This is a genomic window from Pseudomonas sp. MDT1-85, from assembly GCF_054898065.1.
Map to the genome: position 1 here is coordinate 6013834 of NZ_CM142715.1, position 56504 is coordinate 6070337.

General features: G+C 59.9%; 53 protein-coding genes (2 of these 53 only partly in view). 24 read left to right on the forward strand and 29 right to left on the reverse strand.

What is annotated here, in order from left to right:
- Positions 1 to 485, reverse strand: partial view of a signal recognition particle-docking protein FtsY gene (ftsY, locus tag ACYZT2_RS27120; protein ID WP_461968833.1) — the beginning only. It extends 1060 nt beyond the left edge of the window; the window shows 485 of its 1545 coding nt (coding positions 1-485); the start codon lies at positions 483 to 485; its stop codon lies beyond the left edge, outside the window.
- Positions 486 to 828: 343 nt separating this feature from the next.
- Between ftsY and ACYZT2_RS27125 the strand changes: the two genes are divergently transcribed.
- From ACYZT2_RS27125 to ACYZT2_RS27140, 4 genes are all read left to right on the forward strand, one after another.
- On the forward strand, positions 829 to 2184 hold the full coding sequence (locus tag ACYZT2_RS27125) for a M16 family metallopeptidase (protein WP_461968835.1): 1356 nt from the start codon (positions 829 to 831) through the stop codon (positions 2182 to 2184).
- Positions 2177 to 3667 carry a M16 family metallopeptidase gene (locus ACYZT2_RS27130; protein WP_461968837.1) on the forward strand — a complete coding sequence of 497 codons (1491 nt, stop codon included), beginning with the start codon at positions 2177 to 2179 and terminating at the stop codon, positions 3665 to 3667. Before ACYZT2_RS27125 ends, ACYZT2_RS27130 begins: the two co-directional genes overlap by 8 nt.
- Complete coding sequence (rsmD, locus tag ACYZT2_RS27135; RefSeq protein WP_461968839.1) at positions 3667 to 4275, forward strand: 16S rRNA (guanine(966)-N(2))-methyltransferase RsmD; 609 nt, start codon at positions 3667 to 3669, stop codon at positions 4273 to 4275. Before ACYZT2_RS27130 ends, rsmD begins: the two co-directional genes overlap by 1 nt.
- Positions 4276 to 4349: 74 nt before the next feature.
- Positions 4350 to 5360: a hydrolase gene (locus tag ACYZT2_RS27140; RefSeq protein WP_461968841.1), complete on the forward strand. Its 1011-nt coding sequence runs from the start codon at positions 4350 to 4352 to the stop codon at positions 5358 to 5360.
- 173 nt (positions 5361 to 5533) lie between these two features.
- On the opposite strand, the gene ACYZT2_RS27145 is transcribed toward ACYZT2_RS27140, so the two are convergent.
- Together ACYZT2_RS27145 and ACYZT2_RS27150 are read right to left on the reverse strand one after the other, a co-directional pair.
- Positions 5534 to 6388 (reverse strand): sulfurtransferase, encoded by an 855-nt coding sequence (locus ACYZT2_RS27145; RefSeq protein ID WP_461968843.1) that lies wholly within the window; start codon positions 6386 to 6388, stop codon positions 5534 to 5536.
- A 57-nt stretch (positions 6389 to 6445) separates the two neighbouring features.
- Positions 6446 to 7117, reverse strand: a complete 672-nt coding sequence (locus tag ACYZT2_RS27150; RefSeq protein WP_461968845.1) for a TetR/AcrR family transcriptional regulator — start codon at positions 7115 to 7117, stop codon at positions 6446 to 6448.
- Between the two features lie 141 nt (positions 7118 to 7258).
- Between ACYZT2_RS27150 and ACYZT2_RS27155 the strand changes: the two genes are divergently transcribed.
- The 5 genes from ACYZT2_RS27155 (at position 7259) to ACYZT2_RS27175 (ending at position 11995) form a co-directional block, all read left to right on the forward strand.
- Positions 7259 to 8689 carry a coniferyl aldehyde dehydrogenase gene (locus ACYZT2_RS27155; protein ID WP_461968847.1) on the forward strand — a complete coding sequence of 477 codons (1431 nt, stop codon included), beginning with the start codon at positions 7259 to 7261 and terminating at the stop codon, positions 8687 to 8689.
- Between the two features lie 28 nt (positions 8690 to 8717).
- Positions 8718 to 9263, forward strand: a complete 546-nt coding sequence (locus ACYZT2_RS27160; RefSeq protein ID WP_461968849.1) for a twin-arginine translocation pathway signal protein — start codon at positions 8718 to 8720, stop codon at positions 9261 to 9263.
- A gap of 127 nt (positions 9264 to 9390) precedes the next feature.
- The gene (locus tag ACYZT2_RS27165) at positions 9391 to 10986 is read left to right on the forward strand and encodes a GMC family oxidoreductase (protein ID WP_461968851.1); all 1596 of its coding nucleotides are present in this window, start codon (positions 9391 to 9393) and stop codon (positions 10984 to 10986) included.
- A gap of 115 nt (positions 10987 to 11101) precedes the next feature.
- The gene (coaD, locus tag ACYZT2_RS27170; protein WP_038980940.1) at positions 11102 to 11581 is read left to right on the forward strand and encodes a pantetheine-phosphate adenylyltransferase; all 480 of its coding nucleotides are present in this window, start codon (positions 11102 to 11104) and stop codon (positions 11579 to 11581) included.
- Between the two features lie 162 nt (positions 11582 to 11743).
- Entirely contained in the window at positions 11744 to 11995 is a 252-nt protein-coding gene (locus tag ACYZT2_RS27175; RefSeq protein WP_008150569.1) for a YfhL family 4Fe-4S dicluster ferredoxin, read from the forward strand.
- A 131-nt stretch (positions 11996 to 12126) separates the two neighbouring features.
- Here ACYZT2_RS27175 and ACYZT2_RS27180 read toward each other — a convergent pair whose 3' ends face one another.
- Genes ACYZT2_RS27180 through ACYZT2_RS27190 form a run of 3 tightly spaced genes read right to left on the reverse strand, consistent with a single transcriptional unit; the run spans position 12127 to position 14160 of the window.
- Positions 12127 to 12450, reverse strand: a complete 324-nt coding sequence (locus ACYZT2_RS27180) for a multidrug transporter (RefSeq protein WP_461968854.1) — start codon at positions 12448 to 12450, stop codon at positions 12127 to 12129.
- A gap of 54 nt (positions 12451 to 12504) precedes the next feature.
- The gene (mutM, locus tag ACYZT2_RS27185; protein WP_461968856.1) at positions 12505 to 13317 is read right to left on the reverse strand and encodes a bifunctional DNA-formamidopyrimidine glycosylase/DNA-(apurinic or apyrimidinic site) lyase; all 813 of its coding nucleotides are present in this window, start codon (positions 13315 to 13317) and stop codon (positions 12505 to 12507) included.
- A 30-nt stretch (positions 13318 to 13347) separates the two neighbouring features.
- A complete protein-coding gene (locus tag ACYZT2_RS27190; RefSeq protein WP_461973281.1) occupies positions 13348 to 14160 on the reverse strand; it encodes an HDOD domain-containing protein in 813 nt (270 codons plus the stop codon).
- A 345-nt stretch (positions 14161 to 14505) separates the two neighbouring features.
- On the opposite strand from ACYZT2_RS27190, the gene ACYZT2_RS27195 reads away from it, so the two are divergent.
- From ACYZT2_RS27195 to ilvD, 5 genes are all read left to right on the forward strand, one after another.
- Positions 14506 to 15702: a class I SAM-dependent rRNA methyltransferase gene (locus ACYZT2_RS27195; protein WP_461968858.1), complete on the forward strand. Its 1197-nt coding sequence runs from the start codon at positions 14506 to 14508 to the stop codon at positions 15700 to 15702.
- A 437-nt stretch (positions 15703 to 16139) separates the two neighbouring features.
- Positions 16140 to 17216: a SagB family peptide dehydrogenase gene (locus ACYZT2_RS27200; protein ID WP_461968860.1), complete on the forward strand. Its 1077-nt coding sequence runs from the start codon at positions 16140 to 16142 to the stop codon at positions 17214 to 17216.
- A complete protein-coding gene (locus ACYZT2_RS27205; protein ID WP_461968862.1) occupies positions 17216 to 18193 on the forward strand; it encodes a diiron oxygenase in 978 nt (325 codons plus the stop codon). Before ACYZT2_RS27200 ends, ACYZT2_RS27205 begins: the two co-directional genes overlap by 1 nt.
- Positions 18186 to 19394, forward strand: a complete 1209-nt coding sequence (locus ACYZT2_RS27210; protein ID WP_461968864.1) for an MFS transporter — start codon at positions 18186 to 18188, stop codon at positions 19392 to 19394. Before ACYZT2_RS27205 ends, ACYZT2_RS27210 begins: the two co-directional genes overlap by 8 nt.
- Before the next feature lie 260 nt (positions 19395 to 19654).
- The gene (ilvD, locus tag ACYZT2_RS27215; protein WP_461968866.1) at positions 19655 to 21496 is read left to right on the forward strand and encodes a dihydroxy-acid dehydratase; all 1842 of its coding nucleotides are present in this window, start codon (positions 19655 to 19657) and stop codon (positions 21494 to 21496) included.
- 192 nt (positions 21497 to 21688) lie between these two features.
- On the opposite strand, the gene ACYZT2_RS27220 is transcribed toward ilvD, so the two are convergent.
- Complete coding sequence (locus ACYZT2_RS27220) at positions 21689 to 22756, reverse strand: HAD family hydrolase (protein WP_461968868.1); 1068 nt, start codon at positions 22754 to 22756, stop codon at positions 21689 to 21691.
- 240 nt (positions 22757 to 22996) lie between these two features.
- Between ACYZT2_RS27220 and ACYZT2_RS27225 the strand changes: the two genes are divergently transcribed.
- Positions 22997 to 24388: an L-cystine transporter gene (locus ACYZT2_RS27225; RefSeq protein WP_461968870.1), complete on the forward strand. Its 1392-nt coding sequence runs from the start codon at positions 22997 to 22999 to the stop codon at positions 24386 to 24388.
- Positions 24389 to 24510: 122 nt separating this feature from the next.
- On the opposite strand, the gene ACYZT2_RS27230 is transcribed toward ACYZT2_RS27225, so the two are convergent.
- Positions 24511 to 25023, reverse strand: a complete 513-nt coding sequence (locus ACYZT2_RS27230; RefSeq protein ID WP_461968872.1) for a dihydrofolate reductase — start codon at positions 25021 to 25023, stop codon at positions 24511 to 24513.
- 85 nt (positions 25024 to 25108) lie between these two features.
- On the opposite strand from ACYZT2_RS27230, the gene ACYZT2_RS27235 reads away from it, so the two are divergent.
- Positions 25109 to 26488, forward strand: coding sequence for a DUF2868 domain-containing protein (locus ACYZT2_RS27235; protein ID WP_461968874.1), 1380 nt, complete (start codon positions 25109 to 25111; stop codon positions 26486 to 26488).
- Positions 26481 to 27845 carry a GTPase/DUF3482 domain-containing protein gene (locus ACYZT2_RS27240; RefSeq protein WP_461968876.1) on the forward strand — a complete coding sequence of 455 codons (1365 nt, stop codon included), beginning with the start codon at positions 26481 to 26483 and terminating at the stop codon, positions 27843 to 27845. Before ACYZT2_RS27235 ends, ACYZT2_RS27240 begins: the two co-directional genes overlap by 8 nt.
- Before the next feature lie 132 nt (positions 27846 to 27977).
- On the opposite strand, the gene ACYZT2_RS27245 is transcribed toward ACYZT2_RS27240, so the two are convergent.
- The 7 genes from ACYZT2_RS27245 to ACYZT2_RS27275 all read right to left on the reverse strand — a co-directional run bounded on the left by ACYZT2_RS27245 (position 27978) and on the right by ACYZT2_RS27275 (position 37022).
- Entirely contained in the window at positions 27978 to 28535 is a 558-nt protein-coding gene (locus tag ACYZT2_RS27245) for a phosphonate degradation HD-domain oxygenase (protein ID WP_461968878.1), read from the reverse strand.
- The gene (locus ACYZT2_RS27250; RefSeq protein WP_461968880.1) at positions 28535 to 29668 is read right to left on the reverse strand and encodes a TIGR03364 family FAD-dependent oxidoreductase; all 1134 of its coding nucleotides are present in this window, start codon (positions 29666 to 29668) and stop codon (positions 28535 to 28537) included. Before ACYZT2_RS27250 ends, ACYZT2_RS27245 begins: the two co-directional genes overlap by 1 nt.
- 126 nt (positions 29669 to 29794) lie before the next feature.
- Positions 29795 to 30820 (reverse strand): putative 2-aminoethylphosphonate ABC transporter substrate-binding protein, encoded by a 1026-nt coding sequence (locus tag ACYZT2_RS27255; protein WP_461968882.1) that lies wholly within the window; start codon positions 30818 to 30820, stop codon positions 29795 to 29797.
- A gap of 32 nt (positions 30821 to 30852) precedes the next feature.
- The gene (locus ACYZT2_RS27260; protein WP_461968884.1) at positions 30853 to 32577 is read right to left on the reverse strand and encodes a putative 2-aminoethylphosphonate ABC transporter permease subunit; all 1725 of its coding nucleotides are present in this window, start codon (positions 32575 to 32577) and stop codon (positions 30853 to 30855) included.
- The gene (locus ACYZT2_RS27265) at positions 32577 to 33653 is read right to left on the reverse strand and encodes a putative 2-aminoethylphosphonate ABC transporter ATP-binding protein (protein ID WP_461968886.1); all 1077 of its coding nucleotides are present in this window, start codon (positions 33651 to 33653) and stop codon (positions 32577 to 32579) included. The genes ACYZT2_RS27260 and ACYZT2_RS27265 overlap by 1 nt, the downstream gene beginning before the upstream one ends.
- Positions 33654 to 33874: 221 nt before the next feature.
- Complete coding sequence (locus ACYZT2_RS27270) at positions 33875 to 34738, reverse strand: LysR family transcriptional regulator (RefSeq protein ID WP_461968888.1); 864 nt, start codon at positions 34736 to 34738, stop codon at positions 33875 to 33877.
- A gap of 16 nt (positions 34739 to 34754) precedes the next feature.
- On the reverse strand, positions 34755 to 37022 hold the full coding sequence (locus ACYZT2_RS27275; protein WP_461968890.1) for a heavy metal translocating P-type ATPase: 2268 nt from the start codon (positions 37020 to 37022) through the stop codon (positions 34755 to 34757).
- Between the two features lie 84 nt (positions 37023 to 37106).
- On the opposite strand from ACYZT2_RS27275, the gene cadR reads away from it, so the two are divergent.
- Positions 37107 to 37556, forward strand: coding sequence for a Cd(II)/Pb(II)-responsive transcriptional regulator (gene cadR, locus ACYZT2_RS27280; protein WP_461968892.1), 450 nt, complete (start codon positions 37107 to 37109; stop codon positions 37554 to 37556).
- A gap of 123 nt (positions 37557 to 37679) precedes the next feature.
- On the opposite strand, the gene ACYZT2_RS27285 is transcribed toward cadR, so the two are convergent.
- The 3 genes from ACYZT2_RS27285 to ACYZT2_RS27295 all read right to left on the reverse strand — a co-directional run bounded on the left by ACYZT2_RS27285 (position 37680) and on the right by ACYZT2_RS27295 (position 40388).
- Positions 37680 to 38651, reverse strand: a complete 972-nt coding sequence (locus tag ACYZT2_RS27285; protein WP_461968894.1) for a thymidylate synthase — start codon at positions 38649 to 38651, stop codon at positions 37680 to 37682.
- Positions 38652 to 38716: 65 nt separating this feature from the next.
- On the reverse strand, positions 38717 to 39523 hold the full coding sequence (gene lgt, locus ACYZT2_RS27290) for a prolipoprotein diacylglyceryl transferase (protein ID WP_461968896.1): 807 nt from the start codon (positions 39521 to 39523) through the stop codon (positions 38717 to 38719).
- A gap of 82 nt (positions 39524 to 39605) precedes the next feature.
- A complete protein-coding gene (locus ACYZT2_RS27295; protein WP_461968898.1) occupies positions 39606 to 40388 on the reverse strand; it encodes a sulfite exporter TauE/SafE family protein in 783 nt (260 codons plus the stop codon).
- Between the two features lie 134 nt (positions 40389 to 40522).
- Between ACYZT2_RS27295 and ACYZT2_RS27300 the strand changes: the two genes are divergently transcribed.
- A complete protein-coding gene (locus ACYZT2_RS27300) occupies positions 40523 to 41269 on the forward strand; it encodes an NRDE family protein (protein ID WP_461968900.1) in 747 nt (248 codons plus the stop codon).
- Positions 41270 to 41401: 132 nt separating this feature from the next.
- Here the strand turns inward: ACYZT2_RS27300 and ptsP are convergent, their stop codons facing one another.
- Both ptsP and ACYZT2_RS27310 read right to left on the reverse strand, forming a co-directional pair.
- Entirely contained in the window at positions 41402 to 43681 is a 2280-nt protein-coding gene (ptsP, locus tag ACYZT2_RS27305) for a phosphoenolpyruvate--protein phosphotransferase (RefSeq protein WP_253546381.1), read from the reverse strand.
- Between the two features lie 22 nt (positions 43682 to 43703).
- Positions 43704 to 44183 carry an RNA pyrophosphohydrolase gene (locus tag ACYZT2_RS27310; RefSeq protein WP_007897732.1) on the reverse strand — a complete coding sequence of 160 codons (480 nt, stop codon included), beginning with the start codon at positions 44181 to 44183 and terminating at the stop codon, positions 43704 to 43706.
- Between the two features lie 143 nt (positions 44184 to 44326).
- Here ACYZT2_RS27310 and ACYZT2_RS27315 point away from each other — a divergent pair, with 143 nt between their 5' ends.
- A complete protein-coding gene (locus tag ACYZT2_RS27315) occupies positions 44327 to 44983 on the forward strand; it encodes a histidinol-phosphatase (RefSeq protein ID WP_461968902.1) in 657 nt (218 codons plus the stop codon).
- 105 nt (positions 44984 to 45088) lie between these two features.
- On the opposite strand, the gene ACYZT2_RS27320 is transcribed toward ACYZT2_RS27315, so the two are convergent.
- A complete protein-coding gene (locus ACYZT2_RS27320; RefSeq protein ID WP_461968904.1) occupies positions 45089 to 45517 on the reverse strand; it encodes a DUF2269 domain-containing protein in 429 nt (142 codons plus the stop codon).
- Positions 45518 to 45556: 39 nt separating this feature from the next.
- Positions 45557 to 47071, reverse strand: a complete 1515-nt coding sequence (gene ilvA / locus ACYZT2_RS27325) for a threonine ammonia-lyase, biosynthetic (RefSeq protein ID WP_461968906.1) — start codon at positions 47069 to 47071, stop codon at positions 45557 to 45559.
- 296 nt (positions 47072 to 47367) lie between these two features.
- On the opposite strand from ilvA, the gene rpiA reads away from it, so the two are divergent.
- Positions 47368 to 48039, forward strand: coding sequence for a ribose-5-phosphate isomerase RpiA (gene rpiA, locus ACYZT2_RS27330; protein ID WP_253546373.1), 672 nt, complete (start codon positions 47368 to 47370; stop codon positions 48037 to 48039).
- A 60-nt stretch (positions 48040 to 48099) separates the two neighbouring features.
- Here rpiA and ACYZT2_RS27335 read toward each other — a convergent pair whose 3' ends face one another.
- The 4 genes from ACYZT2_RS27335 to ACYZT2_RS27350 all read right to left on the reverse strand — a co-directional run bounded on the left by ACYZT2_RS27335 (position 48100) and on the right by ACYZT2_RS27350 (position 52371).
- Positions 48100 to 49017, reverse strand: coding sequence for an SdiA-regulated domain-containing protein (locus ACYZT2_RS27335; RefSeq protein ID WP_461968908.1), 918 nt, complete (start codon positions 49015 to 49017; stop codon positions 48100 to 48102).
- Positions 49018 to 49083: 66 nt separating this feature from the next.
- Positions 49084 to 50013, reverse strand: coding sequence for an SdiA-regulated domain-containing protein (locus ACYZT2_RS27340; protein WP_461968910.1), 930 nt, complete (start codon positions 50011 to 50013; stop codon positions 49084 to 49086).
- A 260-nt stretch (positions 50014 to 50273) separates the two neighbouring features.
- A complete protein-coding gene (locus tag ACYZT2_RS27345; protein WP_461968912.1) occupies positions 50274 to 50939 on the reverse strand; it encodes a fumarylacetoacetate hydrolase family protein in 666 nt (221 codons plus the stop codon).
- 37 nt (positions 50940 to 50976) lie between these two features.
- The gene (locus tag ACYZT2_RS27350; protein WP_461973282.1) at positions 50977 to 52371 is read right to left on the reverse strand and encodes an FAD-binding oxidoreductase; all 1395 of its coding nucleotides are present in this window, start codon (positions 52369 to 52371) and stop codon (positions 50977 to 50979) included.
- A 205-nt stretch (positions 52372 to 52576) separates the two neighbouring features.
- On the opposite strand from ACYZT2_RS27350, the gene serA reads away from it, so the two are divergent.
- Positions 52577 to 53806, forward strand: coding sequence for a phosphoglycerate dehydrogenase (serA, locus tag ACYZT2_RS27355; protein ID WP_461968914.1), 1230 nt, complete (start codon positions 52577 to 52579; stop codon positions 53804 to 53806).
- A 62-nt stretch (positions 53807 to 53868) separates the two neighbouring features.
- On the opposite strand, the gene ACYZT2_RS27360 is transcribed toward serA, so the two are convergent.
- Entirely contained in the window at positions 53869 to 54294 is a 426-nt protein-coding gene (locus tag ACYZT2_RS27360; RefSeq protein WP_461968916.1) for a DUF4399 domain-containing protein, read from the reverse strand.
- 135 nt (positions 54295 to 54429) lie between these two features.
- Between ACYZT2_RS27360 and ACYZT2_RS27365 the strand changes: the two genes are divergently transcribed.
- Complete coding sequence (locus tag ACYZT2_RS27365) at positions 54430 to 55014, forward strand: transporter substrate-binding domain-containing protein (protein ID WP_461968918.1); 585 nt, start codon at positions 54430 to 54432, stop codon at positions 55012 to 55014.
- A 123-nt stretch (positions 55015 to 55137) separates the two neighbouring features.
- Here the strand turns inward: ACYZT2_RS27365 and ACYZT2_RS27370 are convergent, their stop codons facing one another.
- Both ACYZT2_RS27370 and ACYZT2_RS27375 read right to left on the reverse strand, forming a co-directional pair.
- Entirely contained in the window at positions 55138 to 55620 is a 483-nt protein-coding gene (locus ACYZT2_RS27370; protein ID WP_461968920.1) for a 2-thiouracil desulfurase family protein, read from the reverse strand.
- Positions 55621 to 55622: 2 nt separating this feature from the next.
- Positions 55623 to 56255 (reverse strand): 2OG-Fe(II) oxygenase, encoded by a 633-nt coding sequence (locus tag ACYZT2_RS27375; RefSeq protein WP_461968922.1) that lies wholly within the window; start codon positions 56253 to 56255, stop codon positions 55623 to 55625.
- A gap of 133 nt (positions 56256 to 56388) precedes the next feature.
- Between ACYZT2_RS27375 and ACYZT2_RS27380 the strand changes: the two genes are divergently transcribed.
- Positions 56389 to 56504, forward strand: the 5' portion of a protein-coding gene (locus ACYZT2_RS27380) for a DUF2059 domain-containing protein (protein WP_461968924.1). 637 nt of this gene lie beyond the right edge of the window; only the first 116 of its 753 coding nucleotides appear in the window; the start codon lies at positions 56389 to 56391; its stop codon lies off the right edge, out of view.

Here is a 56504-nt window from a genome sequence, read left to right on the forward strand (position 1 = left end):
ACCGGAGCAGGAGCAACAAATACCGGCACTTCAGGTTCTGGAGTAACCGGCGCAGGCTCGGCCACGAACACAGGCTCAACGACTGGCTCAACCATTGGCGCCTGAACCGGCTCAGGAGCAAACGCAGTCGGGGCCGGAATCGGCGGCGTGAAGTGCGCTGCTTGCTCATCTTTGACCAATGCCACCGGCTCTTCCGCCACCGGCAACGTCAGCCACGGCTCAGCGGCTGGTGTCAGCGGCAACGGGGCCACGACTACGGTTTCAGGTTCAGGCGCAGGCTCGGCCACGGATTGCAGCACCGACTCGGCGATCGGCAGGGCAATCGGCGCGGGCACTTCTTCCATGACCGGCGCCGGTGTTGGCTCAGGAAGTGGTTGTGGCTGTTCGACAACGGGTTCCTGCGGCTTTTTGCGCAGCCATCCGAACAGGCTTTTCTTCTCGCCAGCCGCAGCTGGGGTCTTCTTGTCGTCGTTGGAACCAAACATGGAGGACGGCTATCTCACGGTAGCGACGCGCCAAAGGGCGCCTCGGCAATAAATAATTCGCTGCAGAACAGACTGCGATTCATCCAGCTTGTTCACGCGCAACATTTTGTCGAGGTGCCAACGGCATCTCAAAGAAACGATTTCACGAAGGACTAGATTGGCAAAATCGGCGAAAAAGCAGAGTTTAGCTGCTAAACACATGCCTTCCGTCGCAAACCTATACAGCCTGATCAAACACAAAGGCCTGATAGGCGTGGCCGCCAGTAAAACGGATCAGTATCCTAGCACCCTCTCGCCCGCCGACGCTAAGACCAAGCGGGCAGCCCCAAAGGTTTAAAAACGAATGAATGCTCTAGCCCGCCGCGCCGCAGGCCTGCTGTTCAGCACAGTTTGTCTGCCACTTTCAGCCCTGGCTGCCGATCCACAACCCACCCACGAATTCACCCTCGACAACGGTCTGAAGGTCGTCGTGCGCGAAGACCATCGTGCGCCGGTCGTCGTTTCCCAAGTCTGGTACAAGGTCGGCTCAAGCTATGAGACACCCGGCCAGACCGGGCTGTCCCACGCGCTGGAACACATGATGTTCAAGGGCAGCGAGAAGGTCGGTCCCGGCGAAGCGTCGCTGATCCTGCGCGACCTCGGTGCCGAAGAGAACGCCTTCACCAGCGACGACTTCACCGCGTATTACCAAGTGCTGGCCCGTGACCGTCTGGGCGTGGCCTTCGAGCTGGAAGCCGACCGCATGGCCAACCTGCGCTTGCCGGCCGAAGAGTTCACCCGCGAGATTGAGGTGATCAAGGAAGAACGTCGCCTGCGCACCGACGACAAGCCGATGTCCAAGGCCTACGAACGTTTTATGGCCATGGCCTACCCCGCCAGCGGTTATCACACGCCGACCATCGGCTGGATGGCGGACCTCGACCGCATGAAGATCGAAGAACTGCGCCACTGGTATCAATCCTGGTATGTGCCGAACAACGCTACCCTGGTAGTGGTCGGTGACGTGACCCCGGACGAGGTCAAAACCTTGGCTCAGCGTTACTTCGGCCCGATCGCCAGGCGCGACGTGCCATCAGCGAAAATCCCGCTGGAACTGGCCGAGCCCGGCGAGCGAAAGATCACCCTGCATGTGCAGACCCAATTGCCGAGCCTGATGCTGGCCTTCAACGTACCGAGCATCGCCACCGCCGAAGACAAGCGTTCGGTGAACGCTCTGCGCCTGATCTCCGCACTGCTCGACGGCGGCTACAGCGGCCGGATCCCGACGCAACTGGAACGCGGCGAAGAGCTGGTGTCCGGCGGTTCATCGAGTTACGACGCCTACACCCGTGGCGACAGTCTGTTCACTTTGTCGGCCACGCCGAACACTCAGAAGAAGAAAACCATGGCCCAGGCAGAGGCCGGCCTGTGGAAACTGCTTGAACAGCTGAAAACCACCGCGCCGTCCACTGAAGAGCTGGAGCGCGTGCGGGCTCAGGTCATTGCCGGTCTGGTCTACGAGCGTGACTCGATCACCAGCCAGGCCACCGCCATCGGCCAACTGGAAACGGTCGGGTTGTCCTGGAAACTGATGGACACCGAACTCGCCGAACTGGAAAGCGTGACCCCGCAAGACATCCAGAAGGCCGCCAAGCTGTATTTCACCCGCGCACGTCTCAGCGTCGCCCATGTACTGCCCGAGGAGACGACTCATGAGTGAGCGTAAAAAACCGCGTCTGGCCCTGATCGGCCTGATCGTCATTGCATTGCTCGGCTCCGCCGCCTTCTATTTCTCCAAGTCTGACGAAACCAGCGCCAGCGAAGCCCTCGACAAAGCCAAGGCGAGCCAGAAGCTGCAATCGTTGGCAGAACTCGACGGCAAGGCCCCAAGCCATCGCTCGCTGAACGTGCAAACCTGGAACACCGCCGAAGGCGCCAAAGTGCTGTTCGTCGAAGCCCGTGAGCTGCCGATGTTCGATATGCGCCTGATCTTCGCCGCCGGCAGCAGCCAGGATGGCGATGCATCCGGCCTGGCCCTGCTGACCAACGCCATGCTCAATGAAGGTGTGGCCGGCAAAGACGTCAGCGCCATCGCCCAAGGCTTCGAAGGTCTGGGGGCCGATTTCGGCAACGGCGCCTATAAAGACATGGCGATTGCCTCGCTGCGCAGCCTCAGTGCCGCGGACAAACGCGAGCCTGCCTTGAAGCTGTTCGCTGAAGTCGTCGGCAAACCGACCTTCCCCGCCGACTCGTTTGCACGCATCAAGAACCAGATGCTGGCCGGCTTCGAATACCAGAAACAGAACCCCGGCAAACTCGCCAGCCTGGAGCTGATGAACCGCTTGTATGGCGATCACCCGTACGCGCATTCCAGCGACGGTACGGCGAAAAGCATTCCACCGATCACCCTGGCGCAGTTGCGGGCTTTCCATCAGAAAGCCTACGCCGCCGGTAACGTGGTGATTGCGCTGGTGGGCGATTTGTCGCGCGCCGAGGCCGAGGCGGTTGCCTCACAAGTGTCCGCCGATCTGCCCAAAGGGCCGGCGCTGGCAAAAATCGAACAGCCGAGCGACCCCAAGTCCAGCATCGGCCACATCGAGTTTCCGTCCAAGCAAACCAACCTGATGATCGCGCAACTGGGCATCGACCGTGACGATCCGGATTATGCAGCGTTGTCGCTGGGCAATCAGATCCTTGGCGGCGGTGGCTTCGGCACCCGGTTGATGAGCGAAGTGCGCGAGAAGCGCGGCCTGGCTTATGGCGTGTATTCGGGTTTCAGCCCGATGCAGGTCCGCGGCCCGTTCATGATCAACTTGCAAACCCGCGCCGAGATGAGCGAAGGCACGCTGAAACTGGTGCAGGACGTGCTCGCCGACTACCTTAAAACCGGCCCCACCGAGAAAGAACTCGACGACGCCAAGCGTGAACTGGCCGGCAGCTTTCCGCTGTCCACTGCCAGCAACGCCGATATCGTCGGGCAGCTCGGCGCCATGGGTTTTTACAACTTGCCGCTGACCTACCTGGAAGACTTCATGCAGCAGTCCCAGAGCCTGACCGTCGAGCAAGTCAAAGCCGCATTGAACAAACACCTGAGCACGGACAAACTGGTCATCGTCAGCGCTGGCCCGACCGTGCCACAAAAGCCGTTGCCGGCCCCATCTGACAAACCTGCCGAGCAACCGCTCGGGGTTCCGGAGCATTAATGGCCCATCCAAAAAAACCTGTTCACAACGTGCATAACGGCGTGAATCAACTGCGCATCATCGGCGGCGAATGGGGCAGCCGAAAGCTGAGCTTCCCCGATGCGCCAGGCTTGCGCCCAACGCCGGACCGAGTCCGTGAAACCCTGTTCAACTGGCTCGCGCCTTATGTCGTCGGGGCCAAGGTGCTCGACCCATTTGCCGGTAGCGGCGCATTGTTTCTCGAGGCTTTGTCCCGTGGCGCGGCAATGGGGCAGGCGCTGGATGCCAGCAACATCGCGGTAGCCAGCATCAAGGAACATCTGGGCACCCTGCGCTGCACGACTGGCCAGGTACAGACGGCCGACGCCTTGCGCTACCTGGAAACCCAGCCGGCCACAGCGTTCGATCTGGTGTTTCTCGACCCGCCATTCAATCAGAACCTGTTGCCTGTCGTTTGCACTTTGCTCGAAGAGCGTCAGTGGCTGAGTGACGATGCGTGGGTCTACACTGAAAGCGAAACGGCACCGTCGATATTGGGTTTGCCAGAAAATTGGCGCCTGCATCGGGAGCAAAAATCAGGACGGGTGTACTACGCGTTATGGCAACGTATGGCAGGGATGGCCGGTTAGTCCGGGCCTGAAAAAACGGTGCGAAGCTCAGTCAGCTAACGCTGCGGGTAAGCACCGCTGCATCGAGAGCAATCGTGTCCCATTTGCCAGAACGTTTCACCCCCGCCTTCACGCCCGCCTATGGCCTGGGCAATCCGCACTTACAAACCCTGTGGGGACCGCTATGGCGCAAAACCACACATATCGACCGCGAGCGCGAACGCTTGTGGCTCGAAGACGGCGACTTCCTTGACCTGGACTGGCACGGTCCCCACAGCGCAAATGCACCGTTGGTGCTGGTGTTGCACGGCCTGACCGGCTCATCGAATTCGCCTTATGTGGCCGGCGTACAGAAGGCGCTGGGCGCCCAAGGTTGGGCCAGTGTCGCGCTGAATTGGCGAGGCTGTTCCGGCGAGCCCAATCTGTTGCCGCGCAGTTACCATTCCGGGGCCAGTGAAGACCTGGCCGAAACCATCAAACACCTGCGGACCCAACGCCCCCTCGCACCGCTGTATGCGGTCGGTTATTCCATGGGCGGCAATGTGTTGCTCAAGCATCTGGGCGAAACGGGCAGCAACAGCGGTGTGCTAGGCGCCGTGGCAGTGTCGGTGCCGTTTCGCCTCGATCACTGCGCCGATCGAATCAGCCAGGGTTTTTCCAAGTTCTATCAAGCGCATTTCATGCGAGAGATGGTCGCCTACATCAAGAACAAGCAGCGCAAGTTCCAGCATGACGGACATGAGGATGGTCTGGCGGCATTGGCGGCGTTGGGCTCACTGGAGAATATGCGCACCTTCTGGGATTTCGATGGCCGGGTTACCGCACCGCTGAATGGTTTCGCCGATGCCGCGGATTACTATCGCCGCGCGTCGAGTCGTTATTTCCTTGGAGAGATTCGCACACCGACCCTGATCATCCAGGCGGCCGATGACCCGTTTGTGTTCCCTCATAGCCTGCCGCAAGCCGACGAATTGTCTGCCTGCACGCAATTCGAGTTGCAGGCCAAAGGTGGGCATGTCGGCTTCGTCGAGGGCTCGTTCCGGCAACCGGGTTACTACCTGGAACGGCGCATTCCCCAATGGCTCGCCACCACAGGGCGCAAGTAAACCATGGGTTCGGATCAGGGCGAGTCGCAGCGCTCGCCCTGGGTGATATCTCAAAAGCACCCTATTACTCATGTGGGAGCGAGCCTGCTCGCGATAGCGGAGTAACCGTCACCATTAATGTTGAATGTTATGGCCCCATCGCGAGCAGGCTCGCTCCCACATTGATTTTGCGTTTATTCGCCGGTGGCGATGCCTCGCGCAGGATCGTTGATCCACTCGCTCCACGACCCGGCATACAACGCTCCCAACGGATAGCCCGCCAGGCACAGGGAGAACAAGTTGTGGCAGGCGGTCACACCGGAACCGCAATACGCGACCAACTCCGTCGGTGAACGATCACCAAGCTTCGCGGCAAACCGCTGCTTGAGCTGTTCGGCCGGCAGGAACCGCCCGTCGCTGCCCAGGTTGTCGGTGAACGCGGCACATTGTGCGCCGGGGATGTGCCCGGCAATCGGATCGATCGGTTCCACTTCGCCCTTGAAGCGCGGCAAGCCGCGGGCGTCGAGCAAGGTCAGCGCGGGTTGGCCGAGGCGTTGCTGGAGCTGTTCGGCGCTGAGCACCAACGAAGCATCCGGCTTCCCGGTGAAGGTGCCACGGGTAACCGACGGCGGATCAAGACTCAGGGGTAATCCTGCGGCGTGCCAGGCTTTCAGTCCGCCATCGAGAATGAACACGCCATCACGCTTGCCCAGCCACGCCAGCAACCACCAAGCCCGCGCCGCGTAGGCGCCGGGACCGTCATCGTACAAAACCACTTCGCTGTCGGCGTTGATGCCCCAAGCTTGAAAGCGTTCGCTCAAGTCGGCGGGTTCAGGCAATGGATGACGCCCGGTAACCCCTTTGACCACTGCCCCGCTCAAATCACGCTCAAGATCGGCAAAGCTCGATCCGGCAATATGCCCTTCGGCGTAGCTGCGCTGACCGTAATCAGGGTCTTCGAGGGCAAAACGACAATCCAGAATCACCAGCCCCGGCGTCTCCTTTTTCAGGTCCAACGCTTGCGGGCTGATCAGTTGCGCAATGGGCATAACGGGCTCCTGTGATTTTGTTTGTCTGGAATCCTGCTGCACTCTTTATCCCACTTCTTATCCCACTTCTTCCAGCGCCTGGGCCAGCGGCACATAAAACTCTTCGAACAGCGCATTCACTGCCTCGCGAGCTTGATCGGTGACGAACCCGGCCTCCAGCACCAGCACCTGATACACGCCCCGCTTGATGGCCTGTTCGCTCAGATGATTGGAATTTTCCCGCGTGGTGCACAGAAAACGCACCCACGAGGTGAGGATGATCCAGGCATTGAGGGTCAGGGACTCGATCTGAACCTTGTCCATGCACAGAATGCCGGCCTCGACGAAACCTGCGTAGATGTGGGTGCCCTGGATCAGGCAGCGCTGGGAAAAGCGCCGGTAGCGGGCGGCCAGCTCGGGATCGCTGTCGAGCAAATGCTCGAGGTCGCGATGCAGGAAGCGGTATTGCCACATGGCGGCGAGCAGTTCCTTGAGGTAGAAGCGCTTGTCTTCGACCGTCGCGGCGCGCCCCTGGGGCGGGCGCAGGAAGCTGTCCACGAGGTTTTCGTACTCACTGAACAACACGGCGATGATCGCCTGCTTGTTGGGGAAGTGGTAGTACAGGTTGCCCGGGGAAATCTCCATGTGGGCAGCAATGTGGTTGGTGCTGATGCTGCGCTCGCCCTGTTGATTGAACAGCTCCAGGCTGTTCTGCACGATGCGCTCGCTGGTTTTGATCCGAGGGGCCATGGCTTGAGCTTTAATTGTGCGATGGGGGCATCTTACGACCTATCCGCTCGCGGTTAAAACAAAGCTGTACCAAAGTGCCATTTGACTTTATAGAGCATAGACTCTAAAAAGTCCCTCATTCCAATAAATCCGGTGCCGACCATGCCTGCTGACATTGCCTACCTGAAGAACCTGCAGCAGCCTCTGGACGAGCTTAAAACCTTGTTCGACGCTCAACGTGCGGCGTATGCAGCCAACCCAATGCCACCCGCAGCTCAGCGCCAGCAATGGCTAAAGACGTTGAAGGACCTGCTGAGCAACGAGCGTCAGGCCCTGATCGACGCCATCAGCCAGGACTTCAGCCACCGCAGCGCCGATGAAACCCTGCTCGCCGAACTGATGCCCAGCCTGCACGGCATTCATTACGCCAGCCGCCATCTCAAAGACTGGATGAAAGCCTCGCGACGCAAAGTCGGCCTCGCCTTTCAGCCGGCGTCAGCCAAAGTGGTTTATCAGCCGTTGGGCGTAGTCGGCGTGATCGTGCCGTGGAACTACCCGCTTTACCTGGCCATCGGGCCGTTGGTGGGGGCGTTGTCGGCAGGCAATCGGGTGATGCTCAAACTCAGCGAATCGACCCCCGCCACCGGTTTGCTACTCAAGGAATTGCTGGGTCGAATCTTTCCCCAGGATTTGGTCTGTGTAGTGCTGGGCGAGGCCGATATCGGTGTGGCGTTCTCGCGGCTGCGTTTCGATCACTTGCTGTTCACCGGTGCCACCAGCATCGGTAAACACGTGATGCGCGCGGCGGCCGAGAATCTGACGCCGGTGACCCTCGAATTGGGCGGCAAGTCCCCGGCGATCGTTTCCCGCGATGTGCCGCTCAAGGACGCCGCCGAACGCATCGCTTTCGGCAAGACCCTCAACGCCGGGCAAACCTGTGTCGCCCCGGACTATGTGCTGGTGCCGGAAGACCGCATCGGCTCTTTCGTCGAAGCCTATCGTCAGGCGGTTCGCGGGTTTTATCCCACGCTGGCCGATAACCCGGACTACACCGCCATCATCAATGACCGACAACTGGCCCGCCTCAACGGCTACCTCAGCGACGCCACCAGCAAGGGCGCGCTGCTGATTCCGCTGTTCGATCAGGGCCAGGGCCGGCGCATGAGTCATAGCCTGCTGCTCAACGTCAACGACGACATGACGGTGATGCAGGACGAAATCTTCGGCCCGTTGCTGCCAATCGTGCCGTACAAGGATCTCGACGAAGCGTTTGCCTACATCAACCAACGCCCTCGTCCGCTGGCGCTGTATTACTTCGGCTACGACAAGCGTGAGCAAAACCGCGTCCTTCACGAAACCCATTCGGGCGGCGTTTGCCTCAATGACACCTTGCTTCATGTTGCTCAGGACGACATGCCGTTCGGCGGCATCGGTGCCTCGGGCATGGGCCACTATCACGGCCACGAGGGTTTTCTGACCTTCAGCAAGGCCAAAGGCGTGCTGATCAAACAACGCTTCAATGCGGCGAAGCTGATCTATCCGCCGTATGGCAAATCCATTCAGAAACTGATCCAGAAGCTGTTTATCCGCTAACGATCACCATCGCCGGGTAATAACAATAATGAGCCCAAGCCTGTCCGATACACCCGCGCTGTCACGGCGCGGCCTGCTCAAATTCAGCCTCGGCGCCAGTGCCTTTCTCGCCACGGCCGGATTAGGCGCGAGCCTCAGCGGCTGCTCGTCGAGTACTCCGGCCAGCGGTTTCGCGATTCTGCGCAGCGGCGACCTGCTGTTTCTGCGGGCAGTGATCCCGGTGATGCTCGACGGCGCCGTGGCCATCGAAAAAATGCCGGCCGCCGTCGCCGAGACTCTGCATTGCCTGGATAACGGCCTGAATCACCTGTCGCCGGAAATGCTCAAACTGACCCGGCAATTGTTCGATGTACTGGGGATGGCCGTGACTCGCGGACCACTGACCGGGATCTGGGGCAGCTGGGAAAACGCCAGCAGCGAACAGATCCGGCATTTTCTCGACCGCTGGGAAAACAGCTCATTGAGCCTGCTGCGTATGGGCCACAGCTCGTTGCTGCAAATGGTGATGATGGCGTGGTACAGCCGGGCGGAGTCCTGGGCGCATTGCGGGTATCCGGGGCCGCCCACGGTTTGAGACCGAGTCGACCCTATCGCGAGCAGGCTCGCTCCCACAGGGGTTACGCGATCCATGTGGGAGCGAGCCTGCTCGCGATAGCGTCTGCCGCCTCCCACAGAATCCAAAATAACAAGAGAACCCAAACATGCCCGTACCCGATCCGTTCCGCGAAGGCCTGGCCCGTGGCTGGAAAACCCACAACGGCGCCCAACTGACCCAGGACCTGACCCTCGAAGCGGATGTGGCGATCATCGGCAGCGGTGCCGGCGGCGGGACCAGCGCCGAAATCCTCAGCGCCGCCGGCTACAAAGTGTTGCTGATCGAAGAAGGCCCGCTCAAGACCAGCAGCGACTTCAAGATGCTCGAAGACCAGGCCTACACCAGCCTCTATCAAGAAGGCATCGGGCGCATGAGTAAGGACGGCGCGATCACCATCCTCCAAGGCCGCGCGGTGGGCGGCACTACGCTGATCAACTGGACCTCGAGCTTTCGCACCCCGGATCCGACCCTCGACCATTGGGCCAAAGAGCACAATGTCATAGGCCACACGCCGGCCGAAATGGCACCCTGGTTCGAGAAAATGGAACAACGCCTGGGTGTCGCCCCGTGGAGGGTGCCGCCCAACGCCAACAACGACGTCATCCGCAAAGGCTGCGAAAAACTCGGCTACGCCTGGCATGTGATTCCGCGAAACGTGCGCGGCTGCTGGAACATCGGCTACTGCGGCATGGGTTGCCCGACCAACGCCAAGCAATCGATGCTGGTCACGACCATTCCGGCGACCCTGGAAAAAGGTGGCGAGCTGCTCTATCTGGCCCGCGCCGAAAAGCTGTCGATCAAGGACGGCAAGGTTACGGGGCTGCAATGTGTGGCGATGGATGAGCGTTGCGTTGCGCCCACCGGACGCACGATTACGGTCAAGGCGCGGCATTACGTGCTGGCCGGCGGCGGGATCAACAGCCCGGCGCTGCTATTGCGCTCCGAGGCGCCGGATCCTCACGAGCGGTTGGGTAAACGGACCTTCCTGCACCTGGTAAATATGTCCGCAGGGCTGTTTGATGAGGTGATCAACCCGTTCTACGGCGCGCCGCAGTCGATCTATTCCGACCATTTCCAGTGGCAGGATGGCACCACCGGCAAGATGTCTTACAAACTGGAGGTTCCACCGCTGCACCCCGCGTTGGCCAGCACCCTGCTCGGCGGCTTCGGCACGGAAAGCGCCCGGCATATGGAAAACCTGCCGCATACACACGCCATGCTGGCGTTGCTGCGGGACGGTTTTCACCCGGACAGCCCTGGCGGCAGCGTTGAATTGCGCGGTGATGGCACACCCGTGCTCGACTATCAGGTTTCACCCTACGCCTGGGACGGGTTGCGCCGGGCGTTCCACAGCATGGCCGAGATCCAGTTCGCCGGTGGCGCCAACGCCCTGATGCCGATGCATGCTGACGCTCGCTACGTAAAAACCCTCGCCGAAGCACGCACGCTGATTGATGGCCTGAGCCTTGAGTTGTACCGCACGCGCCTGGGCAGTGCCCATGTGATGGGCGGTTGTGCCATGGGTGAAGACCCAAAAAACGCCGTGACCGACAGCCTCGGCCGACATCACCAACTCACCAATCTGTCGATTCATGACGGCTCGCTTTTCCCCACCAGCATTGGCGCAAACCCACAATTGTCGGTCTACGGACTGACGGCGCAATTGGCGACTTCGTTGGCTGAACGTTTGAAAAACCCATGAAAACGCGGAATATTCCCATCGTCTATAGTGCTTTCTTACCTAACAGGCGACTTGGCCGACCGGGAAGGCTGCGATACCATCCGACTCCCCAACGGACTCCCGCCAGGACGACGCGATGAACCGAGTGTTGTACCCAGGTACCTTCGACCCTATTACCAAGGGCCATGGCGATCTGGTCGAACGCGCCTCGCGCCTGTTCGATCATGTGATCATCGCCGTCGCTGCCAGCCCGAAAAAAAACCCGCTGTTTCCCCTGGAACAACGTGTGGAGCTGGCCCGCGAGGTCACCAAACATTTGCCGAACGTTGAAGTCGTCGGCTTCTCGACGTTGCTCGCGCACTTTGCCAAAGAGAAGAACGCCAACATATTCCTGCGTGGTTTGCGCGCGGTGTCGGACTTCGAATACGAATTCCAGCTGGCCAACATGAACCGCCAACTGGCGCCGGATGTGGAAAGCCTGTTTCTTACCCCGTCCGAGCGTTATTCGTTCATTTCCTCGACGCTGGTTCGTGAAATCGCAGCCCTGGGCGGCGATATCACCAAGTTCGTCCACCCGGCGGTGGCCGACGCCCTCACCCTACGCTTTAAAAAGTAGGAGCTGCCGCAGGTTCGGGCCGCGTTCGGACGATCTTTTACGGCTACCGCAATCTTCGATCGCTGCACTTGATCGCGCCCGCGTGCACTGCGGGCGCCAATGCGGCACAATTGTGCGCATTGATTTATTGCGCCCGGGCCTGCCGCCCCGGCTGGAGTTAGCATGTCCCTGATCATCACCGACGATTGCATCAACTGCGACGTCTGCGAACCCGAGTGCCCGAACGCCGCCATCTCCCAGGGCGAAGAGATCTACGTGATCGACCCGAACCTGTGCACACAATGTGTCGGCCACTACGACGAACCGCAGTGCCAGCAGGTCTGCCCGGTGGATTGCATCCCGCTGGACGAGGCTCATCCGGAGACTGAAGAACAGTTGATGGAGAAATACCGCAAGCTTACCGGTAAGGCATGAGTCAGATATTTTTGTAGTGTTTGTGCCGGCCCCATCGCGAGCAGGCTCGCTCCCACAAGGATCGCGTAAACCCTGTGGGAGCGAGCCTGCTCGCGATGACGTCATCAGCCACACCCAACTTGTAACTGACTTCACTCCCGCTGCTCAAATCCCTCCCCGATACACCCCAAACACCGCACAAACGCGGCTTTCGCCGGATCGACCACCAACGCCTGCCCCGCATCGCCAATGCCGCCACCCAGCGCGGTAAACGGCAACGACAGCACAAACGCCCCGGCACCGATCACCGTCGCCACCACCAGCAACGGTCGGGCAATCAGTAAATCGCCAAGCATGGCGTAGGCCGGTGGGTTCTGGATGGTGTAACGCGGATCGCCGCTGCCGTTCTCAGCCGCCAGCGCGGACGCACCGACGCTCAGCAGCAGCGCAGCGACAAGGGTTCGAAACAGATTCATGGCACGGTCCTTCGGCTAGGCAGTGAGAACACTGACTATAGACCGTAGCCGATATCAGCTCTGACAGCGCGGGCAAAAGACGCTGGTGCGCTGCCCAAGCTTGACCTCCCGCAGCCCTGTGCCACAGACCTTGCAGTGCTCACCGCCACGGCCGTACACAAACAGTTCCTGCTGAAAATAGCCCGGCTGACCGTCGCCACCGATAAAGTCCCGCAACGTGGTGCCGCCACGTTCGATGGCGTGGGCAAGGATGCGCTTGATCTCGATCCCCAGCTTCAAATAGCGCGCCCGGGAAATGCTCTTGGCTTCACGGCGCGGGTCGATGCCGGCCGCAAACAGCGCTTCAGTCGCGTAGATGTTGCCGACGCCGACCACCACCGCGTTGTCCATAATGAACGGCTTGACCGGCATGGAACGCCCGCGGGATTGCTGGAACAGCCGCTCGCCGTCGAACAGATCGGTCAACGGCTCTGGCCCGAGGCGAATCAGCAGTTCATGATTGAGTGGGTCCAGGCTCCAGAGCATCGCGCCAAACCGTCGCGGATCGGTGTAGCGCAAAGCCAGGCCCGATTCCAGTTCAATGTCCACATGCTCATGCTTGGCCGCCGGCATGCCGACTTCCACTAGCCGCAGATTCCCCGACATCCCCAAATGACTGATCAGCGTGCCGACTTCGGCATTGATCAACAGGTACTTGGCGCGCCGCTCCACCAGCACGATGCGCTGCCCGGACAGTCGCACATCCAGGTCTTCGGGGATCGGCCAGCGCAGGCGGCGCTCACGCACGATCACCCGGCTGACGCGTTGGCCTTCCAGGTGCGGTGCAATCCCGCGGCGAGTGGTTTCGACTTCCGGCAGTTCAGGCATGGGGCTCTCGAATCAGGCGAGGTTCGACACTCAACGAGTGGCGAGGTCGCGAATCTCTTGTTTCTGGGTTTCGAAATCGTATTCCGATAGCCCCATGTAATCGAGCACCAGGGGCCCGACATTGTTCCATTCGTGGTCTTCGGACTGGTTGCCGAGTACCCGGAAGGAGGCGCAAATGTGCTCGGCCATCTTCAGGATCGCCAGCAAGTTTTTCAGCGGCGTGTTGCGCGACGATTCATCGCTGAAAATGGCCAGGGCGTTGTGATGGTTGGCAATGGCCTGGGTGACATGTTCCGGCAAGCGCCAGGATTTGGCGGTGTAATATCCGACCACGGCATGGTTGGTGTTGTATTGCCTGTTCTCGGTATCCACCACGCGGCATTCGGCGCTGGCATTGCCATAGGCCTGTTCCAGCACTTTCATGTAGTCGGGGAATTTCTTGATCATCAGCGGGATGCCGCAATCGTGGAACAGACCCAGCGCATAGGCTTCATCACCGGCCTGGACGCCGACACGCTTGGCCAGGGTCAGGCACGTCATCGCCACGTCCTGCGCCGTGTCCCAGAAACGGTTGAGGGTGACGATGGCATCGTCGTTCAGCTCGCCCTTGATCGACTGCGCGTTGATCAGGTTGATGATCGAGCGGCTGCCCAACAGGTTCACTGCCCGCTGGATCGCGGTGATCTTGTTGCTCAAACCGTAGTACGGCGAGTTGACGATTTTCAGCAAGGCGCCGGAAAGGCCTGGGTCCTGGGAGATCAATTTCGCGATCACCTCCAGGTCCGGGTCGGGCATGTACTGCTCCATCTGCAGATCCACCATGATCTGCGGCTGGGGCGGCACGCTGATGCCTTGCAGGGACTGTTGAATCTGTTCGGTCGTCAACTCTTGGGACATAAGTACACACTCCGGGTCAGGCGGGGATTCTAACCCTTAAGAAGATGGATCTGACACACCCGCGGCTATGTCGCCGAAATTTCATTTATTGCCCCGAACAAATGCACTCCCTGTGGGAGCGAGCCTGCTCGCGATAGCGTCGGATTAGCCAACATTGATGTTGAATGTACCGCCGTCATCGCGAGTAGGCTCGCTCCCACAAGTTGCAGGCCCCCTCACCGCATGTCCATCCGCCAAGCCGAGCCCTTGCGCAACACGCTATACTCCCGCTCTTTTTTCCGGAGCGACGTCATGTCCCTGCCTAGCCTGCGCCTCAAAGCCAACGCCGACCGTCGCCTGCGAAACGGCCACTTGTGGGTCTACAGCAACGAAATCGATGTAGCCGCTACGCCTTTGCACGGTTTCAAGGCCGGCGACCAAGCGATCCTCGAAGCCGCCAGCGGCAAGCCGCTGGGCATCGTTGCCATGAGCCCGAACAACCTGATCTGCGCCCGTCTGCTGTCGCGCGACATCAAGTTGCCGTTGGACAAGTCGCTGCTGGTGCATCGCCTGAACGTTGCCCTGTCCCTGCGCGATCGCCTGTTCGACAAGCCGTTCTATCGCCTGGTCTACGGCGACTCCGACCTGCTGCCAGGCCTGGTGGTCGACCGTTTTGGCGACATCCTGGTAGTCCAGATCGCCTCGGCGACCATGGAAGCTCACAAAGATGACGTGATCGCGGCACTGACCCAAGTGCTCAAGCCAAGCGGCATTCTGTTCAAGAACGATTCCGCTGCCCGTGATGCCGAAGGCCTCAACCGCTACGTCGAAACCGTATTCGGCCTGGTGCCGGAATGGGTCGCGCTGGAAGAGAACGGCGTGAAATTCGAAGCGCCAGTCATCCAGGGGCAGAAAACCGGCTGGTTCTACGACCACCGCATGAACCGCGCGCGTCTGGCCCCTTACGCCAAAGGCAAACGCGTACTGGACTTGTACAGCTACATCGGCGGCTGGGGCGTTCAAGCGGCGGCCTTCGGCGCCAGTGAAGTGTTCTGCGTCGATGCTTCGGCCTTCGCCCTGGACGGCGTCGAGCGCAATGCCGCACTGAACGGCGTCGCCGAAAAAATGACCTGCATCGAAGGCGACGTGTTCGAAGCCCTGAAGGAACTGAAAGCCAGTGAAGAGCGTTTCGACGTCATCGTGGCCGACCCTCCTGCGTTCATCAAACGCAAGAAAGACATGAAAAACGGCGAAGGTGCTTACCGTCGTCTGAACGAGCAAGCCATGCGCCTGCTTAGCAAGGACGGCATTCTGATCAGTGCTTCGTGCTCGATGCACCTGCCGGAAGACGATCTGCAGAACATTCTGCTGACCAGCGCCCGCCACCTGGACCGCAACATCCAGATGCTGGAGCGCGGCGGTCAGGGCCCCGATCACCCGGTACACCCAGCGATTGCCGAAACCCGCTACATCAAGAGCATCACCTGCCGTCTGCTGCCAAACAGCTGAGTACGCTGGTTCGACGGGGAGCCAACAGGCTCTCCGTCAGCCGTTTCAACGCCACACCATCCACTCTTCAGCCTCTGCTTCTTACTCTTGCGGTCCTACTGACTTGCAGGACGTTTCCCTGCATCTTTTATTCAAAGGAATATAACTTACAAACTTGCCCCTACCGCCAGATCGCTCCGACAAAATTACTAGAATATTCCTACTTAATATCCCCTTGATAAGGGCGCATTACCGCCTATGATTGAGTTGTCACCGCGAAGTGACACTCACTATCAATGACAAGGAGTCAAAAACATGAAAGCAATTACTCTGGAAACAAACAAAATCGCTAACCTGGCTTTTCTGGTTGCACCAAAAACCCGCTAAGTAAATGAAACGCTGGGGAGTGCCGGCTACCCAGCGTTTTCTATAGCTATGTCCAGAGCGAACCGTCCATCATGCAGATAAATCCATACGTGTTCATACTTCCTCGCACGCCCTGCCTAATAGTCTGGGATTACAAGAACCACAAACAATTTGAACTTAATCTGGAATATTCAACCCGGCTTGCACAACTTATCCACAACCCCGAACTGTATAACGACAGCCACATAGTAGACACTCAACTTCTGAACTCAGGAATACTCACCACATCAATACAAGACAGTATTGAATGGGGTTGGGATGAACTGTCGAAAATATTCCATATCGGCACCAAAAACATACCCTGCGAACATGTTCCTCAGAATATTCATGAATGGTCGAGACGCTATCTGGACCATTGCGCCGAAGTCCTGGACGCACCCGCGCCGGACGCCCGGCTCACAGAACGCCAGGCATGCGAGCTGATTGCCCTGCCAAAACCTTCCTGCCTGCCGGAGGGTTCTCTTGCCAACGTTCTGATCGGCCGAAAAACCTGCCGCACCTTCACGGATGAAGCCGTTTCACTGGAAGCTGTCGGCACACTGCTTTACCTGTCCCTGGGCTACTTGCATGAGCGCAAGAATGACGTCGACGAAACCATTGTCGAAGGTCTCGGTGCCCGACGCAGCAGCCCTTCCGGCGGCGGGCTGAATGCCTGCGAAGGCTTTCTTCATGTGCAAAACGTCAGCGGCCTGCAACCTGGGCTCTACGCCTACCATCCCACCGACCATGCACTGAGCTTCGTCAACCCGACACCTGACTCGCCCCTGGGGCAGTTGCTGTGTGGGCAACACTTCATCAATAACCTGCCCGTGGGTCTGTTCATTACCGCTCGCTTCGACAAGTTGTGGTGGAAATATGAACACTCGCGAGCTTACCGAATGGCTTACGTCGAGGCTGGCCATATTTCCCAGACCTTTCAACTCGTAGCCACTGCACTGGCGCTGAACACTTGGCTGACCGGAGCCCTGACGGACGATCAGGTCGAAACTCTGCTGGGGCTCGAGAACAACGCTGAACAACCCTTGTTTTTTGTCGGCTGTGGCCACAGCGACGGACAAGTGATGTGCAAGGAATTGAAGGATCTGCTGAGCCGTCGGGAGCCGCAATAATGACCGCCCCCATCATTGCCCCGTCAGACCACCCCGTTTCCTGGGCTTTGCGTTTTACCCTCGGCGACTGGAATACCCGCGCGTCGGTGCGAACCAGCGAGCATGACTATCTATTACCGCCAGACCTGGAACAGCAACTGGAAACACGTCACTGGTTTCCCCCAGGCTTGCTGGCTTACCTGAATCACCCGACTATCAAAGCGCTTGGTCCAACCGTCATCCATCGGCTGTCGGCCAATCACCTGGTGTACTTCCTCGACTACACCACCGTGCTCGAACACCGCATCGTCAACCGATCCGTGGAAACCATCATCCACGGTGAACTGAAGGTCCACATTCCCCCACAGATGAAGACCGCCGCGCTTCAGCTTTATACCGACGAGGGTTATCACGCCCTGTTCTCCAATAGCCTTGCCGAGCAGATTGCCGGGTTCTACGGGATCAACCAGCGCCCGGTCATACCCCACCGCATCACGCGCTTGAACACCCTGCTCGAGCGCACACCTGACAAACACAGGGCGCTGGCCTGGTTTCTCGTCGGGTTCGTGTCGGAGACGATCATTGCCAAGGAACTGCTCGACGTCTGCCGTGACGACCTGGTGTCCAGCGTCCAGGCCATGCTCAGGGATCATCTCGCGGACGAGGCGCGCCACAGTCGCTATTTCTCTGAAGTGTTCCATTACCTGTGGCTGACGCTGAACAGCCGTCAACGCGCGTTCGCCGCCAGGCTGCTGCTGGACAGCATCCGGATTTTCTTCGAGGTCGATGACGCATGGCTGCGGGAAAGCCTGCGTAGCGCGGGTATCGGCGAGACTGCCATCACGGAGATTCTCGGCGAACTGACCAGCCCCCGGGCCACCCTTCAGCGTGTGCGATCCGGCGCTGGCGCGACGCTTCAGGCGTTGAGAAAAGCCGGCTTCTTCGCCCTGTCTTACAACCAGCAACTGTTCATGAAGGCAGGACTTATCGATGGATGAAGGAAACGATATATCCCGTGTCGAAAAACGTCAGGCCACGTTCATTCTGTTGATGACGATGACTCTGCTCGGCGTCTTCCCCCTCGATGTGGTGCTCCCGTCCTTCCCCGATCTTTCTGATTACTTTCAGACTTCACCGCCCGAGATCGCCCTGTCCGTCAGCGTGTTCGCCATTGGTCTGGCGTTGTCCGTGGTGCTGGTCGGACCATTGTCAGACTTGTGGGGACGCAGAAAGCTGTTGTTGACAGGTATTGCAATCGCGGTAGTCGGGGCGACGGGTTGCCTGGCTTCCAGCGAATACAACTGGTTTTTGTTCTTTCGCGTGATCCAGGCGGTTGGTTGCGGATCGTTTGTGCTGTCACAGGCACTGGTTCAGGACTTGTTCATCGGCAAGGAGCAGGAGCGAATCAGAATCTGGATGGTGACAGGCGGCGGGGTGTTCATCTCTATTTCGCCCCTGCTGGGGACCTGGTTGCAGTTGCAGCTAGGCTGGCAGGGCAGCTTTTATGTGTTTATCACGCTGGCCCTTGTTGTCTGGCTTAACGCCTACTTTCTACTCAAGGAAAACCCGCACGGTCATACGGCGTCGCACGGACGATTGTTCAGTGCCTATTGGCGAGTGTGCTCGGATCTGCGCTTCATGGGTTACTGGCTAATTTCAGCCTTGGCCTTCGCCTGCCATTTTTCATTCATCGTCATTTCGCCAATCATTTTCCTGGAGCGCCTCGCGCTCTCACCCTACGAATTCGCCTGGACATTGTTGCTGTATGGCGTGGCCTATGTATTTGGCGGAATTGTTGCGAGCGTCGTTCATCGACACCTGCGCGCCAACACGCAGATCGTGATTGGTCTAGGTCTGATCGCTCTATCTGGGTTGGTCATGCTATGGCTGGCGGATCAGTTTGGACTCTCTGCTGCGGCGGTGCTGATACCCATGTTGATCTGCACAGCAGGCACTACCATTGCCAGACCTATCGCCAACTCCAAAGCCATGAGTCTCTACCCGCAAAGTGCCGGAACATCTACCTCGGTCGGCGGCGTGTTGATTTTCATGTGCGGTGGATTGATCAGCGTGGTGATCAATCTCACGTCCGAGGATCTGACCACGGCGCTCGCTTTGTGTTTCTTGACCTTGAGTGCTGCGGGTCTTGGCTTGAATGTACTGATCTCACGGCGACATCTGGCGCTGAAGGTGGGTTGATTACCTGCCGATCGTCACCCCACACGCCCCATCAGCGCTGGATCAACATTTTCCGGCATTCCCTCCTGACGCCAGCGGTGTAGAATCGCGAGATTCATCGCCAGTCATCCCCCGGCGGGTTTATGAGCTCAAGCTGAAGCGCGCGGCGATCCCGCAAAGTTATCGGCAACTTCCGGACACACGGCCATTTCTGAGTGTTCCAGACGTCAATAGAAGCTCACTTCCCCTTTTGATACCTGATTAGCCGCCCGGAGTGCTTCATGCCTGATTACCGCTCGAAAACATCCACCCACGGTCGCAACATGGCCGGTGCCCGCGCACTGTGGCGCGCCACGGGGATGAAAGATGACGACTTCAAGAAGCCAATCATCGCCATTGCCAACTCCTTTACCCAGTTCGTACCGGGCCATGTGCACCTCAAGGATCTGGGGCAACTGGTCGCTCGCGAAATCGAACGGGCCGGCGGCGTCGCCAAAGAATTCAACACCATCGCCGTGGATGACGGCATCGCCATGGGCCATGACGGCATGCTCTATTCGCTGCCGAGCCGCGAGATCATCGCCGACTCCGTCGAATACATGGTCAACGCTCACTGCGCCGACGCCATTGTCTGCATCTCCAACTGCGACAAGATCACCCCTGGCATGTTGATGGCCTCCTTGCGCCTGAACATCCCGGTGATCTTCGTATCTGGCGGGCCGATGGAAGCCGGCAAGACCAAACTCGCGTCCCACGGCCTGGACCTGGTAGACGCCATGGTCATCGCCGCCGACCCCAGCGCATCCGACGAGAAAGTCGCCGAGTACGAGCGCAGCGCCTGCCCGACCTGCGGTTCGTGCTCCGGCATGTTCACCGCCAACTCGATGAACTGCCTGGTTGAAGCCCTGGGCCTGGCATTGCCGGGCAACGGTTCGACCCTGGCCACCCACAGCGACCGTGAACAACTGTTCCTGCAAGCTGGCCGCACCATCGTCGAGCTGTGCAAGCGTTACTACGGCGAGAACGATGAGTCGGTGTTGCCGCGCAACATCGCCAACTTCAAGGCGTTCGAAAACGCCATGACCCTGGACATCGCCATGGGCGGTTCCACCAACACCATCCTGCACTTGCTGGCCGCGGCCCAGGAAGCCGAGATCGATTTCGACCTGCGCGACATCGACCGTCTCTCCCGCCATGTGCCGCAACTATGCAAAGTCGCGCCGAACATCCAGAAGTACCACATGGAAGACGTGCACCGTGCCGGCGGGATCTTCAGCATCCTCGGCTCTCTGGCCCGTGGCGGTCTGTTGCACACCGACCTGCCGACCGTGCACAGCACGACCCTGGCAGAAGGCATCGCCAAGTGGGACATCACCCAGACCACCGACGAAGCCGTGCATCACTTCTTCAAGGCCGGCCCGGCGGGCATTCCGACGCAAACCGCGTTCAGCCAGTCGACCCGTTGGGAAACCCTGGACGACGACCGTGAAAACGGCTGCATCCGCAGTGTCGAACATGCTTACTCGAAAGAAGGCGGCCTGGCCGTTCTGTACGGCAACATCGCACTAGACGGTTGTGTAGTGAAAACCGCCGGCGTCGACGAGTCGATCCACGTCTTCGAAGGCAACGCGAAGATCTTCGAAAGCCAGGACAGCGCCGTACGCGGCATCCTCGCCGACGAAGTGAAGGCCGGCGACATCGTGATCATCCGTTACGAAGGCCCGAAAGGTGGCCCGGGCATGCAGGAAATGCTGTACCCGACGTCTTACCTGAAATCCAAAGGCCTGGGCAAAGCCTGCGCTCTGCTCACCGACGGCCGCTTCTCTGGCGGCACTTCGGGCCTGTCCATCGGCCACGCTTCGCCAGAAGCCGCTGCCGGCGGCGCGATCGGTCTGGTGCAGGATGGCGACAAGGTACTGATCGACATTCCGAACCGCTCGATCAACCTGTTGATCAGCGATGAAGAAATGGCCGCGCGCCGTGCCGAGCAGGACAAGAAAGGCTGGAAACCGGTGGAAGTGCGTCCACGTAAAGTGACCACTGCGCTGAAAGCGTATGCCCTGTTGGCCACCAGCGCCGACAAGGGTGCGGTACGTAACAAGGCGATGCTCGACGGGCTGTAATACTTAACCGTCGACAAAAAAAATGCCCCGCCAAGTGCGGGGCATTTTTTTGAGAACAACTCGGACTCGCGAAGCATTCTGACACTCAACATCGATGTTGAATGTTATGGCCTCTTCGCGGGCAAGCTTCGCTCCTACAGACGCATTAATCCTGTAGGAGCGAGGCTTGCCCGCGAATGCCACAACTCGGTCTTACTGAATCTCTTCCGGCTTCACGATCACCCAGTTCTTGTCCGCCGTCACCGCCAACCCTTCTTTCGCCTGGGCTGCTGCGTTTTTGGCCATCATGCCGTTAATCTGGGTCATGTATTTGTCTTTGCGGTTGACCCACAAATGGATACCGCCCTTGGACACGTCGACGCTGTGGAACAGCATGTAGCCATCGCTGGTCGGGGTATCGCCGCCCACCAGGACCGGTTTTTTCCATTCATCGATGTACGTCAGGATCGCCGACTGTTTACCCGCCATCCAGGTGGCCGGGGTCCACAGGTATGGGGTCAGTTCGAGGCCGAGGTTGGCCTTCTCGTCATACTTGCCCGCAGTGACCTGCTTGCGTGCCGTGGTCAACTCGCCGGTCTTGCGATCCTTGAGCAGCAGGCTCACGCCGATCACGTTCTGCGGTTTGACGTTGTAGCCGTACTTCGGATCGGAGGCGACCATGCGCACCAGTTCTTCAGAGGCGGCGGTCATCACGTAAACCTCGATACCGTTCTCCATCAACTTGCTGTAGAGCTCTTTTTGACCGGTGAAGATTTTCGGCGGGTTGACGTCGATGGTCTTGACCTCGTCGCCTTCGTAATAAGTGCTTGGCACCGGTTTGCCAGACGCCATCAACTCATCGACGTTGCCCTTGAGCTCTTGAAGCGTGAAGCCGGAAAATACTTGGGCGACCCATGGATAGCAAACCATGTCGTCGATTTCACAGAGGCGATAGTAATAGCTGAACAGGCTTTCCTTATGGTCGGCGGTGTCCTTGAACGGGATCAGTTTCAGGGAGGGATCGAGGCTCTCGCGGGTAATCAGGCCCTTGTTTTCCATGAACGGCAACAAGGACTCTTCGAGGTCGTAGCGGTAACTGGTGTTGTCCATGTCGAACACCGCGAAGTTACCTTTGTTGGCATTGGCCGCGATCATCGCGTCCAGCGCCTTGGCCTGATCGGCTGGCCAGTGTTTCAGGTCAGTAGCGAACGCTTGGCCGGCAAGGCCCAGGCCCAAACTCAATCCTAGTGCAGCAGCCAGAAATTTCGGTGCGAACTTCATAAGCGGATCTCCCTGATTGAAAGAGATCGACGCTAACAAATAAGTGTGGCAGTCCTCGTCTGTCAGCGACCGCCCGCGTTCCTATTGCGCCAGCTGCATCCCCGACAGCGACACTCGCTTATTCCAAAAACGACAGCAACCATACGTTTTTGATATTAATTCATTAGTTTTCAAACTGTTAGGCTCCCCGGTTCGCAGCTGCCCCGGAAGGCAGTTGGCACACGTTCTATGGGAGTTCCAATGAATCTGCCGCTGATCCTCAATCTGCTGGTATTCCTCGCCTTGCTCTTTGGCCTGGCGCAAACCCGTCACACCACTTGGAGCCTGGCCAAAAAGGTTCTGCTCGCGCTGGTCCTGGGCGTGGTATTTGGCGTCGCTCTGCACACGATTTATGGTGCGGGCAACCCGGTACTGAAAGCCTCGATCAGTTGGTTCGATCTGGTGGGCAACGGTTATGTGCAGTTGCTGCAAATGATCGTGATCCCGTTGGTGTTCGCCTCGATCCTCAGCGCCGTGGCGCGCCTGCACAACGCTTCGTCGCTGGGCAAGATCAGCTTCCTGACCATCGGCACGCTGCTATTTACCACCGCTATCGCGGCGCTGATCGGCATCGGCCTGACCAATCTGTTCGGCCTTACTGCCGAAGGCCTTGTCGCTGGCACTCAGGAAATGGCTCGCATGCAAACCATTCAGAGCGATTACGCGGGCAAGGTCGCTGACCTTAATGTGCCGCAGCTGCTGCTGTCGTTCATCCCGCAGAACCCGTTCGCCGACCTGGCTCGCGCCAAGCCGACGTCGATCATCAGCGTGGTGATTTTTGCTGCATTCCTTGGGGTCGCCGCACTGCAACTGCTCAAGGATGATGTCGAGAAAGGTCAGAAAGTGATCAACGCCATCGACACCCTGCAAGCCTGGGTGATGCGTCTGGTACGCCTGGTGATGAAGCTGACCCCGTACGGCGTATTGGCGCTGATGACCAAAGTGGTTGCCGGCTCCAATCTGCAAGACATCATCAAGCTCGGCAGTTTCGTGGTGGTGTCCTACATTGGTCTGGGCTTGATGTTTGTAGTCCATGGCCTGCTGGTGTCGGCGGCCGGGATCAACCCGCTGCGCTTCTTCCGCAAGATCTGGCCGGTGCTGACGTTTGCCTTCACCAGCCGCTCCAGCGCCGCCACCATTCCGCTGAGTATCGAAGCCCAGACCAGCCGTTTGGGTATTCCACAGTCCATCGCCAGTTTCGCCGCCTCGTTCGGCGCGACCATTGGCCAGAACGGCTGCGCCGGTCTGTACCCGGCAATGTTGGCGGTGATGGTCGCGCCAACTGTGGGCATCAACCCATTGGATCCGCTGTGGATCGCGACGCTGGTGGCAATTGTGACGCTGAGTTCGGCCGGGGTGGCCGGGGTCGGTGGGGGGGCGACCTTCGCCGCGTTGATCGTGTTGCCGGCCATGGGTTTGCCGGTGTCACTGGTGGCGTTGCTGATTTCGGTTGAGCCGCTGATTGATATGGGTCGTACGGCGTTGAACGTGAGTGGCTCGATTACGGCGGGCGCGATTACCAGCCAGATGATGCAGCAGACGGATAAAGCGTTGCTGGATGCGGATGAGCATGGGGCGTTGGCTCAGGCTTAAGGCTTTCATCGTCTGAGCGGGCCTCTTCGCGGGCAAGCCTTGCTCCTACAGGGTTTTATGTTGGTCGCGAAAATTTCGTACGACACAAATCCCTGTAGGAGCGAGGCTTGCCCGCGAAGCTTTTAGGCTTTTTCCCACACTTCGAAGTTGTAAGCCGGCTTATCACCCTCCGCCGGATTCGGAACATTCGACACCAGCGTCCACTGGTTCAAATCAAATTCCGGAAACCACGCATCCCCTTCCGGGCTCAGCGCCACGCGGGTCAGGTACAACCGATCGGCCTGCTCCAGACCTTGCGCATACAACTGCGCTCCGCCAATCAGCATCACCTCATCGACGCCCTGCTCGTTCGCCCATTGCTGCGCCCGAACCACTGCTGCCTCCAGCGACGAATAAACCTCCGCGCCTTCCAGCTGCAGATCCGCCTGACGGCTGACCACGATGTTCAACCGGCCCGGCAGCGGACGACCGAGGGAATCCCAGGTCTTGCGACCCATGATGATCGGCTTGCCGAGGGTGGTGGCCTTGAAGTATTTGAAGTCCCCCGGCAAGTGCCAGGGCATGCTGTTGTCGACGCCGATCACACGGTTTTCACCGAGGGCTGCGATCAGGCTGAGGGGGAGTGATTTAGTCATGCCGGCGAGGATACCAGAGCCTCCCTTACCCCGATAAGCGTCACAGCGGTTATGCTCACCGCTCAATTAAGCGACGGGAAGCCGCGTGACTGAACTGACTCCACTGCAAAACCTCTGGCTGAGCGAAACCGTGCGCTTGCGTGAAGAACACGCAGGTCCCTTGGACGATCTGGAAGCCAATCGAATCGCCCGTAGCGCCGGCGGCGACCTGCCGACGCGTATTCAACGCCGTGCCCTGTGGCTGGCCGAGCGCGACGGACAGACCCATGCCCTCAAACATTGGCTGCAAGGCGCGCGACTGGCGCTGATCATGCTGGCCGTACTGGCCGTGATCAGCGGCGCCGGCCTGGCGTTTGCCGCGCTGGGCGACGGCCAAACCCCGGTCAATGTGTTCTGGGCGTTGGGCAGCCTGCTCGGGCTGAACCTGATTCTATTGCTGAGTTGGGCCCTGGGCCTGGTGTTTGCCGGCGAACAGGGTGCCGCCCTTGGACGCTTGTGGCTGTGGCTCAGTGAAAAACTCGCCCGCGATGCCAACGCCGCGCAACTGGCGCCGGCCCTGCTGCTGTTGCTGCAACGGCAGAAACTCAATCGTTGGGCGCTGGGCGTGCTGGTCAACGGGTTGTGGTTGCTGGCGATGCTCAGCGCCTTGGTGATGGTGTTGACGCTGATGGCGACCCGGCGCTACGGCTTCGTCTGGGAGACCACCATTCTCGGTGGCGACACCTTCGTCGGCATGACCCAAGCCTTTGGTGCCCTGCCGGCCTTGCTCGGTTTCAGCGTGCCGAGCGTGGAGATGATCCGCGCCAGCGGCGATGCCGCGCTGAACATCGAAAGCGCCCGCCAGGCCTGGGCGGCGTGGCTGGTTGGGGTGCTGCTGGTGTACGGTGTTTTGCCGCGATTGCTACTCGCATTGCTCTGCCTGTGGCGCTGGAAAACCGGTCAAGCAGCCCTGCATCTGGATTTGAACCTGCCCGGCTACGCCCAACTGCGCGAACGGCTGATGCCCACCAGCGAACGCCTGGGCATCAGCGATGCCGCGCCAGAACACCTTCATCGGGTTGAAAGTGCTGCCAGCGATTTGCAAAGCGATGGCGCGCTGTTGGTGGCCATCGAACTGGACGACCAACGCCCCTGGCCGCCGCAGTTACCGAAAAACGTCAACAACGCCGGCGTCCTCGACAGCCGTGAATCCCGGCACAAATTGCTCGAACAGCTGAGTCGTTTCCCACCGGCTCGTCTGGCCATCGCCTGTGACCCACGGCGCTCGCCGGACCGTGGCAGCCTGGCGCTGATTGCCGAACTGGCCCGCATCGCCAGCGCCACCCGCGTGTGGTTGCTGCAAGCGCCGCCCGGCGAAGCGCTGGATGCCGAACGCCTGGGCGACTGGCATGTCGCGCTACAACAACTGGACCTGCCATTTGCCGATTGCGCGCCGTTGAACTGGCTGGAGACGGGTCATGACTAATCCCCTGAAGCTCGCCGTGGTCGGCCACACCAATGTCGGCAAAACCTCGTTGCTGCGAACGCTGACGCGAGATGTCGGCTTCGGCGAAGTGTCCCATCGCCCCAGCACCACTCGCCACGTCGAAGGCGCGCGATTGTCGGTAGACGGCGAGCCATTGCTCGATCTCTTCGACACTCCGGGCCTTGAAGACGCCATCGCCCTGCTCGACTACCTCGAACGCCTGGAGCGGCCCGGCGAACGTCTCGACGGTCCGGCGCGACTGGCGCGTTTTCTGGAAAGCAGCGAAGCCCGGCAGCGTTTCGAACAGGAAACCAAGGTGTTGCGGCAATTGCTCGCCTCGGACGCCGGCCTCTATGTGATCGATGCCCGTGAGCCGGTGCTGGCCAAGTACCGCGACGAACTGGAAGTGTTGGCCAGTTGCGGCAAACCGCTGCTGCCGGTGTTGAATTTTGTCAGCAGCGCTCAGCATCGCGAACCTGATTGGCGTGAAGCCCTGGCGCGTCTCGGCTTACATGCTTTGGTGCGTTTCGACAGCGTCGCGCCACCGGAAGATGGCGAGCGTCGACTCTATGAAAGCCTCGCGCTGCTGCTGGAAAACTCCCGAGAACAGCTTGAGCGCTTGATTGCCGACCAGCAGGCCCAACGCCTGGCCCGTCAGCAAAGTGCAGCGCGGCTGATTGCCGATTTATTGATCGATTGCGCCGCCTACCGCCGCAGTGTGGTGAGCGAGGCGGCGCAGGAACAGCAAGCGATCAGCGAACTGCGCAAAGCGGTGCGTCAGCGCGAACAACGCTGCGTCGAGGCTTTGCTCAAGCTCTACGCCTTCCGCCCGCAAGATGCGGCAGCCAGCGACTTGCCGTTGCTCGATGGCCGCTGGGGCGATGACCTGTTCAACCCGGAGACCCTGAAGCAGCTCGGTGTGCGGGTCGGCGGCGGTATCGCGGCCGGCGCGGCGGCCGGGGCCGGGGTTGATTTGCTGGTGGGCGGCCTGACCCTCGGCGCCGCGGCATTGGCCGGAGCGATTGCTGGCGGCGCCCTGCAAACCGCCCGCAGTTACGGCAGCCGCCTGCTGGGAAAGATCAAAGGGCAGCGAGAACTGACTGTCGACGATGGCGTGCTGCGGCTGTTGGCCTTGCGCCAACGGCAATTGCTGCGGGCTCTGAATTCCCGTGGGCATGCGGCGATGGACAGCATTCAGGTCGCCACGCCGCAGGACAAAACCTGGCGCGAAGGCAAACTGCCCGAAGCGCTGAACAAGGCGCGGGCGCATCCGCAGTGGTCGTCGCTGAATCCGAATTCGAAGTTGAGTCAGGGGGAGAGGCAGGAGCAGGTTGAGGTGTTGGCGCAGCAGATGTAAAAACCGAAATAATTGCGGTGTTTGGATTGACCCCATCGCGAGCAGGCTCGCTCCCACAGGGGATTTGCGTCGATCACAGATCCAATGTGCGAGCGAGCCAGCTCGCGATGGCAGCCACTCGGTTCCGAGGCCCTACGCGGCCAGCAGCCGCAACGCCTTTTCCTTCAAGATGCCCAGATCCATCACCGGCACCCACATTTCCTTGGCCAATTCATCCCACTGACGCACCCGCAAACTGACGGCACACAACGGATCCCGCTCGAACGCCTCAGCCTCGGCAGCCGTCATCACCCCGCCCTGATACTCAAGCGTCCGTCGACTGGCTTCACTCAAACGCTCGTAGTACCCGGGATCTTTGAGCGTCAGATAACGCTTGGCCTGAACGTGGTATTCCACCAGCAGCGCCGTGCGTTCGCTGAAGCCTGCGCGACGCAGATAATCGGCGCCCAGTCGCTCGTGGCTGACAACACCAAAGCCGTCCATGTTCTCGGCACCCTCGGCGCAGATATGCCCGATGTCATGAAAGAACGCCGCCAGTACCACTTCATCATCGAACCCCTCGGCCATGGCCAGTTCCGCCGCCTGAGACATGTGCTCGATCTGCGACACCGGTTCGCCAATGTAGTCGTTGTCGCCAAAACGCTCGTACAGACTGAACACCTCGGCGATCACTTGCTCATGGCGGTCCATCAACTGTCTCCCAATAACGTCGTGACGTTACGTTCGGCCATCGCCGGCCCGACGCTCATGCCGACACCGGTGTGCATCAGCGCCACGCTCACGCCTGGCATCGGACGCAAAAAGGAAAACGGCCCCGGTCCGCGTGAACCATAGACGCCCTGCCAGCGCTCGACCACTTGCACCTTGCAGCCCAACGTCTGCTCGGCCAGTTCAATCATCCAGTCATCCACCTGCTCGGCATTGAACGGTGATGGATCGCTGCCGTAATGGTGGGAGTCGCCGATGATCAACTCACCGTAAGGCGTCGGACTGATCAGCAGGTGAATACCGTTTTCATGCAGATGAGGTGTGTCACGAAGAATCTGCGCCTGCACCGCGGCGGCTTCCGGCAGATCGGCGAAGGCACCGTAATGCACGCAACTCAGGCCGGTAAGCAACGCGTGTTGCAGGTTGAGGTTGATCTGCGGGCGAGCGCGGAGCATTTGCAGGCGGCAGATTTGCGGATTCAGTTCGGCAATCGACTCGGCCAGCAGCGTTTGATAATCGTGGCCGGAGCAGACGATGATCTGCTCGGCGCTGAAGGTGCCAGCGGTGCTGTGCAAGCGCACCGGCTCGATGTCGCGCACCAGCGTGGAGAAGTGAAACTCGACACCGAGTTCGCGGCGCAGGTAGTCGATCAAGGCCGGAATCGCTTCGCGGGAATACAGCTGCTGGTCGTCCATGCCGTGCAACGCAGCGCGGTGATGACTGAACTGACCGCCGTATAAATCGCGCAAAGCCGCACCGCGCAGCAGCTCGACGCGGTAACCGTGCTGCATGGCGCGACCGGCGCAGAAGGCTTCCAGCAGGTGCTCTTCCGCTTCGGTGCGGGCGAACAGGTACGAGCCGTTGCGCTTGAGCTGCAGGCCCGCCAGTTGTGCCCATTGACCCCAGATGTCGCGGCTGGCTTTGGCCAGTTCGAGCATCGGGCCCGGGGGTTGGCCAGTGACCAGGGCTTGGCCGAAGTTGCGCACCGACGCGCACAACGGTGTGGCGCTGCGTTCGAAGACGGTGACTTTGAGGCCGCGTTTGGCGGCGGCATAGGCGTGGGACAGGCCGAGAATGCCGGCGCCTACGATCAGCATGTCGTTGTGATGAGTCATTAAGAGATGTCCTGAATTCGAAGCCGCCTTCGCGGGCAAGCCTCGCTCCTACAGGGATTTGTGAACGCACCATCCCTTGTAGGAGCGAGGCTTGCTCGCGAAGAGGCCCTGTCGGCCTACGAAGATTTACTTGGCAGCCACTTTCTCGGACTTACCGTCATAACGCTTGCGCCATTCGGTAAGGATCTGGTCGCGATTCTTCGACGCCCAGGCAAAGTCGTTCTTGATCAGGCGCTGCTCATAATCCGCCGGCAGTTCAGTTTGCGGCTTGGCGATACCCGGTTGCGCGAGCACGGCGAAGTTCTCTTTATAAAGCTCCATCGCCGCCGGGCTTGCAGAGAAGTCCGCCAGCTTCTTCGCCGCATCTTCGTGCGGTGTGCCTTTGATCACGGCCGTCGCTTCGATCTCCCAGCCCAAGCCTTCTTTCGGCAGGATGATGTCCAGCGGCGCCCCCTGGCGTTTCAGCTGAACGGCCGGGTATTCGAAGGAAATACCGATCGGGAATTCGCCGGCGGCGGCGAGTTTGCACGGCTTGGAACCGGAGTGAACGTACTGGCCGATGTTCTGGTGCAGGTCGTCCATGTACTGCCAGCCCTGCTTCTCGCCGAAGGTTTGCAGCCAGGCGCTGACGTCGAGGAAACCGGTGCCGGACGAGGCCGGATTGGGCATGACGATCTTGCCTTTGTACTCAGGCTTGGTCAGGTCCTGCCAGCTCACGGGCTTGCTCAAACCCTGCTTTTCGGCTTCGACAGTGTTGAAGCAAATGGTCGCTGCCCAGACGTCCATGCCAACCCAGGCTGGCGGGTTAGCGGCGTCGCGGTAGTTAGCGCCGATCTTGCCCAGGTCCTTCGGTGCGTAGCTTTGCAGCATGCCTTGTTGATCGAGGATCGCCAGACTCGAGGCTGCCAGGCCCCAGACAGCGTCAGCCTGCGGGCGGGCTTTTTCGGCCAGGAGTTTGGCGGTGATGATGCCGGTGGAATCGCGCACCCACTTGATCTCGACGTCCGGGTTGGCCTTTTCAAAAGCCTCTTTGTAGGTCTTCAGTTGTTCGGCTTCGAGGGCGGTGTACACCGTCAACTCGGTTTTCGCCGCAAAGGCGTTCAGGCTGAAAGCGGTGAGGACAGCAGCGGCCAGGGCCAAAGGCTTGAACATGGTGCAGTTCCTGTGTGAGTTGAAGGTGTGAATCAAAGACCAGGCACGGTCTGCCGCCAGGCCTGGGAGCGACGCAATAAACCGCGCGAAGCCCAGGCCAGCAGCAGGGACACGCCCGCCGAGGTGAACAGAATCAGGGTCGACATCGCCGCCGCGCCGCCGACGTTGCCGGCATCGTCCATGTTCAGCACGGCCACCGCCGCGAGGATGGTGTCGGGGCTGTAGAGGAAAATCGCCGCCGAGACGGTGGTCATGGCCGAGACGAACAGGTAGCGCACGATGTCCAGCAGCGCCGGCAGGCAGATCGGCACGGTGACCCGCAGGTAGTGCCGGTACAGCGGCGCCTTGAGCGACAGCGCGGCGGCTTCGAACTCGGCATCGAGTTGGCGCAGCGCGGTGGTGGCGGTCATTTGCGCAGTGGTCAAATAGTGAGCAATGGTGCAGACCACCAGCAGGGTCATGGTTCCGTAGAACACATGCAGCGGGTTGCCGGTGAGGTTGAAGAAGAAAACGTAACCCAGGCCCAGCACCAGACCTGGCACCGCCATCGGTACGAAACTGAGCATGCGCAGTGTCAGATTCAGTCCGCGCTGCCCCTTGGTTTTTTCCATCAGGTAAGCGCCAGTGAAGATCAGCACACTGCCGATCAACGCCGTACACAACGCCATCTTCACGCTGTTGCCGTAGGCCAGCCAGCCACCACCCGCGGTGTCGTTGAACTGGTAATGGTTGAGCGACAGCGACAGGTTGTACGGCCAGAATTTCACCAGCGACGAGTACACCGCCATGCCGAACACCAGCAGCAATATCGCGCAGATCAACAGCACGATGGCCAGATAACAACCGTCGCGCAGCTTCGATGGAGCCGGTTGAAACACTTGCGCTCGCCCGCTCATGGAGTCGCCGTGACGTCGACGCAGCCAGGCGTCGACGCCGAAACTGAACAGCGCCGGCAGTAACAAGACCATGCCGATTAGCGCGCCGCGACCGAATTGTTGCTGGCCGACCACCGCTTTGTAGGCTTCCAGCGCCAGCACTTGATAGTCACCCCCGACCACCACGGGCACGCCGAAGTCGGTGATGGTCAGGGTGAAGACGAGGCAGAACGCCGCGAACACCGCCTGACGGGTCGCCGGCCAGGTGATGCTGCGAAAGGCTTTCGCCGGACTGGCGCCCATGCTTGAAGCAGCGTCGAACAGTCGCGCATCCGCCAGAGACAGTGCCGACAGCAAAATCATCAAGGCGTGTGGGAAGGTGTAGATGACCTCGCCCAGAACAATGCCCCAGAAGCCGTAGATATTGTCCGAGAGCAAACCGCGCAACATGCCCTGATTGCCGAACAGATAAACCAGCGCAATCCCCGGCAGCATCGACGGCGCCATCAGCGGTAGCAGTGACATACCGCGCCAGATGCTTTTGCCGGGAATCAATGTACGTTGCAGAGCGTAGGCAAACAGATAGGCCAGCGGTACGACAATGGCCGCGACGCTGAGGGACACTTTCAGGCTATTGCCCAGCAGCCAGTGGAAATTCGCGCTGCTCAGCAGCTCACGGGCAGCGATCAGACCGCCGCCCTGCCCGGCTTCGGAGCTGAAACCACGCCAGAAGATCGCCAACAACGGCATCAAGACTGCGACGCCGAGCAACACCAGCAGCAGGACCTTGCCACCGATCACGAATAGCCGGTCGCCGATTTCGGCACGGGAGGTCTGCCGAACCTGCTTGTGCGGTATCGGCAGCGCGACGTTCACGCTCATCAGGCAAACACCTGCAGGCTGCGCGGCGGCAAGGCGACCATGATCTGTTGGGCACCGAGACGCGGCATGGCTTCCGGCGCGAGCTCCGCCAGCAATGCGTGGCCTGGCAGTTGATCGAGTTCGAAGCTCATGCGGCAGCGGTTGCCGAGAAAAGTGATCTCGCGAACCTTGGCCGGGAACAGGTTCTCTTCATGCACCGGCGGGTTGACGTTGATCGCCTCGGGGCGGCAGAACAAACGGCCCGAGGCGGTTTTAGCGCTACCTTCAGCCAGACGCAGGTTCATCCCGCCGACCTGGGCATGACTGTCGCTGCTCCGGCGGAAGGGCAGCCAGTTGCCCTGACCGACGAACTCCGCCACAAACGGTGTGGCCGGGCGGTCGTAGATTTCCTGTGGCGTGGCGTACTGCTCGACCTTGCCGTTGTTCATCACGGCGATACGGTCGGCCATCAGCATGGCTTCGTCCTGATTGTGGGTAACCATCAGGGTAGTGACGCCGAGGTTGCGCTGCAATTGGCGCAGTTCGGTGCACAGATGCTCGCGGACCCGGGCGTCGAGCGCCGACATGGGTTCGTCCAACAGCAACAAGGAAGGGGCCGGCGCCAGGGCTCGAGCCAGTGCGACACGTTGCTGCTGACCGCCGGACAACTGGCCGGGGTACTTTTTCTCACTGCCGATCAGGCCGACCAGTTTCAGCATCTGACCGACGCGCTGGCGCACTTCTTCGCGACCGCTGCCGGATAGGCCGTAGGCGATGTTCGCCTCGACGCTGAGATTGGGGAACAGTGCGTAGGACTGGAAGAGAATGCCGTAGTCCCGGGCTTGAGGTGCCAGGTGGGAAACATCGCGATCGCCGAGGTACAACTCGCCGCTGTCTTGTTTCTCAAGGCCGGCGATGCAGCGCAGCAAGGTGGTTTTGCCACAGCCCGACGGCCCCAAGAGGCACACCAGCTCACCGGCCGCCACGTCGAGCGAGACGTTATCCAGCGCGGTGAACGCGCCGAAGCGTTTCTGCACGCCGCGCACTTTCATCGGCGCACCGGGGTTGGTCAGGGCAGTTGCAGTCGAGTGGTTCATGGACAGGCCTCATCAAGCAGATGAGGGCCATCCTAGGAGTGCAATGCGTCCGTCATGTGGCAGTGAGGCAAAAATGGCCGATAGTGGTATTCGGGGATTTGGGTTGGATGCGGCGGCGATTAGTCGGACGCCATCGCGAGCAGGCTCGCTCCCACAGTTGAACGCATTTCCCTGTGGGAGCGAGCCTGCTCGCGATGGGGCCAGCCCGGTCACCGCAATCCTTACGCCGGGGCCATTTCCTGCGCCAACCCCAGAAACGCCGCCGGCAGCCGCGCACCTTTACGCTCCTTGAGGCAGTACAGATACTCGGGAATCTGCGGCGCATTTTCGATGGTCAACACCCGCAATTGCGGGTCGTGAGGCACTTCCTGCCGGGCGATGATGCTAATGCCGATGTTGCGCAATACCGCCTCACGGATCGACTCCCGGCTGCCAATCTCCAGCAACGGTCCAAAACTCACCCCCGCGCTGGCCAGCAACTCTTCGGTCAAACGCCGAGTGGTCGAGCCCGACTCGCGCATCAACAAGGTATGCCCCGCCAGCGCAGTGAGCGGCACATGATCATGCACTGCCAGCGGATGATTGCGGTGCACCGCCAGCACCAGCGGATCGCTGCCGAGCACCCGGCGAATCAGTCGCGCATCGTCCAGTAACTGCGAAGACGCGGCGACATCGACCCGGTAATCCTCCAGCGCTTCAAGCACCTGCTGGGAGTTGCCGATTTCCACCGACACCTCCACCTGCGGCAAGCGCTCGCGAAAGGTTTTCACCAGATCGAGGATGTAATACGGCGCCGTGGCAGCGATGCGCAACGTGCCCTGGACCTGACCGCTGTTGCGCAGGAAGAACTCGATGTCGGCTTCCTGCTGCAACAGCGCCTTGACCATCGGCAACAACCGCGCGCCTTCGTCGCTGACGCTGAGGCGGCGGCCGCCACGATAGAACAGCTCAACCGAGTATTGGCTTTCCAGATGCCGAATCTGGGTCGTCACCGTCGGTTGGCTCAGGCCGAGCTTTTTTGCCGCCAGGGTAATACTGCCCAACCGGGCAACCATGTAAAACGCCTTCAGCTCGGCACTCAGCACACCCTTCCCCCATCGTCTATTTGCGCAACAGGCGCAAACCGTTGAACACCACCAACAGGCTCACGCCCATGTCGGCGAACACCGCCATCCACATGGTGGCGATCCCGGCGAAGGTTACCCCAAGAAAGATCGCTTTGATGACCAATGCGAGGGCAATGTTCTGTTTGAGGATATTCGAGGTCTGCCGCGACAGGCGGATGAAAGCCGGGATCTTGCGCAGATCGTCGTCCATCAGGGCGACATCGGCGGTTTCAATGGCGGTATCGGTGCCGGCGGCCGCCATGGCGAAACCGATCTCGGCCCGCGCCAGTGCCGGCGCGTCGTTGATGCCGTCGCCGACCATCCCGACCCGATAGCCCTGGGCATACAGGGCTTCAATGGCTTGCAGCTTCTCGGTCGGCAACAGATCGCCCTGCGCCTGATCGATGCCAACGTGGGCGGCGATGGCCTGAGCGGTGTGAACGTTGTCGCCGGTCAGCATCAGGGTTTTGATGCCCAACTCATGCAACTGCTGGATCGCTTCGCGACTAGACGCTTTCACTGTGTCCGCGACGGCAAACAATGCCAATGGGCCGGATTTGTCGAGCAGCAGCACTACCGATTTGCCTTGTTTCTCCAGAGCAAACAGCTGCTCTTCCAGCGCTGGAGAACACAGGCCCAAATCTTCAACCAGGCGATGGTTGCCCAAATGGTAGAGCTCACCGTTGATTTCGCCGCGCACACCACGCCCCGCCAGGGCTTCGAAGTTATCCACAATCAATGGCGCGAATTGTTTATCCACCGCTGCATTGGCGATGGCTAGCGACACCGGGTGATCCGAGCGACCGGCCAGTGCCGCCGCAATGGCCGGGGCTATTTCATCAGCGATTGGGTCGAGGGACAAATAGTCGGTCTGCACCGGTTTGCCGTGAGTGAGGGTGCCGGTCTTGTCCAAGGCCAGGTAATCGAGTTTGTGGCCGTGCTCCAGATAAACGCCCCCCTTGACCAGAATCCCTTTGCGCGCCGCTGCCGCGAGGCCGCTGACGATGGTTACCGGAGTGGAAATCACCAATGCACACGGACAAGCGACCACCAGCAACACCAGCGCCCGGTAGATCCAGTCGAACCACAGCGCATCCATGAACAGCGGCGGGATCACCGCCACGGCCAGGGCCAGGATGAACACCGCCGGGGTGTAGATTTTCGAGAAACTGTCGACGAAACGCTGGGTCGGAGCGCGTGCCCCCTGAGCCTGTTCCACGGCGTGGATAATCCGCGCCAGGGTCGAATTGTTCGCCGCGGCAGTCACGACATATTCCAGCGAACCGGACTGGTTGATGGTGCCGGCGAACACCTTGTCACCGATGGTTTTCTCCACCGGCAGGCTTTCACCGGTGATCGGCGCCTGATCGATGGTCGAGTTGCCGGACAGCACTTCGCCGTCCAGACCGATCCGTTCGCCGGGACGCACCCGCACCCGCGCACCCAGCTCGATGTTTTTAACCGGTTGCGCGACCCAACTGCCGTCGGCCTGCTGCACCGTGGCCTGCTCGGGGGTCATCTGCATCAGCCCGCCGATGGCGTTGCGCGCCCGGTCCAGGGACCTGGCTTCGATCAACTCGGCCACGGTGAACAGGAACATCACCATCGCCGCTTCCGGCCATTGACCGATCAGGATCGCACCGGTCACCGCGATGCTCATCAGCGCGTTGATGTTCAAGTTGAGATTTTTCAGGGCGATCCAGCCCTTCTTGTAAGTGCTGAGGCCACCGCTGAGGATCGAGATCAGCGCGATAACTGCCACCACCCAGTTTGGCGCCGCATCGGTGAAGTGGATAAGCTCGGCGGTGAGCGCCCCAACGCCGGACAGCGCCAGCGGCCACCACGGCTTTTTCGCAGGTTCAGGGCTCGACGCCGGCGCTTCGGCGCCCTGCTCCATCGGTTCGGCGTGCATGCCGAGGGACTTGATCGCGTTGATGATCGGCGTGGTGCTTGGCAGGTCATGGGTCACGCCCAACACCCGATTGATCAGGTTGAACTCCAGTTGCTGCACACCCGACAGCTTCCCGAGTTTGTTCTGGATCAGCGTCTGTTCAGTCGGGCAATCCATCGCCTCGATGCGGAAACTGCTCAGCCGCGCACTGGCTGTCGGCGTCTCGCTCAACACAATCCGCGAAGGTGCCGCGGCTTTGGAGGAGCAGCAGGAATCCCCGTGGTTTCCATGGCCATGCTGGGGCACAGGCTGCAGCTTGTGGCTGTGATCGTGCCCGGTCTCGGGTTTGTGGGTGTGGAGAGAATCGCTCATTGGTCGCGTCCATGAAGGTGCCTGTTGCCAAGTAAAGACCCTGTAGCCACTATAGGGTCAAGCACCCTTTTGGAGATTGTCGCGATGAAGATCGGAGAACTGGCGAAACTCACCGACTGCGCCGTGGAAACCATTCGCTACTACGAGCGCGAAAACCTGCTGCCAGAACCGGCCCGCAGCGACGGCAATTACCGCGTATACACCCAAGCCCACGCCGAACGCCTGACCTTCATCCGCAACTGCCGCACGCTGGACATGACCCTCGAGGAAATCCGCAGCCTGCTGGCCCTGCGCGACAGCCCGCAAGATCAATGCGAAAACGTCAACGCGTTGATCGATGAACACATCCACCATGTGAAGGCCCGGATCGATGGTTTGCTGGCCTTGCAGACACAACTGCTCGACCTGCGCCAACGCTGCAGCGAAGGGCCGGATATCGATCAATGCGGGATTTTGCAGCGGTTGGAAGTGAACGGCGGGGTTGTGGCGACGGAGGTTGAGCGTTCCCATGTCGGGAGAAGCCACGGCCACTAAGAACACCACAAATCAAATGTGGGAGCGAGCCTGCTCGCGATGGCGGCCTGACAGTCAACAATAATGCTGAATGTGACGGCCTCATCGCGAGCAGGCTCGCTCCCACAAGGATTGCGCTAAACCTTAGACCGCCATCGGCGCAGTCATCGGCGCATGGTGCTCATAACCTTCCAGCGAGAAATCGCTCGGTTCGATCAGCTCCAGCCACTCCGGCTGATAAACACCCGTCTGGGCAAACTCCGGCACGCGGTCGGAAATCACCAGTTTCGGCATCGGGAACGGCTCGCGCTTGAGCTGTTCGTTGAGCATGTCCAAGTGGTTTTCGTAGACGTGGGCGTCGCCGATGAAATAGGTGAACCAGCGCGGTGTGTAACCGGTCAGGCGACCGATCAGGCTCAGCAGCGCGGCGCCTTCGGTGAGGTTGAACGGCGTGCCCAGGCCCAGATCGTTGGAGCGGATGTAGAGGGTCAGGGAGATTTCCTTGGTCTCGACATTCGGGTGGAACTGGTACAGCAAGTGGCACGGCGGCAGGGCCATTTCGTCGAGCTGCGCAACGTTCCAGCCATGGAACAGAATGCGACGGCTGCCCGGGTCCTTGATGATGGTGTCGACGCACTGGCGGATCTGGTCGATCGCCTTGTACAGCACCACATAAGCCTGGCCATCTTCTTCGCCTTCGGCAATCTGACGATAACCCTGGCTCAGGGTCTGCTCGATGGCGGCCTGGTTGCTGACCGGGATCTGCTTGTACGCCGGCCATTTGCGCCATTGCACACCGTAGATCTCGCCGAGGTCGTCTTCACCCTGACGGAACGGGTTGGCCAGCCATTGGGCGTTTTCGTTGGCGTTCTGGTCCCAGACCTTGCAGCCCAGCGCACGGAATTCAGCGGCGTTGTTCACCCCACGCAGAAAACCGCACATCTCGCCGATGGCGGATTTGAAGGCCATCTTGCGAGTGGTGATCGCCGGGAAACCTTCCTGCAGATCGAAGCGCAGCATTGCGCCCGGAAAGCTGATGGTGTTCACGCCGGTGCGGTTGGCCTGTTTGGTGCCGTTCTTGATGACGTGGGCGACCAGTTCGAGATATTGCTTCATGAATTACCTGTGTCCTTGAACCCGAGGCCAAAGCCCCCGGGGTTCGAATTTTTAGCGCCTGCTTCTTATACAGCAGCTGCGGGGGCCGCCGGGGCGCGTCGATAAGCCAGCCAGATCAGGAACAACCCGCCGACAATCATCGGTACGCACAGCACCTGGCCCATGGTCAGCCAGTTCCAGGCCAGATAACCCAGTTGGGCGTCCGGCACGCGAACGAATTCGACGATGAAACGGAAGATGCCATAGAACAGCGCGAACATCCCGGACACCGCCATGGTCGGCCGCGGCTTGCGCGAGAACAGCCAGAGGATCGCGAACAGCGCCACGCCTTCCAGCGCGAACTGGTACAGCTGCGACGGATGACGCGCCAGTTGCGCCGGATCGGTCGGGAAGACCATCGCCCACGGCACGTCGGTCGCCTTGCCCCACAACTCAGCGTTGATGAAGTTACCGATACGCCCTGCTCCCAAGCCGATCGGCACCATCGGCGCGACGAAGTCCATCAGCTGGAAGAACGACTTGCCGTTCTTTTTACCGAACCACAGCGCCGCCAGCATCACACCGATAAACCCGCCGTGGAACGACATGCCGCCCTTCCACACTTCGAAAATCAGCAGTGGGTTGGCGATGTAGGCGCTCAGGTCGTAGAACAGCACATAACCCAAACGGCCGCCGACGATAACGCCCATCGACATCCAGAACACCATGTCGGAGAGCTTCTCCTTGGTCCAGGTCGGGTCGAAGCGGTTCAGCCGGCGTGACGCCAGCCACCACGCACCGCCGATGCCGATCAGGTACATCAGGCCGTACCAGTGGATTTTCAGCGGACCGATGGCCAAGGCCACCGGGTCGATCTGCGGGTAAGGCAGCATTGCGACTCCTCGTTAGAGTTGAAACCTTCAAATTCCCGGGCGACGCTGTCACGCCAGGATTAAGCCAGGATTGCGCTGCGCGTCAGAGCAAGAAGCTCAAGCCGACGCAAAACAGCAAAGCGGCAAACAGTCTTTTCAGCAAGCGCGGCGACAGCCTGTGGGCCAGTCGCGCACCGAGACGGGCGAAAACCATGCTGGTCAGGGCGATCCCCAGCAGCGCCGGCAAATAAACAAAACCGAGACTATGGGCCGGCAGCAGTGGATCGTGCCACCCCAAAATCATGAAACTTAATGCACTGGCCAAGGCGATTGGCAGGCCACAGGCCGACGAAGTGGCCACCGCTTGCTGCATCGGCACGCTGCGCCAAGTCAGGAACGGCACGGTCAACGAGCCGCCGCCGATCCCGAAAATCGCCGAGGCCCAGCCAATGACGCTGCCAGCCACGGTCAGACCGACTTTGCCCGGCACCGTTCGACTGGCCTTGGGTTTGAAGTCCAAAGCGAGTTGAACGGCGATGATCAGCGCGAATACCCCAATGATCTTCTGCAAATTCGATCCGGAAATCGCTTCGGCAGTCAGCGCGCCTAAACCGGCACCGATCAGAATGCCTAGCGTCATCCAGGCAAAAATCGGCCAACGCACGGCGCCGCGGCGATGGTGCTCGCGAATCGCATTGATCGACGTAAAGATGATCGTCGCCAGCGAGGTGCCGACTGCCAGATGCGTCAGGATCGAGGCATCAAATCCCTGCAGGGTGAAGCTGAACACCAGCACCGGGACAATGATGATCCCGCCGCCTACTCCAAACAGCCCGGCCAGCACGCCCGCACAGGCGCCCAGCGCCAGATAGAGCAGAAATTCCATGGCCACATCCCCAAGCATCCCGAATCAGGAGCGGCATGGTAACGGATGCATGGCCTCGGGCTCCACTGTGGATGGCGATGGATCGATGAGCGATGTCTGCGTAAAGTGAGCAAAAAACACACAAGGACCACCTTATGTGCCTGATTGTTTTTGCCTGGCGGCCGGGCCATGCCCAGCCGCTGATCGTGGCGGCCAACCGCGACGAATTCTATGCCCGGCCCAGCCTGCCCCTGGGGCAATGGCCGCAAACCCCGCACGTTTACGCCGGTCGCGACCTCGAAGCTGGCGGTACGTGGCTCGGCGTCGGCGCCAATGGGCGCTTCGCCGCGCTAACCAACATCCGTGATCCCCTTCAACCACCGGCGCGCAAATCGCGAGGCGAACTGGTGGCGCAGTTTCTCAGCGGGGACATGTCGATTGATAACTATTTGAGCGACGTTGTTGCACGTTCGCTGGAATATGCCGGGTTTAACCTGCTGATCGGCAATACCAACGAGTTGTGGCACTTCAATGCCCGGGAGACCGAGGCAGTCATGCTCAAACCTGGGGTTTATGGTTTATCGAACGCCGGGCTGGATACGCCATGGCCAAAAGTGCTCAAGGCCAAGGCAGCATTGAGCGAGGTGTTGGGCGATCCGCAGCCGCAGGCGCTATTGGCCTTGCTCAGCGACCCGCAGACGGCGCCGCTTGCCGAGCTGCCGGACACGGGCGTGGGAAAGGCCACCGAGACGTTGTTGTCGAGCGTGTTTATCAAGAGTCCGACTTACGGGACACGGGCGAGTACGGCGTTGATCGTTCAGGCGGATGGGGGGCGGCATATGGTCGAAAGGAGTTTCGGGCCGTATGGGGGGCATTTGGGGGAAGTGGAGATCAGGATTTAGATCGGGGTCGTCAGGACTGGCCCCATCGCGAGCAGGCTCGCTCCCACATTGGATTTTCTGTGAACACAGATTTTGTGCACAACAGAAATCAACTGTGGGAGCGAGCCTGCTCGCGATGGGGCCGGTGCAGGCTTAGAGGGTCTTGACCGAAGCCGGATTAATCATCCGCGCCAACCCAAGGTTTTTCAACGCCAATTGCAGCGAGCTGTGGATAACTTGCGGGTTGTCGATGGTCATCAGTTCCGCCAGCAACTCCTTGGCCTTGCTCAGGTTGATCTGACGCAGCATCCACTTCACTTTCGGCAAGTTGGTAGCGTTCATCGACAGGCTGTCGAAACCCATTGCCATCAACAACACCGCCGCCGCCGGGTCGCCGGCCATTTCGCCGCAGATACTCACGGGCTTGCCTTCGGCATGGGCGTCGCGCACTACGCTTTGCAAGGCTTGCAACACTGCCGGGTGCAGGTAGTCGTAGAGATCGGCCACCCGCGGGTTGTTACGATCCACGGCCAGCAGGTACTGGGTCAGATCGTTGGAACCGACCGACAGGAAGTCCACTTGCCGGGCCAGTTCCTTGGTCTGATACACCGCCGCCGGAATCTCGATCATCACGCCAATCGGCGGCATAGGCACGTCGCAGCCTTCGTCGCGGACTTCGCCCCAAGCCCGGTGAATCAGGTGCAGGGCTTCTTCCAGCTCGTGGGTGCCGGAGATCATCGGCAGCAGAATCCGCAGGTTGTTCAAGCCTTCGCTGGCCTTGAGCATGGCGCGGGTCTGCACCAGGAAAATTTCCGGGTGGTCGAGCGTGACGCGAATACCGCGCCAGCCGAGGAACGGGTTGTCTTCCTTGATCGGGAAGTACGACAGCGACTTGTCGCCGCCGATGTCGAGGCTGCGCATGGTCACCGGTTGCGGATGGAATGCGGCGAGCTGCTCGCGATAGATCGCCAGCTGCTCCTTTTCGCTCGGGAAGCGCTGGTTGATCATGAACGGCACTTCGGTGCGGTACAGACCCACGCCCTCGGCACCGCGCTTCTGCGCCCGCGCCACGTCTGCCAGCAGCCCGGTGTTGACCCACAGCGGCATGCGGTGACCGTCGACCGTTACACACGGCAAGTCCCGCAAAGCATCCAGCCCGAGGGCCAGCTGCTTCTCTTCCTCGACCACCTCGGCGAACTGCTTGCGCAGCACGTCACTCGGGTTGGTATAGACCTCGCCGTGGTAGCCGTCGACGATCATCTGGATGCCGTCGACCTTGGAATACGGCAAGTCGACCAGGCCCATCACCGTCGGGATACCCATGGCACGCGCCAGGATCGCCACGTGGGAGTTGCCTGAACCGAGTACCGACACCAGACCGACCAGCTTGCCTTCCGGCACCTCGCCGAGCATCGCGGGCGTCAGTTCTTCGCTGACCAGAATGGTGTTGTCGGGATAGACCAGCGTCTGCTGCCGCTCTTCCTGCAGATAAGCCAGCAAGCGCCGGCCGAGGTCTTTGACGTCCGAGGCGCGCTCACGCAGGTAGGCGTCGTCCATCAATTCGAAACGGTTGACGTGTTCGGTGACCACCTGACGCAACGCGCCCTGTGCCCACTGACCGGTCTTGATCACCGTGGTGATTTCGCTGCCGAGCGAGGCATCATCGAGCATCATCAGGTAAACGTCGAACAGCGCCCGTTCTTCAGGCCGCAGCTGGGTCGCCAGCTTGGCGGACAAGGCACGCATGTCGGCGCGCACGCCTTCGATGGCGGTCTTGAACAGGCCAAGTTCCGCGTTGATGTCGGTGATGGTCTTGTCCGGCACCACATCCAGATCGGCCGGCGGCAGCATGACGACCGCGGTTCCGACCGCCGCGCCCGGCGAGCCCGGTACACCGACGAACTTTGCTTCCTGGATACCTTTGCCCTGACGGCCCAGGCCACGGATCGAACCGGTGGCCTCGGCGTGGGCGATAACGCCGGCGAGTTGCGCGCTCATGGTCACGAGGAAGGCTTCTTCACCTTCATCGAACTGGCGGCGTTCTTTTTGCTGAATGACCAACACGCCGACGACGCGACGGTGGTGAATGATCGGCGCTCCGAGGAACGAGGCAAAGCGCTCTTCGCCGGTCTCGGCAAAGTAGCGATAGCGCGGGTGATCCGCGGCGTTTTCGAGGTTCAGGGGTTCTTCACGCGTGCCGACCAGGCCGACCAGACCTTCGTTGGGTGCCATGCTGACTTTGCCGATCGAGCGCTTGTTCAAGCCCTCGGTGGCCATCAGCACGAAGCGGTTGGTCTCTGGGTCAAGCAGGTAGACCGAGCAAACCTGGCTGCCCATGGCCTCTTTGACGCGCAACACAATAATCCCCAACGCCGCCTTGAGATCCTTGGCGGAGTTAACTTCCTGGACGATCTTGCGCAGCGTATTGAGCATGGCTCGGGGTCGAACTCCGTCGTCAGTCGCGCGCTAAAAGGCGCGGGGCAAGCTCTTTGAGAGCGCGGCGATAAACCTCGCGCTTGAATGTCACCACCTGGCCCAACGGATACCAATAACTGACCCAGCGCCAGCCATCGAATTCCGGTTTACCGGTCAAATCCATCCGCACCCGCTGCTCGTTCGAGATCAGGCGCAGGAGAAACCATTTCTGCTTCTGGCCGATGCACAGCGGTTGGCTGTGCGTCCTGACCAGACGTTGCGGCAAACGATAGCGCAACCAGCCCCGGGTGCAGGCGAGTATTTCAACATCTTCGCGCTCCAGGCCCACTTCTTCGTTCAACTCGCGGTACAAGGCGTCTTCCGGCGTCTCCTGGGGGTTGATCCCTCCCTGTGGAAACTGCCAGGCATCTTGATTGATACGGCGAGCCCATAGCACCTGGCCAGCATCATTCGTCAGAATGATCCCGACATTGGGGCGGAAACCATCGGGGTCGATCACGGCAACAACCTCGCAAACGCATGTCGGGGCATTGTTCCACAAAGGTTGTGAAAGCAGCAACGAGCCGACCTACCTTATGTGCACTCTTGTGAAAAGTCCGTATTCTGGACACCTTTCTACAGACTTTTCAGCGAGTAACTGCAATGCGGCTGGCTTTATTCGACTTGGACAACACGCTTCTGGGCGGTGACAGTGACCACGCCTGGGGCGATTATCTGTGCGAACGCGGTTTCCTCGACGCTGTCGCCTACAAGGCACGCAACGATGAGTTCTATCAGGATTACCTGGCCGGCAAGCTGGATAACGACGCGTACCTGAATTTCTGCCTCGAAGTTCTCGGCCGCACCGAGATGGCCACGCTGGATGAATGGCACCTGGATTACATGCGCGACTGCATCGAACCGATCGTGTTGCCCAAGGCTATCGAACTACTGGCCAAGCACCGCGAGGCCGGCGACAAACTGGTGATCATCACCGCCACCAACCGCTTCGTGACCGGGCCGATTGCAGCACGCTTAGGCGTCGAAACCCTGATCGCCACCGAATGCGAAATGATCGACGGTCGTTACAGTGGGCGCAGCACCGATATCCCGTGCTTCCGTGAAGGCAAGGTGACCCGGTTGATTCGTTGGCTGGAAGAGACCGGCCACAACCTGGAAGACAGCTATTTCTACAGCGATTCAATGAATGACTTGCCGTTGCTGGAACAGGTGGCGAATCCGATTGCTGTTGATCCGGACGTGAATCTGCGGGCCGAGGCCGAGAAGCGGGGTTGGCCGGTGATTTCGTTGCGCGATTGAAAGCACCTTCGCGGGCAAGCCTCGCTCCTACAGGGGATTTGGTCGATCACAAATCCAATGTGGGAGCGAGCCTGCTCGCGATTGGGGCGACTCGGTCTTTAAACCTTAAACCGGCTTGGCCCCCATCAATCCCGCAATGGCGACAAAGCAGACAAAGCTGAACAGCGCCAACGCGAACGTAAACTTCCCATTTCCCCCCGCGGGCGCCTTGCGCAGCCGATTGAGCCGCACCACCAGCCAGAACCAGCCCAGCGCCGCCACGGTGTAGAGCACACTCGACGCCAGGAGCCAGGTCTGCCCCAACGGCCAGCCCACCAAGTGCACCATCCACCAACCGGTGAACGGCATGCTCAGCAACGCCAGGCCCATCAATAGCCAGATGTACACCAGCGGTCGTTGCAAGGTGCGAGTATGAGCCGTTGCGTCGCCGTTACGGCGTGTGCGCCAGACCCAGATCGCCAGCCCCAGCGCGCTGATCAACAGCAACACCGTCGCCACGCCATGAGCGATTTTGAGGGCGGTTAACGTTTCCATTGTTCGATTTCCTTATGACTTGCTCGTCAGCGTAGCCGCTCAGCCGAGAAACAGCTGATAGGCCGGGTTGTCGCTTTCGTCCCAGTACGGGTAACCGATTTCTTCCAGCGCAGCCGGTACCAGATGGCGTTCGTCGTGCGGCACTTGCAGGCCCGCGACCACACGACCGTCCGCCGCGCCGTGGTTGCGGTAGTGGAACATCGAAATGTTCCAGCGCCCGCCGAGCTTGTTGAGGAAGTTGAACAACGCGCCCGGACGTTCCGGGAATTCGAAGCGCAGCACCACTTCATCGACCACATGGACAGCACGGCCACCCACCATATGGCGAATGTGCAACTTGGCCAGTTCGTTATCGGTCAGGTCGAGCACCGGGAAACCTTGCTCGGTAAGACTGGCGAGCAGCGCACTGCGCGGGTCGTTGTCCGGGTGCGTCTGCACGCCGACAAAGATGTGCGCTTCGCTGCCGGTGTTGTAGCGGTAGTTGAATTCGGTGATCTGGCGCTTGCCGATCGCTTCGCAGAACGCCTTGAAGCTGCCCGGTTTCTCGGGGATGGTCACGGCGATGATGGCTTCGCGACCCTCGCCCAGTTCGGCGCGCTCGGCCACGTGGCGCAAGCGATCGAAGTTGACGTTGGCACCAGAATCGATGGCCACGAACGTGTGGCCGGTGACACCGCGCTGCTCGACGTACTTCTTGATTCCGGCCACGCCCAACGCGCCGGCAGGTTCAGTGATCGAGCGGGTATCGTCGTAGATATCCTTGATTGCTGCGCAGATCTCGTCGGTGCTGACGGTGATAACTTCGTCTACGTAGTCTTTGCAGATATCGAAAGTGTGCTGGCCGATCTGCGCCACCGCCACGCCATCGGCAAAGAGACCCACGGTCGGCAGCACCACGCGCTCGCCGGCCGCCATGGCGGCTTGCAGGCAGTTGGAGTCGTCCGGTTCGACGCCGATGATTTTGATGTCCGGGCGCAGGTATTTCACGTACGCCGCGATCCCGGCGATCAGCCCGCCACCGCCCACCGGAACGAAGATCGCATCCAGACGCCCTGGGTGCTGACGCAGAATTTCCATGGCCACCGTGCCCTGCCCGGCAATGGTGTGGGGATCGTCGTAAGGGTGAATGTAGACGTAGCCTTTCTCATCGACCAGTTTCAGCGAGTAGGCCAGGGCTTCCGGGAACGAATCCCCGTGCAACAGCACTTTGCCGCCGCGCGAACGCACGCCTTCGACCTTGATCTCCGGGGTGGTCTTGGGCATCACGATGGTCGCTTTCACACCCAGCACCTTGGCCGCAAGGGCCAGGCCTTGCGCATGATTGCCCGCCGATGCGGTGACCACACCGCGAGCGCGCTCTTCATCGCTCAATTGCGTCAGCTTGTTATAGGCGCCGCGAATCTTGAACGAGAACACCGGCTGCAGGTCTTCACGCTTGAGCCAGATTTCATTGCCCAGCCGCTCGGAGAGCTGGCGGGCAGTCTGCAATGGGGTTTCTACGGCAACGTCATAAACGCGCGAGGTGAGGATCTTTTTGACGTACTGTTCGAGCATCGGAAAGCATCACTGAGCGGGTTGGGCAGGGCCAAGGAGTCTAACCCGGCTTTTGGGCAGGCGACCACACTAAACAGGTGGTGTAGGAGCGAGGCTTGCCCGCGAAAGCGATCTAGCTGCCAATATTATGCTGGATGTAACGGCCTCTTCGCGGGCAAGTCGGATCGCCGCACCGCTCGCTCAGGTATCGGAGTCGTGCGGCGTGCGCATTTGACCTGCCAATCGGGCAATGACCTTCACCATCGCGAGGCCTATAATGCCGGCCTTTCGTCCCCTTTCGGCACTTCGGAGCCCGCATGACCCAGGATCAACTCAAACAGGCCGTAGCCCAGGCCGCCGTCGACTTCATCCTCCCGAAACTCGACGACAAGAGCATCGTCGGGGTCGGCACCGGCTCCACCGCCAACTGCTTCATCGATGCCCTGGCCAAGCACAAAGGCGCGTTCGATGGCGCGGTCGCCAGTTCCGAAGCCACCGCCGCGCGCCTCAAGGGCCACGGTATTCCGGTGTATGAACTCAATACCGTCAGCGACCTGGAGTTCTACGTCGACGGTGCCGATGAAAGCGACGAGCACCTGAACCTGATCAAGGGCGGTGGCGCGGCCCTGACCCGCGAGAAGATCGTTGCAGCCGTAGCCAAGACCTTCATCTGCATCGCCGACGCCAGCAAACTGGTGCCGGTGCTCGGTGCGTTCCCGCTGCCGGTGGAAGTGATCCCGATGGCACGCAGCCACGTGGCCCGCCAACTGGTAAAGCTCGGCGGCGACCCGGTTTACCGAGAAGGCGTGCTGACCGACAACGGCAACATCATCCTCGATGTGTTCAACATGCAGATCACCAACCCGGTGGAGCTGGAAACACAGATCAACGCCATCGTCGGCGTGGTCACCAACGGCTTGTTCGCAGCCCGCCCGGCTGACTTGCTGCTGCTGGGGACGAGTGAAGGTGTGAAAACCCTCAAAGCCTGACAACTCGCCCTCCTGTAGGAGCGAAGCTTGCTCGCTCCTACAGTTTGTTTTGGGTGTTTGTCAGGGTTGTGCCGGTTTTTTGAAGACGTAGAAAAGATTCGGCTCGCTGACGAGGTACAGGGTGCCGTCGTCGTCCATGGCGATGCCTTCCGCTTGCGGCACAGTCTTCTGCAATCCCTGACGGCCCTTGCTCAGTGACAGGGTGGTGAGCGGTCGCCCGTCGACATCCAGCTCCAGAATCAGTCGTGACTCATCGGACAGCGCCAGCAGATGGCCGCTGCGCTCGTCGTACTGCAAGCTCGACAGGTCTCGCACGAACATCCCGGCGTCGCGCTTGGGATTGTTCACCACATGCACCGCGTAGGACTTCTCCGGGTTGTAATGCGGGAAGCCCTGCACTTCGTAAATCAGCATCGGATCGCGCTCCTTGGCGACAAACAAGCGCTTGCCCACCGAGTCATAGGCCAGGCCTTCGAAACCCTTGTTGCCCCTCATGTGCACGCCGAGGGTCATTTGCTCGGCGTCCGCGGCATCGAGGAATGTCGTGTCCTTCTCCAGATGAATTTTTATCAGCCGCTGTTCGCGCTCGTCGGTGATCACGTAAGTGTCAGCGCTGATGAACTCCACCGCCTCCGGATCGCCAAACCCGATCAGCGCCACACGCCGCAGGATTTTGCCCTCCAGGGACATCTCAATCAGTTCGGCATTTTTGTTGGTGACGGTGAACAGGCTTTTGCGCACGGGATCGAAGGTGAGGGCTGAAACATCGTCGTCCAGACCGTCAATGACTCGCGCCTCGATCACTACCTGATACTGATCCAGGCCAATGGACTGGGCATTCATCGGCTGCCAGAGCGCTTGCACATTGAACCAGGTGCGCTCGAACAGACGCAGGTACTGGCCGACGGCAATCAGCACGATGAGCGCAATGACCGACAGGATCAACATCAACGGTTTGGGACGGGCAAGTCGGCGCATTCAGGCGGGCTCGGAAACAAGACGGGCGGATGAAATACCACGGCAGTATGAATTCAAGCTTAATGGCTACGGTTGTTTTTCGAACCGGTAGAACAGGTTCGGTTCACTCACAATGTACAGCGTGCCCGCTTCATCCATGGCCACGCCTTCGGCACGGGGAATGGTTTCTTTCAGACCATTGAAACCGCCCAGCAGGGTCATGAAGCTGACCTGCTCACCTTTCTCGTCCAATTCCAGCAACAAGTGAGAATCGGCGGACAGCACCAGGGTATGGCCAGTGCGCGAATCAATGGCCAGGGCTGACAGGTTGCGGATATCCAGTTCGTCGCTGGACAGCTTTTGCTTGTCGCCCTTGAGAGTTTGGCTGCCATCGCTTTTCCAGCTGAACAGCGCCGGTGGACGCTCTTCTCCCAGCAGCAGTTGCTGGTTGCGCGCATCCCACACAATCGCCTCGAAGGCTTTATTCTGGTTTTTCGAGGGGCCCAAGTCATATTTCGGGAAACTGGCGATATTCAGTTCGCGAGTATCGGCATCGACCTTGACGATAGACAGCAGGTGCGCGCGCTCATCGGTGATCGCCAGCAAACCATTGCCCATGACCGCCACCCCTTCCGGGTTGCTCCAACCCACCAGCGGCATTTTGCGCAATACATCGCCCTGCAATGTCAGCTCGACCAGAAACGGGTTCTTGCCCATCACCGCAAACAGGGTTTTGGTCTGCGGGTCATAAGACACGTCTGACGCTTCGTCCTTTTCCATACCCGGCAGCCGCTTGGCGTCGATGACCACTCGGTAATCCGGCAGCCAAATACTCTCTTTTCGTTCGGCCGGACTTTCGAAGCGCTCCATCACCCAGAGCACGCCGCGATCATCCCAGTGCATCGCAAACACGAGGCCATACACGGCCGCCGCCACCAGCAAAAGCCAGGAGTACCAACGCATCACAAAGCGCGAGCGGCGGGCAGTTTTCAGCTTGGACAGCGGTTGGGTGGCCATGCAGGGATGCGTTCCAGAAATTCAGGCTATGGGTAATAGCACATTGGGACTGGCTCAGACGCCAGAAGCCTCGGAATTATCCGGACAAGATGTGAAAAAAACGGGAAATGGCCGGATTGCCCTGTGCGGGCGATCACGAAACCAATGTGGGAGCGAGCCTGCTCGCGATGAGGCCAGCACATTCAACAATGATGTCGAATGACAGACCGCTATCGCGAGCAGGCTCGCTCCCACAGGGCTCAACAGTGCTTCAGCTTCAGCTAGCGGACGCTGCTGGTGAAGCGGCTGGCGCCCGGCAGTTCGAGCACCAGTTCGTCACCGACATTCAGCGGGCCAACGCCCACCGGCGTGCCCGTGAGGATCACGTCACCGGCCTGCAGCGAGAAGCAGCCGGCCATGTACTGGATCATCGGCACGATCGGATTCAGCATGTCCTTGCTGTTGCCATCCTGGCGCACTTCACCATTGATGGTCAGGCAGATACCGATGTCGGTCAGGTCAGCGAAGGTACTGCCCGCCACGAACGGCGCAATCACTGCCGCACCGTCGAAGGACTTGGCGATTTCCCACGGCAGGCCCTTGGCTTTCAGTTCGGCCTGCTTGTCGCGCAAGGTCAAGTCCAGAGCCGGAGCAATGCCGGAGATAGCATCCAGCACTTCTTCACGGCTCGGTTTGGTCGACAGTGGCTTGCCGATCAACACGGCGATTTCCGCTTCGTAATGCACCGAGCCACGCTCGGTCGGAATGCTGAAACCGCCTTCCAGCGGCACCACGCAACTGCCCGGTTTGATGAACAGCAGTGGTTCAGTTGGCACCGGGTTGTCCAGCTCCTTTGCGTGTTCGGCGTAGTTGCGGCCGATGCACACCACTTTCCCCAACGGGAAATGAATACGCGTACCGTCGACATACTGGTGCTGATAGCTCATTGACCGACTCCTGATTCGTGCGCTTAAAGTTCGAAAATCAAACAGCGAAAATCTTGCCCGGGTTCATGATGCCGTTCGGGTCGAACACCGCTTTGACGGCTTTCATGTACTCGATCTCAACCGGCGAGCGACTGTAGGTCAAGTAGTCACGCTTGGTCATGCCCACGCCGTGTTCGGCGGAAATCGAACCGCTGTACTTCTCGACGGTTTCGAACACCCACTTGTTGACGGTCGCGCACTTGGCGAAGAACTCGTCCTTGCTCAGGTTATCCGGCTTGAGAATGTTCAAATGCAGGTTGCCATCGCCGATGTGGCCGAACCAGACGATTTCGAAATCCGGGTAGTGTTCGCCAACGATCGCATCGATTTCCTTCAGAAACGCCGGGACTTTCGACACAGTGACCGAAATGTCGTTCTTGTAAGGCGTCCAGTGGGAGATGGTTTCGGAGATGTACTCGCGCAGCTTCCACAGGTTCTGCAACTGGGTTTCGCTCTGGCTCATCACGCCGTCCAGCACCCAGCCCTGCTCGACGCAGTGCTCGAAGGTTTCCAAGGCGTGGTTGGCCACTTCTTCAGTGGTCGCTTCGAATTCCAGCAGCGCGTAGAACGGGCAATCGGATTCGAACGGCGCCGGCACATCGCCGCGCGCCATAACCTTGGCCAAGGCTTTATCAGAGAAGAATTCGAACGCGGTCAGGTCAAGTTTGCTCTGAAACGCGTGCAGTACCGGCATGATCGAATCGAAATCGGCGGTACCGAGAACCATCGCGGTGAGGTTTTTCGGCGCACGGTCCAGGCGCATGGTGGCTTCGACCACAAAACCCAGCGTGCCTTCGGCGCCGATGAACAGCTGACGCAGGTCGTAGCCAGTGGCGTTCTTGATCAAATCCTTGTTCAGTTCCAGCAGATCGCCCTTGCCGGTGACGACTTTCATCCCAGCCACCCAGTTGCGGGTCATGCCGTAGCGAATCACCTTGATCCCGCCGGCATTGGTGCCGATATTGCCGCCGATCTGGCTGGAACCTGCCGACGCGAAGTCCACCGGGTAGTACAGGCCGTGCTCTTCGGCCTTGTTCTGCAATTGCTCGGTGATCACGCCCGGCTGACAAACGGCCGTGCGATCGGTCAGGTTCACGTCGAGAATCTGGTTCATGTAGTCGAAGGACACGACCACTTCGCCATTAGCCGCCACCGCCGCAGCCGAAAGCCCGGTACGACCGCCGGACGGCACCAGCGCAACCTTGTGTTCATTGGCCCAACGGACAATGGCCTGGACCTGCTCGGTGGTCTTGGGAAACACAATGGCGGTCGGCGCCGGGGCGAAATGCTTGGTCCAATCCTTACCGTAAGCATTCAGGGAGTCGGCGTCGGTCAGTACCTTGCCAGGCTCAACCAAGGTCTTCAGCTCATCAATCAGCGCAGGATTGGTCATCGACAGAACTCTCGAACAATTCATGGTCATCCTGAAGACGCTTCACGTCGCAGGAATGAGTGTTTAGCGGGGTGCATATGCTAGCATACCGACCCCGCAGGATAGTGCCCAAAGGCTGTTCTGCGGCGACGGCTATCATGCCGCTCGGGTCAGCGTCTGCTGGCTACTTCCCTGCCAATTTTCTCCGGGATACAGGTTTACGCAGATGAGCAAGACTTCTCTCGATAAGAGCAAGATCAAGTTCCTTCTTCTCGAAGGCGTCCACCAATCGGCTGTCGACGTCCTCAAGGCGGCGGGCTACACCAGCATCGAGTACCTCACAGGTTCTCTGCCGGAAGCCCAGCTGAAGGAAAAGATCGCTGATGCTCACTTCATCGGCATTCGCTCCCGCACTCAACTGACCGAAGAAATCTTCGATCACGCGAAGAAACTGGTGGCTGTCGGCTGTTTCTGCATCGGCACCAACCAGGTCGACCTCAATGCGGCTCGCGAACGCGGCATCGCGGTATTCAACGCGCCGTACTCCAACACTCGCTCCGTAGCCGAGCTGGTCTTGGCCGAGGCGATCCTGTTGCTGCGCGGCATCCCTGAGAAGAACGCTTCCTGCCACCGTGGCGGCTGGATCAAGAGCGCAGCCAACTCCTTCGAAATCCGTGGCAAGAAGCTGGGCATCGTCGGTTACGGCTCGATCGGTACTCAACTGTCGGTTCTGGCTGAAGGCCTGGGCATGCAGGTGTACTTCTACGACACCGTGACCAAGCTGCCACTGGGTAACGCCACCCAGGTCGGCAACCTGCACGAACTGCTGGGCATGTCCGACATCGTCACCCTGCACGTTCCGGAAACCGCAGCCACCCAGTGGATGATCGGCGAGAAAGAAATCCGCTCCATCAAGAAGGGCGGGATTCTGATCAACGCTGCTCGCGGCACCGTGGTTGAACTGGACGCCCTGGCGGACGCGATCAAGGACAAGCACCTGATCGGCGCGGCCATCGACGTATTCCCGGTGGAGCCGCGCTCCAACGAAGAAGAGTTCGAAAGCCCGCTGCGTGGCCTGGACAACGTGATTCTGACCCCGCACATCGGTGGTTCCACCGCTGAAGCGCAGGCCAACATTGGTCTGGAAGTGGCAGAAAAACTGGTCAAGTACAGCGACAACGGTACGTCGGTATCGTCCGTGAACTTCCCGGAAGTGGCCCTGCCGGCTCACCCTGGCAAGCACCGCCTGCTGCACATCCACGAGAACATTCCGGGTGTGATGAGCGAGATCAACAAGGTTTTCGCCGAAAACGGCATCAACATTTCCGGTCAGTTCCTGCAGACCAATGAGAAAGTCGGCTACGTCGTGATCGACGTCGATGCCGAATACTCGGAAATGGCGCAAGAGAAGCTGCAGCACATCAACGGCACCATTCGTTGCCGCGTGTTGTTCTGATCGCGACTTGAGCGACAAAAAAGGGAGCTCCTCGGAGCTCCCTTTTTCATGTCCGTGAAAAATTACTTCACATTGACGGTGATCTTCTTCGACACGATTGGCGGATCGAACGGCATGTGGCCGCTGTCGCCCAACTCCAGCTGCAGGGTGTGCTTGCCCGGTGCCAGTTTGATTTCCGCCTGGGTCTGCGCCTTGCCGAAGTGCATGTGATTGGCATCCGTTGGAATTGGAGCACCGGCGGCTGGCAATTTATCGACATCGATCAGCAAGTGGTGATGGCCGGTGTTTTTGGTGACATCACCCGCTGGTGCCAGCGCAATGTCCTTGACAGCGAACTTGACGATGAAGGTCTGCGGCACCGTGGCGCCATCTTCGGGAGAAACGATGGACACTTGCGCACCCTTGGGCGCCGGTGTGGCAGCAGTTGCCAGCATCGAAGCCCCCATCAGCAGACCCGCCAATGCTGCTCGTGACATAAAGCTTTTCATTCTCTTCTCCAGTTTTTCCGTAAAATTCGCTCGACCGTGACAACTTCACGGCCATTCGTTGTCGAAGGCACACGACAACCATAGCAAAGCGAGCCTGAACAGCGCGTCGCGATAAATGAATTCAAAGGAGTGACCATGCGCTTTTTGCCTGGCCTGATCTGCCTGCTACCCCTTTTGAGCCCTTTGGCTCATGCCGAACTGATTGACGATGTAAACGACCGCGGCGAACTGCGCATTGCCCTCGAGGCTAATACCCCGCCCTTCAATTTCAAGGATGACGGCAAACTGACCGGCTTCGAGGTCGAATTGGGTCAAATGTTGGCCAATGAACTGGATGTAAGGGCCGACTTCGTCGTCACCGATTCCGGTGATCTGCTGACCGGCGTCGAAAGTGGCAAATACGACATCGCCATCAACCACATCACAGAGACCCCGGCGCTCACGGAGCGTTTCGACTTCAGCCAACCTTACATTCAAACCAATGCGCAATTGATCGCGCAGAAAGAAGAGCCGCGCTCAATACTGCTGGTGCAGTCGCTGACCGAGGAAAAGCCGAAAGCCGACCAGCCCGTGAACCTGGCGATCCCGTTCCAGAAGGGTAATCCGGCATTTCAGGCCAGCCTGGAAAACGCCTTGCAGCGGATCAAGAGGGATGGCCGATTGGAAGCGTTGTCGCAGAAGTGGTTCGGGGCGGATACGAGTGTGGTGCCGAAACCCTGAAATCGCGGAGAAACCTGTGGGAGCGAGCCTGCTCGCGATGGGGTCATAACAGTCAACATTGATGTTGAATGTAAGACCGCTATCGCGAGCAGGCTCGCTCCCACAGTGGATCTGGGCTTGTCGTTAGTCGAGTGTTGCCAGAGCCTGCGCCGCGTCGGCCAACTCCAACTCGCTAAAGACCTGAACGCCATTGCGCTTGAGCAATGCTGCGGTAACACCCTCACCGCTGACCTTCCCGCCACTGAACGTCCCGTCATAGGTCAACAGATTCCCGCAAGACGGGCTGTTGGACTTGAGCACGGCAATCCGGATGTGCTGCTGCACCAATTCCAGCGCCTGATAAGCCCCCGAAAGAAACTCGGCACTGACGTCCTCGCCCTCAGTGGTGATGACCGAGGCAAGGCCATCAAGCACCTCACCGCCCTGCCCGCCCGGAATCTCCGCCGCAGCTCTTGGCGTCGGCAAACCACCGGCGACTTCCGGGCACAACGGCACCACCCGGCCTTCGGCAATCCACTGTTCCAACAGATCGAATGGCCCGCTGGCGCCACCGTCGTAACGGACGCGGTGACCGAGCAAACAGCGGCTGACCAGAATCTTTTGCATGATCAGAACGGCTCGTTGCCACGACGCCTGAACCAGCCCGTCAATGACAGGCGATCTCGGGTCGCGGGAAGGACTTCGTGGGGCACTTCGCCCGACAGGAACACCACCAGGCATCCGCCGGTGGGCACCACATCGTGTTCGACACCTTCGTCCAGGTACATGCGCAACTGACCGCCATGCTCGGGCAGCCAGCCGTCATTGAGGTAGATCACCGCCGAGACCATGCGCCGATCATCATCGCGGAATCGGTCGACATGCTTGAGGTAAAAAGCGCCAGGCGGGTACAGGGCGAAATGGCTCTCGTAATCTTCCAGGCCCAGAAACAAACCGCGATTCATCGCCTCACGCAGGCTGTTCATCAACCCCAGATAGCTGTCGCAGGCCTCGACCTGACCGGGTTCGAGCCACTGGATATGGTCACCGCGAATGCCCTCGCGGATCTCCGAAAACGGCCCGCGCCCCACGGCGGCCGGGGCGAGCTCGCCCTCGGCGGCACGTTTGCGGCACTCGGCCGCCAGCGCCTGGGTCAGATCCAGAGGCAGGAAAATATTCTGCTGCGACCAGCCGCGCTCAGCCAGGTCGTCGACGATACGTAACAGCAGCGGATGATCAGAGGATATTTGCATGGCGCGCATAGTATTCCTGTGCCCGCAAATCCGACAGAGCCGCGCAGCGGAGGATTGGTCGGATAAGGCACGCAACCTGATACGAATTCTCGACAAGTACGAATGCCGCACGGAGAATAGTCGCCTGCTGACAGGAGTCCCTATGCGTCGCTTGCTTTTTTCACTGCTGATGTTCTGTGTTTTGCCCGCTTGGGCGGACGGCCACGACCAATTGTACAAGGTCGCCGGTTGGCCAGAACAACGCGCGCATTTCACTGA

Bases quoted from the DNA above. Each gene is read 5' to 3' on its own strand.
- ACYZT2_RS27155 (WP_461968847.1), top strand. From the start codon at position 7,259: ATGCCTGCTGACATTGCCTACCTGAAGAACCTGCAGCAGCCTCTGGAC.
- serA (WP_461968914.1), top strand. From the start codon at position 52,577: ATGAGCAAGACTTCTCTCGATAAGAGCAAGATCAAGTTCCTTCTTCTC.
- ACYZT2_RS27225 (WP_461968870.1), top strand. From the start codon at position 22,997: ATGAATCTGCCGCTGATCCTCAATCTGCTGGTATTCCTCGCCTTGCTC.
- cadR (WP_461968892.1), top strand. From the start codon at position 37,107: ATGAAGATCGGAGAACTGGCGAAACTCACCGACTGCGCCGTGGAAACC.
- ACYZT2_RS27250 (WP_461968880.1), bottom strand. From the start codon at position 29,668: ATGACTCATCACAACGACATGCTGATCGTAGGCGCCGGCATTCTCGGC.
- ACYZT2_RS27180 (WP_461968854.1), bottom strand. From the start codon at position 12,450: ATGAATCTGTTTCGAACCCTTGTCGCTGCGCTGCTGCTGAGCGTCGGT.
- ptsP (WP_253546381.1), bottom strand. From the start codon at position 43,681: ATGCTCAATACGCTGCGCAAGATCGTCCAGGAAGTTAACTCCGCCAAG.
- ACYZT2_RS27335 (WP_461968908.1), bottom strand. From the start codon at position 49,017: ATGCGCCGACTTGCCCGTCCCAAACCGTTGATGTTGATCCTGTCGGTC.
- ACYZT2_RS27150 (WP_461968845.1), bottom strand. From the start codon at position 7,117: ATGGCCCCTCGGATCAAAACCAGCGAGCGCATCGTGCAGAACAGCCTG.
- ACYZT2_RS27360 (WP_461968916.1), bottom strand. From the start codon at position 54,294: ATGAAAAGCTTTATGTCACGAGCAGCATTGGCGGGTCTGCTGATGGGG.
- ACYZT2_RS27210 (WP_461968864.1), top strand. From the start codon at position 18,186: ATGGATGAAGGAAACGATATATCCCGTGTCGAAAAACGTCAGGCCACG.
- coaD (WP_038980940.1), top strand. From the start codon at position 11,102: ATGAACCGAGTGTTGTACCCAGGTACCTTCGACCCTATTACCAAGGGC.
- ACYZT2_RS27315 (WP_461968902.1), top strand. From the start codon at position 44,327: ATGCGGCTGGCTTTATTCGACTTGGACAACACGCTTCTGGGCGGTGAC.
- ilvD (WP_461968866.1), top strand. From the start codon at position 19,655: ATGCCTGATTACCGCTCGAAAACATCCACCCACGGTCGCAACATGGCC.
- ACYZT2_RS27300 (WP_461968900.1), top strand. From the start codon at position 40,523: ATGTGCCTGATTGTTTTTGCCTGGCGGCCGGGCCATGCCCAGCCGCTG.
- ACYZT2_RS27265 (WP_461968886.1), bottom strand. From the start codon at position 33,653: ATGAACCACTCGACTGCAACTGCCCTGACCAACCCCGGTGCGCCGATG.
- ACYZT2_RS27240 (WP_461968876.1), top strand. From the start codon at position 26,481: ATGACTAATCCCCTGAAGCTCGCCGTGGTCGGCCACACCAATGTCGGC.
- ACYZT2_RS27375 (WP_461968922.1), bottom strand. From the start codon at position 56,255: ATGCGCGCCATGCAAATATCCTCTGATCATCCGCTGCTGTTACGTATC.
- ACYZT2_RS27340 (WP_461968910.1), bottom strand. From the start codon at position 50,013: ATGGCCACCCAACCGCTGTCCAAGCTGAAAACTGCCCGCCGCTCGCGC.
- ACYZT2_RS27205 (WP_461968862.1), top strand. From the start codon at position 17,216: ATGACCGCCCCCATCATTGCCCCGTCAGACCACCCCGTTTCCTGGGCT.
- ACYZT2_RS27370 (WP_461968920.1), bottom strand. From the start codon at position 55,620: ATGCAAAAGATTCTGGTCAGCCGCTGTTTGCTCGGTCACCGCGTCCGT.
- ACYZT2_RS27145 (WP_461968843.1), bottom strand. From the start codon at position 6,388: ATGCCCATTGCGCAACTGATCAGCCCGCAAGCGTTGGACCTGAAAAAG.
- ACYZT2_RS27365 (WP_461968918.1), top strand. From the start codon at position 54,430: ATGCGCTTTTTGCCTGGCCTGATCTGCCTGCTACCCCTTTTGAGCCCT.
- ACYZT2_RS27350 (WP_461973282.1), bottom strand. From the start codon at position 52,371: ATGACCAATCCTGCGCTGATTGATGAGCTGAAGACCTTGGTTGAGCCT.
- mutM (WP_461968856.1), bottom strand. From the start codon at position 13,317: ATGCCTGAACTGCCGGAAGTCGAAACCACTCGCCGCGGGATTGCACCG.
- ACYZT2_RS27255 (WP_461968882.1), bottom strand. From the start codon at position 30,820: ATGTTCAAGCCTTTGGCCCTGGCCGCTGCTGTCCTCACCGCTTTCAGC.
- ACYZT2_RS27160 (WP_461968849.1), top strand. From the start codon at position 8,718: ATGAGCCCAAGCCTGTCCGATACACCCGCGCTGTCACGGCGCGGCCTG.
- rsmD (WP_461968839.1), top strand. From the start codon at position 3,667: ATGGCCCATCCAAAAAAACCTGTTCACAACGTGCATAACGGCGTGAAT.
- ACYZT2_RS27220 (WP_461968868.1), bottom strand. From the start codon at position 22,756: ATGAAGTTCGCACCGAAATTTCTGGCTGCTGCACTAGGATTGAGTTTG.
- ACYZT2_RS27195 (WP_461968858.1), top strand. From the start codon at position 14,506: ATGTCCCTGCCTAGCCTGCGCCTCAAAGCCAACGCCGACCGTCGCCTG.
- ACYZT2_RS27130 (WP_461968837.1), top strand. From the start codon at position 2,177: ATGAGTGAGCGTAAAAAACCGCGTCTGGCCCTGATCGGCCTGATCGTC.
- rpiA (WP_253546373.1), top strand. From the start codon at position 47,368: ATGACCCAGGATCAACTCAAACAGGCCGTAGCCCAGGCCGCCGTCGAC.
- ACYZT2_RS27200 (WP_461968860.1), top strand. From the start codon at position 16,140: ATGCAGATAAATCCATACGTGTTCATACTTCCTCGCACGCCCTGCCTA.
- ACYZT2_RS27295 (WP_461968898.1), bottom strand. From the start codon at position 40,388: ATGGAATTTCTGCTCTATCTGGCGCTGGGCGCCTGTGCGGGCGTGCTG.
- ACYZT2_RS27285 (WP_461968894.1), bottom strand. From the start codon at position 38,651: ATGAAGCAATATCTCGAACTGGTCGCCCACGTCATCAAGAACGGCACC.
- ACYZT2_RS27175 (WP_008150569.1), top strand. From the start codon at position 11,744: ATGTCCCTGATCATCACCGACGATTGCATCAACTGCGACGTCTGCGAA.
- ACYZT2_RS27320 (WP_461968904.1), bottom strand. From the start codon at position 45,517: ATGGAAACGTTAACCGCCCTCAAAATCGCTCATGGCGTGGCGACGGTG.
- ACYZT2_RS27260 (WP_461968884.1), bottom strand. From the start codon at position 32,577: ATGAGCGTGAACGTCGCGCTGCCGATACCGCACAAGCAGGTTCGGCAG.
- ACYZT2_RS27125 (WP_461968835.1), top strand. From the start codon at position 829: ATGAATGCTCTAGCCCGCCGCGCCGCAGGCCTGCTGTTCAGCACAGTT.
- ACYZT2_RS27345 (WP_461968912.1), bottom strand. From the start codon at position 50,939: ATGAGCTATCAGCACCAGTATGTCGACGGTACGCGTATTCATTTCCCG.
- ACYZT2_RS27165 (WP_461968851.1), top strand. From the start codon at position 9,391: ATGCCCGTACCCGATCCGTTCCGCGAAGGCCTGGCCCGTGGCTGGAAA.
- ACYZT2_RS27230 (WP_461968872.1), bottom strand. From the start codon at position 25,023: ATGACTAAATCACTCCCCCTCAGCCTGATCGCAGCCCTCGGTGAAAAC.
- ACYZT2_RS27245 (WP_461968878.1), bottom strand. From the start codon at position 28,535: ATGGACCGCCATGAGCAAGTGATCGCCGAGGTGTTCAGTCTGTACGAG.
- ACYZT2_RS27275 (WP_461968890.1), bottom strand. From the start codon at position 37,022: ATGAGCGATTCTCTCCACACCCACAAACCCGAGACCGGGCACGATCAC.
- lgt (WP_461968896.1), bottom strand. From the start codon at position 39,523: ATGCTGCCTTACCCGCAGATCGACCCGGTGGCCTTGGCCATCGGTCCG.
- ilvA (WP_461968906.1), bottom strand. From the start codon at position 47,071: ATGCTCGAACAGTACGTCAAAAAGATCCTCACCTCGCGCGTTTATGAC.